Source organism: Pseudomonas sp. NFPP02, from assembly GCF_900119355.1.
GTDB lineage: Bacteria > Pseudomonadota > Gammaproteobacteria > Pseudomonadales > Pseudomonadaceae > Aquipseudomonas > Aquipseudomonas paracarnis.
In genome coordinates this window covers 55904-110344 of record NZ_FPJI01000013.1, presented here as the reverse complement: position 1 = coordinate 110344, position 54441 = coordinate 55904, and the positions used below count along the sequence as shown (strand labels likewise).

Here is a 54441-nt window from a genome sequence, read left to right as displayed (position 1 = left end):
TTCGGGCGCTTGCTGCACGGTTCGTGCGTTCAAGCGCGCCTTTTCAGTTCGACGCACGGTAAAGCCCGTGCGCATCGATGTAGGCCAGGACCGCGTCAGGCACCAGGAAACGTACCGACTTCCCGCTGGCCAGCAGTTGACGGATCTGGGTGGCGGACACCGCAAGCGGGGTCTGCCAGACGAATGCAATATTCCCGTTCGGCCCGGTCAGGGCCAAGGGGTCACTTACCGACCGCGCGGCCAGCAGGTTGCGCAAGGCATCCGGCGGTTCGCTGTCGGCATCCGGGCGTTGCAAAACCAGGATGTGGCAATGCTGGAGGAGTTCCTCCCAGCGGTGCCAAGAGGGCAGGCCGCAAAATGCGTCCCAGCCCAAAAGCAGAAACAGTGGGTCATCCGCGGCCAATTCGGCGCGCATCAGCTCCAGGGTGTCGATAGTGTAGGACGGTTTATCGCGCTTGAGTTCGCGATCGTCCACCACCAGCGGCGATATACCTTCCACGGCAACACGCACCATTTCCAGGCGTTGCTCGGCGGCCACCTGCGGCGTGTCGCGATGGGGCGGCCGGAAATTGGGCAGCAGGCGCAGCTCATCCAGCGCAAGGGCATCCGCGACTTCGAGGGCACTGCGCAAATGGCCGATGTGCACGGGGTCGAAAGTACCGCCGAGCAGCCCGATGCGTTTAGTCATCAAGTGCGCACATGACCGTCGCCAAACACCACGTACTTCTCACTGGTCAGCCCTTCGAGGCCCACCGGGCCGCGTGCGTGGAGCTTGTCGGTGGAAATACCGATCTCAGCCCCCAGGCCGTACTCGAAGCCGTCGGCAAAACGCGTCGAGGCGTTGACCATCACCGAAGCGGAATCCACTTCGTTGAGGAAACGCCGGGCATCGCTGAAATGCTCGGAAACGATGGCGTCGGTGTGCTTGGAGCCATAGGTATTGATGTGTTCGATGGCCTGGTCCAGATCGTCGACGATGCGGATCGACAGGATCGGGGCCGTGTACTCGGTGTACCAGTCCTGCTCGGTCGCCTCGATGACGTCCGCACCCAGCAGCGCACGGGTGCGCTCGCAACCGCGCAGCTCTACCGATTTGTCACGGTAGATGGCGGCCAGCGGCGGCAGCACGCGCTCGGCAATGCCAGCGTGCACCAGCAGGGTTTCCATGGTGTTGCACGGCGCGTAGCGGTGGGTCTTGGCGTTGTCGGCAATGCGAATCGCCTTGTCGAGGTCGGCGGCGATGTCGATGAACACATGGCAGACGCCGTCCAGGTGCTTGATAACTGGCACCTTGGCATCGCGGCTGACGCGCTCGATCAGGCTCTTGCCACCCCGCGGCACGATCACGTCGACGAATTCCGGCATGGTGATCAGCGCGCCCACGGCAGCACGGTCGGTGGTTTCCACTACTTGCACCACTTCAGCCGGCAACTCGGCCACGGCCAGGCCCTGCTGGATGCAGGCGGCGATGGCGCGGTTGGAATTGATCGCTTCGGAACCGCCACGCAGGATAGTGGCGTTGCCAGACTTGAGGCACAGGCTCGCGGCGTCGATGGTCACGTTCGGACGCGACTCATAGATGATGCCGATCACGCCCAGGGGCACGCGCATCTTGCCCACCTGGATGCCGGACGGCAGGTAGCGCATGTCGCGAATTTCACCGATGGGGTCAGGCAGCTTGGCCACCTGACGCAGGCCTTCGATCATGTCGTCGATACGTGCCGGGGTCAGCGCCAGGCGGTCCAGCAGGGCTGGCTCAAGGCCGTTAGCGCGCCCATTGGCCAGGTCCAGCTCGTTGGCGGCGGTCAACTCGGAGCGCGAAGCATCCAGAGCATCCGCAGCCGCCAGCAGCGCACGGTTCTTCTGCGCGGTGCTCGCACGGGCGATCAACCGCGAGGCCTGCCGGGCAGCGCGACCCAGGCGGGTCATGTAGTCAAGAACGGACTCAGTCATGGTCAGGGAGTCTTGGCAAAGAGGAAAGCGGCAGATTATAGCTGTGACGCCGCCCGACTGACAGCGGTGAGGGGCGGATGGTCGAAATGAACTGTAAAAACCCCAGGTTCAGCCGTAATTAAGGTGAGAGTTGTTATGATTCGGTCACATTTAGCCGTATCAACCCTTGACCGCCATGCCCGACTTTCCCCCGCTGCTCCCCGCCAGCCCGCTGCCCGATAGCTTCTTCGACCGCGATGCCCAACTGCTTGCGCGTGAATTACTCGGAAAAGTCATTCGTCATCGTGTGGGCGATCTCTGGCTTTCGGCGCGAATTATTGAAACCGAAGCCTATTACGTGGCCGAAAAAGGCAGCCACGCCTCACTCGGCTACACAGAAAAGCGTAAGGCTTTGTTTCTGGGTGGTGGCCATATCTACATGTACTACGCCCGTGGCGGTGATTCGTTGAACTTCAGCGCCCACGGCCCGGGCAATGCCGTGCTGATCAAATCGGCCTATCCCTGGGTCGACGAAATTTCCGGGGCGGCGAGCCTGGCGCAGATGCTGTTGAACAACCCCAACCCCGACGGCAGCCCACGCCCCTCGCAGAAGCTGTGTGCAGGCCAGACGCTGCTGTGCAAGGCACTGGGCCTGAAAGTGCCGATGTGGGATGCCAAGCGCTTCGATCAGGAACTGCTGTATGTCGAAGACGTGGGCCAGGTGCCCACGCAGATTATCCAGACCACGCGCCTGGGCATTCCCACTGGGCGCGATGAGCACTTGATGTACCGTTTCGTCGATGCTGGCTATGCGCCTTATTGCACGCGGAACCCGCTGCGTCGGGGGCAGGTCGAAGGCCGGGATTATTTTTTGATTTAACGCGCGACACATCCCATGTGGGAGCTGGCTTGCCTGCGATAGCGGTGTGTCAGGCAACTTCAATGCTGGCCATGCCGCAGCCATCGCCGGCAAGCCAGCTCCCACAGTTGAATTTCACCGTCTCAAATTCTGTTTTGTATGCATGGAGTGGATTGTATGGGCCAATGGCTCGATAGCATCACCGGCTGGTTGACCCTCAACCCACAATGGCTGGCAGCGGCGGTGTTTATTGTCGCGTGTGTGGAATGCCTGGCGATTGCCGGGTTGATCGTGCCAGGCACGGTATTGCTGTTTGCAATCGCCGCGTTGGCTGGCAGCGGTGCGCTGTCGCTGAGTGAAACCCTGCTGCTGGGCTTCCTCGGCGGCTTATTGGGCGACGGCGTTTCCTATTACCTGGGCCGCCATTTCCATCAGAACATCCGGCGCCTGCCCGGCCTGCGCCAGCATCCTGAATGGATGAACGGCGCAGAAACCTACTTCCACAAGTACGGAATCGCCAGCTTGTTGGTCGGACGCTTCATCGGCCCATTGCGTCCCATGCTGCCCATGGTCGCCGGCATGTGCGACATGCCCTTCCCGCGCTTTGCCGCTGTGAGCATCATTGCCGCAGCGGGTTGGACCGTGGCCTATCTGCTGCCGGGCTGGGCTGCCGGCGCCGCGTTCCGTCTGCCCTTGCCGGAAGGCTTCTGGCCGGAAGCGGCGATTATCGCGGCGTGTCTCGCGGTGTTGCTGGGGATGAGTTTGAACAGCAGTTGGCGCGGGCATCGGCGCACCACCTTGTGGATTGGTTGCGCCAGCCTGGTGTTGTTGGTCGCGCTGTTTATCGGCTACCCCCATCTCAATGACTTCGACCAAGGCCTGAGCGCACTGGTGCAGGAGCATCGCAGCCCGTGGCTGGACGAGGTGATGGTACGGGTCACCCAACTGGGTGAGTTCAAGAAGATGTTTTTCGCCAGCGCCGTGTTCACTGGCCTGCTGCTGTTGGCACGGCAGTGGCGCCACGCCGTATTTGTCGGCGCCACCCTCGCTGGCGCGGCAGTGATTAACACCGGCACCAAGCTGTTTTTCGCCCGTGGCCGCCCGGAAATCCTAACGGACCCGCTGACCAGCTTCAGCATGCCCAGCGGCCATGCCTCCGGGGCCTTTGCCTTCTTCCTGGCGCTCGCGGTATTAGCCGGTCGCGGCCAACCTACGCGGCTGCGCCTGACCTGGATGCTGCTGGGCTGCATTCCCGCGGCGTTCATTGCCTTGTCGCGGGTGTACCTGGGCGCCCATTGGCCCACGGACATCCTGGCCGGCACCTTGCTGGCAATGACCGTGTGTGCGTTCAGCCTGACGGCAATCGAGCACCGCAGCCCATTGCCAGCCATGTCGCAAAAAGCCTGGTGGCTGGTGCTGCCCGCCGTGGTGGCCGTGCTCGGTTTCATCGCCTTTACCGGTACGCCCCACGCACTGCTCAGGTACGCCTATTGACCCTTGGCCGGGCCGATCCAGTCCACGGAGGCGCTGCGCCGTTCAGCGTAACGCTCGCGGCGCTCCAGCAGCATCTCATCGGCCATTTCGGCGGCGCGCTCGGTGATGTACTCCGCGCCACGCGTGGCTTCCTGCTGGAGTAATTGCGTGGTCACGCTGACAAAATAAGCGTCCCACGCGACTTGTTCCGAGGGGGTCAGCCGAATCATGGTTATCTCCGATCATTGTTGTGCGATCGGAAAATAGTGCAGGCGGCGCAGTGGAGGCGACCGAGCAAAGTCTGAAAGCTCTGTCAGGCAAATCCGAACATCAGGTGAACAGCTCGCCCTGCAATTCATCGAGCAACAGTTGGATCGCATCCAGGCGTTGCCCTGGGTCGTCCAGTTGCAGCAAGTCGATCTTGTCGGCCTCGCTAAATGGAAGCAGATAGGCCAACTGATTGCTCAGGGCTTGCTGGCCTTCGGCCTGGCCGCCCATGTCCAGCGAGGCCACCATCGGGTGTTCGGCCAGGGCCTCAAGCAACGCCAGCAAGTCGGCGTCCTCTTCGCCCAGCGGCTGGTCCGGCAATTCTTGCAGCCATTGCACATCAGCCACCAGCAACTGGTCTTTCTGCACGCCGGCCTCACGCACGCGGAAACGACGGCCACCTTCGACGCGAATGCCCAGCAGGCCGTTGTCCTGCTGTTTGAAGTCACGAATCAGCGCTTCACAACCGACAAGCGCATAACCGTCAGGGGCCGTGCCCACTTCCGAGCCATCCAGGATGCACACCACACCAAAGCCTTCGCCCTTTTTCATGCAACGGCCGATCATGTCCAGGTAGCGCGCCTCAAATATCTGCAAGTCGAGGGTGCAGCCCGGGAACAGCACAGTGTTGAGGGGGAATAGCGCCAGACTCATAACGGCTTCCTTAAAACCTGGGTTAAACAATGACCGACACCGCCAACGGCAGGAACACCGCCGTGGCCACGCCCATCAAACTCATGGCCAGCGCCGCGAAGGCGCCGCATTCTTCGCTTTCCTGCAGGGCTACCGAAGTGCCGACAGCGTGGGCGGTCATGCCCAGGGCCATGCCCCGCGCTTCGGGGCTGCGTACACCCAGGCGCGACAAGAGCGCTGGACCGATCATCGCGCCGACCACCCCAGTGATCAATACAAACACCGCCGCCAAGGCCGCCACGCCGCCGATCTGCTCGGCCACCAGCATGGCAATCGGCGAGGTGACCGACTTGGGCGCCATGGTCATCAGCACCCTGTGCTCGGCCCCGAACCACCATCCCAACGCCACACAAAGGCCGGTGGCCAATACTCCGCCTACCACCAGCGTAGTAAATATCGGCCAGAACAATTGGCGAATCCGTCGCAGGTTCAGATAAAGCGGCACCGCCAGGGCCACGGTCGCAGGCCCCAGCAGGATGCCCATGATCTCGGTGCTCTTGCGGTATTCGGCGTAGCTCAGCCCGCAGGTGAGCAGCACGCCGATCACCAGCAGCATCGACACCAGCACCGGCTGCAGGAAGATCCAGCGGGTTTTCTCGAACCCCGCCAGCACCAGTTGATAGGCACCCAGGGTGATACCGATACCGAACAGCGGGTGATGAATGACCGCCGTCCAGGCGCCCTGCCAGTCGAGGATCATTGGTCCTTCTCCTTGCGCTTGACCATCTGCTGCATCAGCACACCGACAAAGCCCATGGCGATCACCAGCGACAACACCAACGCCCCGACGATGGCCCAGAAATCCGCCACGATGTCCTTGGCATACACCATCACTCCCACGGCCGGCGGCACCAGCAGCAGCGGCAGGTAACGCAACAGGCTGCCGGCCGCCAGGCTCAGGGGCTCGCCGACTTCACCGCGCCAGACCAGAAAGCCCAGCATCAGCAACAAGCCGATGATCGGCCCCGGGAGTACCGGCACCAGCAAATGATTGATCGCGGTGCCGATCATTTGAAACAGCACCAGCCAGGTCAGGCCACGTAACAGCATCCCGCTCTCCCCCCTCAAAACTCGCGCGCATTATAAGCATGCCCGCCCTATGCTCCGGCATTCGCCAAAAGCATGTTGGGTTGACCAGACTGATTGCCCATGATGATCTACATTGGTTCTCTGTAACCCATAAAAACGCCCCTTATCAACGGGCACATAAGTGATGAACCAAGGAGAGACGCAATGCCCTATGTACCCGTAGCGCAGCTCAAAGATTACGTCGGCAAGGAACTGGGACGTTCCGAATGGCTCACCATCGACCAGGCGCGTATCAACCTGTTCGCGGAAGCCACCGGCGATCATCAGTTCATCCACGTCGACCCGGTCAAGGCGGCGCAAACCCCGTTCGGCAGCACCATCGCCCACGGGTTCCTGTCACTGTCGCTGATGCCCAAGCTGATGGAAGACATCCTGATCATGCCCGAAGGCTTGAAGATGGCCGTCAACTACGGCCTGGACAGCGTGCGCTTTATCCAGCCGGTGAAAGTGAATTCCAAGGTGCGGCTGAACGTCACCCTCACTGACGTCACCGAGAAAAAACCGGGCCAATGGCTGTTCAAGGCCACCGCCACCCTGGAAATCGAAGGCCAGGAAAAGCCGGCCTACATTGCCGAGTCGCTGTCACTCTGCTTCGTATGATCGCCACACCCCCACTGTAGGAGCGAGCTTGCTCGCGAAGGTCGTCAGCGATAACGCGTGCTTGCTGAACAAATGCGGCGCCTGTGCGTTTTTCGCGGGCAAGCCCGCTCCTACAGGTGGTAGATCCTGCGCATAGACCACTAGGTTCGGCACCCCGGCTACGGCATACTCGGCGCTCAATTATCCGGATCCCGCTATGCGCCCACTCGCTCCCCTTGCCCTTGCCCTGTTGCTCACCGCTTGCGGAGACGGCGAATCGCTGTTGCCGCCCGATGCGCGCTTGCCCGATGGCGGCCGCTACCGTGGCGATGTGGTCAACGGTTTGCTGCAAGGCCAAGGCCGTTTGGACTACCCCAATGGCAGTTGGTACGCCGGCCAGTTCGACAAAGGCCAGTGGCACGGCCAGGGCGAATGGCATGGCAGCAATGGCGAAGTCTATAAAGGTGAATTCAAGCAGGGCCTGTTTGACGGCCAGGGTAGCCTGACCACCTCGGGCAGCAGCTACGTGGGCGGTTTCAAGAACGGCCGACGCAACGGCGAAGGCACCCTCAAAGAAGGGCAGATGACTTATCGCGGCGAATTCCAGGACGACCAGTACTCAGGCCTCGGCCGCCTGGAACTGGCCGACGGCAGTCAGTACCAGGGCCAGTTCGCCCACGGCAAGCCCAATGGCGAAGGCCAGCGCAATGACGACAGCGGCAACCAGTTCAGCGGCCGCTTTGTCGATGGACAACTGGAAGGCAATGGCACTTTCAATAGCGCCGAAGGCGATATCTATGTCGGCCAATTCAAGCAGAACCAGCTCAACGGTAAAGGCCGCTACGAGAACGCCGACGGTGATGTGTGGATCGGCCAGTTCAAGGAAGGCGCGCTGACCGGCAAAGGCGAATTGATCGGGGTCGATGGCAGCCACTATGTCGGCCAGTTCAGTGACTGGCGCTTTACCGGCGAAGGGCGCCTGAACCTCACCGATGGCAGTTTCTATATCGGTGGCTTCGACAGCGACAACTATCAAGGCCGTGGCACCCTGGTACTCACCGACGGCACCGTGCAGTCCGGCACCTGGGTCAACGGCCTGCGCGTGCGCGACGCCGAGGGCAAGCTGCTGCCGGACCCTCTGGAGACCGGCATACTGGCTCAAGGCCGCTTGCTCGATGACGCCCTGGCGACAGTGCCCGCGTCCACTCCGGCCGTCGAGCTATACACGTTGGTGCTGGCGGGCGACGGCAAGCAAAGCGTGTTCCTGCGCGAGGCCGATTACGTCAGCAACCTGCTCGCCACCCGCTTCGGCGCGCGCGGGCAGGTGCGCCTGGTCAACCACCGCGACCATATCGCCGACCGCCCCCTGGCCACCCGCGAAAGCCTGCGCCGCTCGGTGCAAACCCTGGCCGAACGGACCGGGCCGGAAGACCTGGTGTTCATTTACATGACCAGCCATGGCACCCATGAGCATGAGCTGGTGCTCGACCAACCGCGCATGGAACTGGCCGACCTGCCCGCCGATGAGCTGGCCGCCGTGCTCGCACCGCTGAAAAACCGCGACAAGGTCATCGTGATCTCCGCGTGTTACTCCGGCGGTTTCATACCGGCGCTCAAAGATGAGCGCACCCTGATCATGACCGCCTCCCGTGCAGACCGCGTGTCATTCGGCTGCTCGGAAGAAGCAGACTTCACCTACTTCGGTGATGCCCTTTTCGCACAAGCTTTCAACCAGACGGATGATTTGCAACACGCCTTCAAACTGGCGCAACTGCACGTGGCCGAACGCGAACAGGCGGACAACTTCGAAGCCTCCGAACCGCAGATCTGGGCCCCTAAAGGCGTGATCGCCCATTGGCAATTATTACGTAAACAGCAGGCACGAAAGGCGCTCGAAAGCGTCTCAATGAATAGCAAGGAAGCCAAAGGCAACTAAGCTGTAACGTGTAACAAGGGGGAAACACCATGTACCTGACACCGCAGCATATCTTGCTGGCCGGGGCTTCCGGCCTCACTGGCGAACACCTGCTCGACCGCCTGCTCAACGAACCCACCGTGACCCGCGTGCTGGCACCCAGCCGCAAACCATTGGCTGAACATCCACGCCTGGAAAACCCGGTGGGCGACCCGGCGGTGTTCCTGCCGCAACTGAGCGGCCGCGTGGATATTGCCTTCTGCTGCCTGGGCACCACGATCAAAAAGGCCGGCTCGGAAGCGGCGTTCCGTGCGGTCGACCTGGACATGGTGGTGGCCTTCGCCAAGCGCGCACGGGAACTGGGCGCGCGGCATCTGATCGTGATCAGTGCGATTGGCGCCGATCCGAAATCCTCGGTGTTCTACAACCGGGTCAAAGGGGAAATGGAACTGGCGCTCCGAGCGCAAGACTGGCCGCAGTTGACCATCGTACGTCCCTCGCTGCTGCTGGGGGAGCGGTTGGAACCGCGCTTGGCCGAGCAGTTGGCCGGGCCGCTGTCACGGCTGATTCCCGGTAAGTACCACGGTATTGAAGTCTGCGAACTGGCCCGCGCCATGTGGCGCCTGGCGCTGGAAGAACAGGATGGCGTGCGGGTGGTGGAATCGGACGAGTTGCGCAAGCTCGGTAAGTAATGCTGCAGCGCTTGTACTGATCGCTCCCACGCTCTGCGTGGGAGCGCCGGTTATGACGCTCTGCGTCATGCTTGGGACGCGGAGCGTCCCCGACTGCATTCCCACGCGGAGCGTGGGAACGATCCAATCCAACGCGCGTGGGAACGATCCACATCCTATCTACAGCCCGCCCGTGGCGTTGAAGCCCACACCCAGCACCGTCAACACCGACAGTGGCAACAATAAGGTATCGAGCAACGCGCTGGCCGGCAGGTCGAGATGGGGATAGCTCGGGGCCTCGGCACCAAAGCGGTCCTTGGCGCAGCAGCCGCCATTGATCGCGTACAGATCCAGGCGTGTGCCGGCATACACCACCGGGGCGCCCGGTTGCGCGGCATCCAGAGTACGCGCTGTGGCACAGCCGGTGAGTTGCAGCGCCATCAATAGCAGCAGTGCTTTATTCATCGCCGCCCAGATGGTGCTCGCCCCAACGCGGCAGCATGTCCTGGGGAATGTTCAACAGGTTGAGAATGCGCGCCACCACAAAGTCCACCAGGTCATCGATGGTCTGTGGCTGGTGATAGAAACCAGGCGACGCGGGCAGGATGGTCACGCCCATGTTCGACAACTTGAGCATGTGCTCCAGGTGAATGCTCGAATACGGCGCTTCGCGCGGCACCAGGATCAACTGGCGGCGCTCCTTCAAGGTCACATCCGCCGCCCTTTCGATCAGGTTGTTGCAGGCGCCTGTGGCAATCGCCGACAAGGTGCCGGTGGAACACGGCACCACCACCATCGCCGCTGGCGCACCGGAGCCTGAGGCTACCGGCGACATCCAGTCCTCTTTGCCGTAAACCTTGATCTGCCCCGCCGCTGCGCCGGTGTACTCGGTGAGGAATGCCTGCATCATCTGCACCTTGGAAGGCAGCGCGACATCGGTCTCAGTCGCCAGCACCAATTGCGCCGCCTTGGAGATCAGAAAATGCACCTCACGGTCTTCACGCACCAGGCAATCGAGCAGGCGCAGGCCATAGGGCGCACCGGATGCGCCGGTCATCGCCAGGGTGATGCGTTCCGGCCCGCTCATTTCAGTGCCTCGGCCAGCTTGCCGTGCAGGCCGCCAAAGCCGCCGTTGCTCATGACCACCACGTGGGTGCCGGGCTGGGCCAAGGATTTCACATGCTCAATGATGCCTTCCAACGAATCGCAGACTGTGGAGGGCACGGTGCATAGCGCAGCAATCGCGGGCAAATCCCAGCCGAGGTTGGCCGGCGCATACCACACCACCTGGTCGGCATCGTTGACGCTCTCGGGCAGGCCATCACGGTGCGCGCCCAGCTTCATGGAGTTGGAGCGCGGCTCGACGATGGCAATGATCTGCGCATCGCCGACGCGCTTGCGCAGGCCATCCAGGGTGGTGGCAATTGCGGTCGGGTGGTGGGCAAAGTCGTCGTAGATGGTAATTCCATTTACTTCAGCGACTTTCTCCATGCGCCGCTTCACACTCTTGAACGCGCTCAAGGCGGCAATGCCCATGGCTGGCACCACGCCAACATGCCGAGCGGCAGCCAGGCTCACCAAAGCGTTGGCCACGTTGTGTTGGCCGGTCATGCCCCAATCGACGATGCCTTGGGGCTGGCCTTCGAACAGCACTTCAAACCGCGAACCGTCTTCGCTGAGCAACCTCGCCTGCCACTGCCCGTCCGCGCCGGTGGTTTGCACCGGGGTCCAGCAGCCCATGTCGATCACACGCTGCAACGCAGGCTCGGTGGTGGGATGAATGACAAGGCCCTCACTTGGGATAGTGCGCACCAAGTGGTGGAACTGGCGCTCAATCGCCGGCAGATCGGGGAAGATATCCGCGTGATCGAACTCAAGGTTATTCAGGATCGCTGTGCGTGGGCGGTAATGGACGAACTTGGAGCGCTTGTCGAAAAAGGCGCTGTCGTATTCATCGGCCTCGATCACAAAAAACGGGGTCTGGCCCAGGCGCGCCGATACCGAGAAGTTCTGCGGCACACCGCCAATCAGGAAACCCGGGCTCATGCCTGCATGCTCCAGTACCCAGGCCAGCATGCTGCTGGTGGTGGTCTTGCCGTGAGTGCCCGCCACTGCCAGGACCCAACGACCCTGCAGCACATGGTCCGCCAGCCACTGGGGGCCCGAGACGTAAGGCAAGCCTTTGTTCAGTACGTATTCCACCGCCGGGTTGCCGCGAGACATGGCGTTGCCGATGACGACCAGGTCCGGCGCCGGGTCGAATTGCGAAGGGTCGTAACCTTGGGTCAGCTCAATCCCTTGCGCCTGTAGCTGCGTGCTCATGGGTGGATAAACATTGGCATCGGAGCCTGTTACGTGATGGCCCAGCTCTTTGGCCAGAACCGCCATCGAACCCATGAACGTACCGCAGATACCCAGAATATGAATGTGCATAGTCGACCTCGTAAACATCGAGGCAGGTTAGCGTAGGGTGGGAAAGTTCGCACGCTTTAGCTGAGCACGAAACGCTCGCCGGTAGGATCCGGCACAAGGGAGGCCTTGAACCGCGCTGCCGGCGTTTTTAAGCTCAGCGGCTTTCAAGGTAGGCGTGAGACAAAAAACGAGCGGTTCGCAATAACCAGGTTACTCCGACAGCGCCCCTTACTGCATGGCGTCCCGTGAAATGCCATGTTTGCGTAACTTGCGGTACAGCGTATTGCGACTGACCCCCAACTGTTCAGCCACATGGCTCATATGCCAGCGCTGCTGCGCCAACGCGTTGAGCAATGCCTGGCGCTCGGCGTTCTCCAGCGGCGAGACGCATGGCGCATCCACCCTCGCCCCTTGCGGCTGCGCTTGGCGAATCAGTGCCGGCAAGTCTTCAAGACCGACTCGCCCGCCCTCACAGAGCGCCACTACCGTGCGCAACACCGTACGCAACTGCCGCAGGTTGCCGGGCCAGTGGAATGCCAACAGAGCCTGGCGCGCAGGCTCGTCCAGCATCACCTGCTCGGTGCCCGCTTCCTGGGCCAGGAGGAAGTCCAACAGTTGCGACTTGTCACTGCGTTCGCGCAACGGCGGCAGGGCCACTTCCAAGCCGTTCAAGCGGTAATACAGGTCTTCGCGAAAGCTGCCATCGGCCACGCGCTCCAGCAAATTTCGGTGCGTGGCGCTGATGATGCGCACGTTCACCGCTTGAGGTTCGCCGCCGATAGGCACCACCAGGCGATCCTCCAGCACCCGTAACAGGCGGGTTTGCAACGCCAGTGGCATGTCGCCGATTTCGTCGAGAAACAGCGTGCCGCCGTCGGCCTGTTGCAGTTTGCCGCGCATGCCTTCTTTAAGGGCGCCGGTGAAACTGCCGGCGCGATAGCCAAACAGTTCGCTCTCGATCAGGTTTTCTGGAATCGCCGCACAGTTCAGCGCAACAAAGGCCTTATCGCCCCGCTGGCTGCCCTGGTGCACAGCCTTGGCGAAGGCTTCTTTACCGCAGCCGGTTTCGCCGTTGATCAGCAAGGGCACGTCGCGCTCGAACACTCGCGAGGCCTTGCGTAGCTCATTTTGCAACGCCGGGTCGCCCACGCAGATACCCAAAGGCCGTGGCGCCTGCGGCTTGATGATGGGTACCGGCACACTGCGCGGCTGGCCTCGCAGCGCTGCAAACAAAGGCCGGCCATCGCGGGTGCGCAGCGGCCAACTGGCCGTGGCATTCGCGCTGGCCCGCCCCAGTAACTGATCCAGGGAGCAGTCGAAAAATGCCTCCACCGGCTGGCCTACCAAGCCGCCGCGTAGCTGCCCCAACAGGTTCAGAGCGCTCTGGTTGACCGCACAAATGCGCCCTTCGCCATCAAACGCCAGCAAGCCTTCGCTGAACAACCCGACCGACTCGGCCTGCAGGTGGAAACGCAACAGCCAGTGGTGTTCGAAGTGGCGCAGGAAATAGCAACTTTCGATCATCTTGGCCGACAGGTTCACCAGCGCCATGGTGTGGAACTGGCTCTGGCGCGACACGGCTTCGCGGGCCGAGGACACATCCAGCACCGCCAGCAATTCACCATGTGGGTCGAACACCGGGCTGGCCGAACAGGTCAGCCCGGTATGACGGCCGCGAAAATGCTCGTCACGGTGGATCGTCAACGACTGCCGCTCCACCAGGCAGGTGCCGATGCCGTTGGTGCCTTCGCAGGCTTCGCTCCAGTCAGCGCCCAGCCATAAGCCGGCGCGCTCGAATATCTTGCGCTCGGACGGCGCGGTGACACAGTTGAGGATCACCCCACGCGCATCGGTGAGCAGCACCGCATGACCGGCGCCGGAGAGTTGCTGGTGCAGGCTGTTCATTTCGCTGCCGGCGATGTGCAGCACTTGGCGCAGGCGCTCGCGACTTTCCAGCAAGCGCCCGTGCTCGAGCACGGTGGGCGCGATGGTCAGCGCCGGGTCGAGGTGGTAATCCTCCACGCAGCGCAGCCAGGAACGGGCGATGGACGGATCGCTGCCAGGCCCTTGGGAAAGCTCTTGGCCACGGGTGACGGTCAAGACTTGCTGGGCATGGCGACTGAAATGATCGTTATGCATGTTCTTATTATTCTCCCTGCGTGAGAACGTCCAGCATCCCCCAGCCATCCGGCCATTGCAATCCCGGCCCGACCCACCGGTCACAGGCTGTATCGTTTATGGCACAAACTGTCACCTTGCCTGTATCACTCCCGTCACGGCAAAGCCTTGCAACAAAGCCCAACCTCTTGATTCTGCTGGCCCGCACGGCGATGGCCCGACCTTTGCTCTACGCTTTATAACGCGCTCGCAGCGCTGTACTCCGATAAACATAAAAGCAGGAGATGCCCACCATGCGTTATGCACACCCCGGTACCGAAGGCGCCATCGTTTCGTTCAAGGCCAAATACGGCAACTACATCGGCGGCGAATTCGTGGCGCCGGTCGATGGCAACTACTTCTCCAACACCTCGCCGGTCAACGGCAAGCCCATCGCCGACTTCCCGCGCTCCACTGCCAAAGACATCGACAAAGCACTGGACGCCGCCCACGCAGCCGCAGACGCCTGGGGCAAAACCAGCGCCCAGGACCGCTCGCTGGTACTGCTGAAAATCGCCGACCGCATCGAGCAAAACCTCGAACTGCTGGCCATCACCGAAACCTGGGACAACGGCAAGGCCGTGCGTGAAACCCTCAACGCCGACATCCCTCTGGCCGCCGACCACTTCCGCTACTTCGCTGGCTGCATCCGCGCCCAGGAAGGCAGCAGCGCGGAAATCAACGAACTCACCGCCGCCTACCACTTCCACGAACCGCTGGGTGTGGTTGGCCAGATCATCCCGTGGAACTTCCCGCTGCTGATGGCCGCGTGGAAACTCGCACCAGCCCTGGCCGCCGGTAACTGCGTGGTGCTCAAGCCAGCCGAGCAAACGCCGTTGGGCATCAGCGTGCTGATGGAGCTGATCGGCGACTTGCTGCCACCGGGCGTGCTGAACGTGGTGCACGGTTTCGGCAAGGAAGCTGGCGAAGCCCTTGCCACCAGCAAGCGCATCGCCAAGATCGCCTTTACCGGTTCAACGCCTGTGGGCTCGCACATCATGCATGCCGCGGCCGAGAACATCATTCCGTCCACGGTCGAGCTGGGCGGCAAGTCGCCGAACATCTTCTTCGCCGACATCATGAAAGCGGAACCTGCATTTATCGAAAAAGCCGCCGAAGGCCTGGTGCTGGCGTTCTTCAACCAGGGCGAAGTGTGCACCTGCCCTTCCCGCGCTCTGGTGGAAGAGTCGATCTACGACGACTTCATGAAAGTGGTGATGAAGAAGGTCGAGTCGATCAAGCGTGGTGACCCGCTGGACACCGACACCATGGTCGGCGCCCAAGCGTCCGAACAGCAGTTCGACAAGATCCTGTCCTACCTGGAAATCGCCAAGGGCGAAGGCGCGCAATTGCTCACCGGCGGCAAGGTCGAGAAGCTCACGGGCGACCTGGCCACCGGCTATTACATCCAGCCGACCCTGCTCAAGGGCACCAACGACATGCGTGTGTTCCAGGAAGAAATCTTCGGCCCGGTGGTAAGCATCACCACTTTCAAGGATGAAGCCGAAGCCCTGGCGATTGCCAACGACACCGAGTTCGGCCTGGGTGCCGGCCTGTGGACCCGCGACATCAACCGCGCCTACCGCATGGGCCGGGCGATCAAGGCCGGCCGCGTGTGGACCAACTGCTACCACCTGTACCCGGCGCATGCCGCGTTTGGTGGTTACAAGAAGTCTGGCGTGGGCCGTGAAACCCACAAGATGATGTTGGATCACTACCAGCAGACCAAGAACTTGCTGGTGAGCTACGACATTAATCCGTTGGGTTTTTTCTAACCCCACTGAAGCAACAACCGTCACTGTAGGAGCGAGCTTGCTCGCGAAGAACGCTAACGATAACGCGAGCAGCCTGACTCCCCGAGGCGCTCGCAAGTTTTTCGCGAGCAAGCTCGCTCCTACATTAGCGGCGTGTATCAGCCAAATAAGGGGTAGCTGACAGGCCGCTATCGCAGGCAAGCCAGCTCCCACATTTGATATCACAAGCAATTGCTACCTCGTTCGGCACACAGACGCCGAGTCAAAAACAATAAGAATGGAAGGTACTTCCCATGCCTAGCGAACCCACTGGTTCTTCTGTCGACTTCGAAAAAGTCGGCACCGATTATTTTCAACAACGCGAACTGAAAAAAGGCGCCGCCGGCTGGGTACTACTGGTTGGCCTTGGCGTCGCCTATGTTATTTCCGGCGATTACGCCGGCTGGAACTTCGGCCTGGCCCAAGGCGGCTGGGGCGGCATGTTCCTCGCCACTTTGCTGATGGCCACCATGTACCTGTGCATGTGCTTTTCCCTGGCCGAGCTGTCCTCCATGATCCCCACTGCTGGCGGTGGCTACGGTTTTGCCCGCAGCGCATTCGGCCCTTGGGGCGGGTTCCTCACGGGTACTGCCATCCTTATCGAATACGCCATCGCCCCCGCCGCCATCGCAGTGTTTATCGGCGCCTATTGCGAGTCGTTGTTCGGCATTGGCGGCTGGATGATCTACCTGGCGTTCTACATCATCTTTATCGGCATCCACATCTTTGGTGTGGGCGAAGCCTTGAAGCTGATGTTCGTGATCACCGCTGTCGCCGCGATTGCCCTGGGCGTGTTCCTGGTGTCGATGGTGCCGCATTTCAACGTCGCCAACCTGCTGGATATACCCGTGACCGAGGCCAAGGGCGCCAGCAGCTTCCTGCCGTTCGGCTACGTCGGCGTGTGGGCCGCGATCCCTTATGCCATCTGGTTTTTCCTGGCGGTGGAAGGCGTGCCGCTGGCCGCTGAAGAAACCAAGAACCCCAAGCGCGACCTCCCTCGCGGGCTGATCGGCGCGATTGTGGTGCTGACCAGTTTTGCCCTGCTGATCCTGGTGATCGCGCCGGGTGGTGCAGGGACTTACGCGCTGATCAAATCCGGCAACCCGCTGGTTGAAGCCTTGGCGTTGTCCTACGGCGGTTCCACCTGGATGGGCAGCTTCGTCAACCTGGTCGGCCTGGCCGGTTTGATCGCGAGCTTTTTCTCGATTATCTACGCCTATTCGCGGCAGATCTTTGCCTTGTCCCGTGCCGGTTACCTGCCGCGCAAATTGTCCGAGACTAACAAGAGCAAGGCGCCAGTATTGGCACTGGTGATCCCCGGGATTATCGGCTTTGGCCTGTCGCTGACCGGCCAGGGTGACTTGCTGATCCTGGTGGCGGTGTTTGGCGCCACGATTTCCTACGTGTTGATGATGGCTGCCCACATCACCCTGCGCATCCGTCGCCCTAAAATGGAGCGGCCATACCGCACGCCGGGGGGCATTTTCACTTCAGGCGTGGCACTGGTACTGGCTTGCGTGGCCGTGGTGGCGGGCTTTCTGGTGGACCCGCGCGTGGTAATTGGCGCAGCGATCATCTATGGAGTATTAATTGCTTACTTTGCTTTCTACAGCCGGCATCACTTGGTAGCAGGCACGCCGGAAGAGGAATTCGCGGCGATCCAGGCCGCAGAGGCCGCTCTGCACTAACTGCCGAAAACCTCGACGCGGTGCCTTGCCCACAGCAGGCCCGCGTCATCAAGGAGACACTGTATGGCAAGCTTTTCCCACGCGGTGGGTGCTCAAACCTACCGCTTCGACAGCCTCAAGGACGTGATGGCCAAGGCCAGCCCCGCACGCTCCGGGGACTTCCTCGCCGGTGTCGCCGCCCAGAATGACGGCGAACGTGTGGCGGCGCAGATGGCGCTGGCAAATATCCCGCTCAAGCACTTCCTGCAAGAAGCACTGATTCCTTATGAAAGCGATGAAGTCACCCGGCTGATCATCGACACCCACGATAAACAGGCGTTTGCAGCGGTCAGCCACCTCACTGTCGGCGGCCTGCGCGACTGGCTGCTCAGCGACGCGGCCGATGAACAGGCCCTACGCGCATTGGCGCCAGGGCTAACACCGGAAATGGCCGCGGCCGTGTCCAAGATCATGCGCGTGCAAGACCTGGTGCTGGTGGCGCAGAAGATCCGCGTGGTCACCCAGTTTCGCGGCACCCTGGGCCTGCGCGGGCGCTTGTCCACGCGCTTGCAGCCCAACCACCCCACCGACGAACCGGCCGGCATCGCCGCGAGCATTCTCGACGGCCTGCTGTACGGCAACGGCGACGCCATGATCGGCATCAACCCGGCCACCGACAGCATCGCCTCGATCTGCGCCATGCTGGAGATGCTGGACGCGATCATCCAGCGCTACGAAATCCCCACCCAGGCCTGCGTGCTCACCCACGTCACCACCTCCATCGAAGCGATCAACCGCGGCGTACCGCTGGACCTGGTGTTTCAGTCAATTGCCGGTACCGAAGCGGCCAATGCCAGTTTCGGGATCAACCTGAACGTGCTGCAGGAAGGTTACGACGCCGGCTTGAGCCTCAAGCGCGGCACCCTGGGCCAGAACCTGATGTACTTCGAAACCGGCCAGGGCAGCGCCTTGTCGGCCAATGCGCACTTTGGCGTCGACCAGCAAACCTGTGAAACCCGTGCCTACGCCGTGGCGCGGCACTTCAAGCCGTTTCTGGTGAACACCGTGGTCGGTTTTATCGGCCCGGAGTACCTGTACAACGGCAAGCAGATTATCCGCGCCGGCCTGGAAGACCACTTCTGCGGCAAGCTGCTCGGCGTGCCCATGGGTTGCGACATCTGCTACACCAACCACGCCGAAGCCGACCAGGACGACATGGACACCCTGCTGACCCTGCTCGGCGTGGCCGGCATCAATTTCATCATGGGCATCCCCGGCTCTGACGACATCATGCTCAACTACCAGACCACCTCGTTCCACGACGCTCTGTACGCGCGGCAAACATTGGGTTTAAAACCGGCGCCGGAGTTCGAGCAGTGGCTGGCGAAAATGGGCATCTTCACGCAGGCCGATGGCAAGGTGCACTTTGGCAACAGCCTGCCACCGGCCTTTCGCCACGCCTTGGCGCAATTGGGATGAAGGAGCCGACTGTGCAACCAGAATTGCCTGACAACCCGTGGCTGGAACTGCGCCGCCTGACCCCGGCGCGTATTGCCCTGGGCCGCACCGGCACCAGCCTTCCCACCAGCGCCCAACTGGACTTCCAGTTTGCCCACGCCCAGGCGCGGGACGCGGTGCACCTGCCCTTCGATCACGCCGGGCTCAGCCACCAACTGGCCGAACGTGGCCGAGACAGCCTGTTGTTGCACAGCGCCGCCACGGACCGGCACATCTACCTGCAACGCCCGGACCTTGGGCGACGCCTGAGCGATGAGTCGGCGCAAACGCTGCGCGACTACGCCCTGGCCCAGCCCGGTGGCGTGGACTTGGCCATCGTGGTGGCCGATGGCCTGTCGGCACTGGCCGTGCATAAACATACAGCGCCGTTTCTGGCGCGCCTGGAAGAACAGACCCACGTCGAAGGCTGGTCCTTGTCACCGGTGATCCTGGTGGAGCAAGGCCGCGTGGCGGTGGCCGATGAAATCGGGCAGCTACTGGGCGCCAAGATGGTGGTGATCCTGATCGGCGAACGACCGGGGCTCAGCTCGCCGGACAGCCTGGGCCTGTATTTCACCTACAACCCCAAGGTCGGCCTCACCGATGCCTATCGCAACTGCATCTCCAATGTGCGGCTGGAGGGCTTGAGTTATGGCATGGCGGCCCATCGCCTGCTGTACTTGATGCGAGAGGCGTGTCGCCGGCAGTTGTCGGGGGTCAATCTCAAGGATGAGGCACAGGTTCAGACTCTCGAATCCGACGACCCGGACCTGATGAAGGGCAATTTCCTGCTCAGCCCGGCAGATGACCGCTAGCGGCACGATTGCGCTTTTTAGCGTCATTAGGCAGCATCGAGTCACGGCCGCTCGTGTGGTCATACCCCATTTGGAAGTTGAGGCCTGGCATGCGGATTACTCAAGCGACCCTGGAACACCTGGACCTGTTGACCCCGTTGTTCGTCAAATACCGCGAGTTCTACGGGGCCTTGCCGTTCCCGGACTCGTCACGGGCCTTTCTGGAGAAGCGCCTGCGGCGCAAGGAGTCGGTGATCTACCTGGCCCTGGCCGACGATGACGACAAGCGGCTGCTGGGGTTTTGCCAGCTGTATCCGAGTTTTTCTTCGCTGTCGCTCAAGCGGGTGTGGATCCTCAACGACATCTATGTGGCCGAGGACGCACGCCGGCAACTGGTGGCTGACAACCTGATGCGCACGGCCAAGAAAATGGCCAAGGACACCCACGCTGTACGGTTGCGGGTATCGACCAGCAGCGATAACGACGTGGCGCAGAAGACCTATGAATCGATTGGGTTTCGCGAAGACACCGAATTCAAAAACTACGTGTTGCCGATCAACGAAGACTGAAAACCAGTCAGCCAGACACCGCAATATCCTTGTGGGAGCTGGCTTGCCTGCGATGGCGGAGTGTCAGCGAGCATTTCTCATACTGACCCACCGCTATCGCAGGCAAGCCAACTCCCACATTGGATCCGGCGACTGGCTTGAAGCCCAACCCCTTCACAATTTCGCGACACTCCCCGCTACAAAAGCCACACGCTTTTCACCTCTCAATCCGTATAATGCCGACCTTTCAGGGTTGTAAGAACCGCGACAATTACTTGTAGCCTTATTGCCTGAGCTTCCGCACAAGCCCGCTGAGTCGGGCTATTCACACAGGTGCCATCCATGGATTTCAACCCGCTCGACCTTATCCTGCATCTCGACGTCTACCTCGACATGCTGGTAACCAATTACGGTCCGTGGATCTACGCCATTCTGTTCCTGGTGATTTTTTGCGAAACCGGCCTGGTGGTCATGCCTTTCCTGCCGGGCGACTCCTTGCTGTTCATCGCCGGTGCTGTAGCGGCTGGCGGCGGTATGGACCCAGTCCTGCTGGCCGGCCTGCTGATGCTGGCGGCCATCCTCGGCGATAGCACCAACTACGTGATCGGACGAACGGCGGGCGAGCGCTTGTTCAGCAACCCGAACTCCAAGATCTTCCGCCGCGACTACCTGCAAAAAACCCACGACTTCTACGACAAGCATGGCGGCAAGACCGTGACCCTGGCGCGCTTCCTGCCGATCCTGCGCACCTTCGCGCCGTTCGTCGCGGGCGTGGCCAAGATGCCGTATCCGCGCTTCTTCGGCTTCAGCGTACTGGGCACCATCCTGTGGGTCGGTGGCCTGGTGACCTTGGGTTACTTCTTCGGCAACGTGCCTTTTATCAAGAAGAACCTGTCGCTGCTGGTGGTGTTCATCATCCTGCTGTCACTGGTGCCGATGATTATTGGCGTAGTGCGCAGCCGCTTTGGCCGCACGTCCTCCGAAGCCAACCCGCACTGACCCCCCGTGTGGTCCCTCAGCGCCTGGCGTCGCCGGCGCCTGCTGGCCAAGCACCCGATTGCCGATGACACCTGGCAACGGGTGCGCCACCACCTGACCTTCCTCGACGGCATCACGCCGGAGCAAGACCAGTGGCTGCGCGAAGCCTGCGTGGTGTTCCTCAGCGAAAAACACCTCACCGCCCTGCCCGGCGTCGAACTGCACCAGGAACAACGCCTGCTGCTCGCCGCCCAGGCGCAATTGCCGCTGATGAACCTGGGCGACCTCGACTGGTACCAGGGTTTCCATGAGATCGTGTTGTACCCCGACGACTTCCTCAGCCCGCAACGCCATCGCGATGCCAGCGGCGTGGAGCACGAATGGGACGGCGAACACAGCGGCGAAGCCTGGCAACAAGGCCCGGTGATCCTCGCCTGGCCTGGTGTGCTCGCCAGCGGCCAATGGGAAGGCTACAACCTGGTCATCCACGAGCTGGCGCACAAGCTGGACATGCTCAACGGCGACGCCAACGGCCTGCCACCGCTGCACCACGACATGCGCGTGCAGGACTGGGCCAGCGTGATGCAAGGCGCCTTCGATGAGCTCAACCGTCAGCTGGACGCCAACCCGGACGCCGAAACCGAGATAGACCCTTACGCTGCGGAAAACCCGGCGGAGTTCTTTGCCGTCACCAGCGAGTATTTCTTCAGCGCCCCGGATTTACTGGTCAATAGTTATCCAGAGGTGTACGCCCAACTCAGCCGCTTTTATCGCCAGGATCCGCTGGCCCGCCTGACTCAACTGCAAGCCAGCGACCCGCGCTACTCGCCACAGGGCGAATGACCGTACGACGCTTGGCGCATGGCATCGGCGTCAGAATATGCCTATAATCGCCGCCACTTTTAGGCCAATCCGGCCATGTCATATGGCCAACTAACGGGGGCAACGCCCAATGAGCTACAGCAAGATTCCGGCTGGCAAAGACCTGCCGAACGACATCTACGTCGCCATCGAAATTCCGGCCAACCACGCGCCGATCAAATACGAAATCGACAAAGACAGCGACTGCCTGTTCGTTGACCGTTTCATGGCCACCCCGATGTTCTACCCGGCCAACTACGGTTTCATCCCCAACACCCTGGCTGACGACGGTGACCCCCTCGACGTGCTGGTCGTGACCCCTTACCCGGTCACCCCAGGCTCGGTTATCCGCGCCCGCCCAGTCGGCATCCTGAACATGACCGACGACGGCGGCGGCGATGCCAAAGTCATCGCAGTGCCACACGACAAGCTGTCCCAGCTGTACGTGGACGTGAAGGAATACACCGACCTGCCGCCACTGCTGCTGGAACAGATCAAGCACTTCTTCGAGAACTACAAAGACCTCGAAAAAGGCAAATGGGTGAAGATCGACGGTTGGGGCAACGCAGACGCCGCCCGCGCCGAGATCATGAAGTCGGTTGCTGCCTACAAAGGCTGACACCCGCACCTCATTGCCACGGCAAATAAAAAGCCCCGTTAATTCGGGGCTTTTTTATGGGCCAGACTAAACATCAAGTTCAATTTTTAGTTGCGGCGTTTAATCAAGTTGCATACATGAAAGATCAAGCCATAACTAAGCCAGATCCTACAACGGCAAATCAACGCATGGTTTATTTGATGGGACTTTCCGGCCAGTAAACTCTGCGTTTATGAATACATCAGGTGATCGTTTAAAAGCACTACTACGGGAAGTTCATCTTTCCGCCTCCGACTTCGCCAAGAACCGCGGCGTCACGCCTCAGCACGTGAACAACTGGTTCAAACGCGGCGTCCCCATGGGCCGACTCAACGAGATCGCAGAATTGCTGTGCGTCTCAAGTCGCTGGTTAAGCGACGGTAAAGGCCCCAAGCACCCGCCTGCCAACTACCTGTTGGAAGGCCCCATCGCAAGGATTGCAACCACCCGCGAAGACACAGGCAAATACCTTACAGGCCCCGCCTGCCGCCCGGAAAAAACCGACGTGGAGATCCCTCTCCACCCCACCTTCACCTCAACCGAACGCATCCGCGTCTCCCTGCACAATTTGGAAACCCTCAACGTCAACCCCGACCGCGCGATAGGCGCCTACATGGTCGACAACAGCATGATCGACATCATCCAACAAGGCGCCACCCTCGCCATCGACCGAGGCCGCACCCAAATCATCGACGGTGAAATCTACGCCGTCGAACACGACGGCATGCTGCGCATCAAATACCTCTACAACCGTCCTGGCGGCGGCCTGCGCATGCGCAGCCACAACGCCAGCGAACACCCGGACGAATACCTCAACCATGAGGAGCGCTTCGAACAAAGCTTCAAGATCGTCGGCTGGGTATTCTGGTGGTCCACCCTCAACAACCGCCGCCCACCGGTGCCACTGGATGAACACCTGCTGGGCTGGGAAGGCTCTAAATCGGAACCGGAGGTGGGCAACTGAGGTGAATGTGGGTATCATGCGCCGCACATTTGGCAGGGGTCGCTTTTAGCTGATTTCCTGCCGGCGAAGCGGAGGAGTTCCCGCGGATGCCCCTACTATTCAGCCTGACGCAATGTGGGCTGAGCGATTTGAAGGCTGGTGAGGTTTGTCAAAAACAAGCTGAGGCAGTCCCCGAGAAGCCGGCCACAAGCCGGCTTTTTAATGCCCGTAAAACACCGTTCAATTACCCAACAGCTGCTGGCCCACCCTTCAATCAATGTCATTGAGGCAGACAATTCATTCCTGTTCTGCGCAGCGACCTGAGGCCTGAAATCGCGCCTTAACCATTGTCCACCTTGAGTTGACAGTAAGACTCCTCCCACCCGATTTATCCCCCGTCACCCACCCATTAATCTGTGCCCATGTTGAACGCAACGCCCAACCAACCTAAACAAAAAAAGGATTCAACCATGAGCACTGCAACCTACAACCGCTTGAACAAAGACGACGCCATTGTTCTGCTGGTCGACCACCAGACCGGCCTGATCTCCCTAGTGCAGGACTTCTCCCCCAACGAGTTCAAGAACAACGTGCTGGCCCTGGCTGACCTGGCCAAGTTCTTCAACTTGCCGACCATCCTCACCACCAGTTTCGAGCAAGGCCCTAACGGCCCGCTGGTGCCGGAGTTGAAGGAGATGTTCCCGGACGCGCCGTATATCGCTCGCCCTGGTCAGATCAATGCCTGGGACAACGAGGATTTCGTCAAGGCGATCAAGGCCACCGGGCGTAAGCAGATCATCATTGCCGGTGTGGTGACGGATGTGTGTGTGGCGTTCCCGACGTTGTCGGCGCTGGCGGAAGGGTTTGAGGTGTTTGTGGTGACGGATGCGTCGGGCACGTTCAACACCACGGTGCAGCAGGCGGCGTGGAGCCGGATGACACAGGCCGGTGCACAGTTGATGAACTGGTTCTCGGTGGCGTGTGAGTTGCACCGCGACTGGCGCAACGATATCGAAGGGCTGGGGAATTTGTTGTCCCAGCGGATTCCTAACTATCGCAATTTGATGAACAGCTACTCGGCCCTGTCTGCTCGCCAGAGCTAAGACTGCCATGCTCCGTATTGAGCCTGCCTGAAAAGGCAGGCTTTTTTATGGGCGTAGATTGAGATGCGTGTGGGTGACGCGGAGCGTCACTGGATGCATTACCACGCGGAGCGTGGGAACGATCAAGCGGAGCGTGGGAACGATCAACTTCCTTAATCCAGGATCAAGTGCGGCAGAAACCGGCTTGAGTCCTTGGTGATCAAGCTATTGTCCTCTCGCACCCCAATCCCCGCCGCCTGGTCGCCAATGACCCAGGAGCCGATCAGCGTGTAGCTGTCCCCAAATTTTGGCAGCGGTGCGAACTCTTGAAGGATGAAGGGCGCATCCGTGTAGGGACCGTCTTCTTTTACGATCAGGCCGTCGGCGGTTTGCAGTTCGATGTTGGCGCCTTCCCGGGAGAAGAACGGTTTGCGCACCCAGCCTTTTGGCACGGCTTTGCCTGGGTCGGTGTCCAGGTGGGACGCGAGCAGGTTGGGGTGGCCTTTGTTGAATTCCCACAGCAGCGGCAGGATGCCTTTGTTGGAAATAATGGATTTCCACGCGGGCTCGAAGAACTGTGTGTCGCTCTGGGCAATCGCCGCACCAAAGGGCTCGTGGAAGATGAACTCCCAGGCGTGCAGTTTGAACAGGTGGGGGATCCAGCGATCTTCAAGGTCGACGAAGCGGCCTTCGCTGGTCAGGCCGATGTCTTCGACGTCGATGTGGCGCGATTCGATGCCGACTTTTTCGGCAACCAGACGCAGGTAGTCGGTGGTGCCTTTGTCTTCGATGGAGTCTTTCATCGAGGCGAAGTAGAACGGCTGGTTGACCTGCAGTTGGGCGAAGGCCTGGTGCAGTTTGGTGTCGATGCTATTGAACTGGTCGGCGTGCTTGGGCAGCAGGCCGCGCTCGATGCATTGTTCCAGCCAGCCCCACTGAAACGCGGCTGCTTCGTAGAGGCTGGTGGGGGTGTCGTAGTTGAGCTCCAGCAACTTGGCGGGCCCGCTGCCGTTGTAGGAGAAGTCCATGCGCCCGTACAGGTGCGGGTGACCTTCGAGCCATGAGGTTCGGATCATGTCGTAGAAAGGCGCGGGGATGCTCAGGCGTTCAAGCAGTTCTTCGCTGTGGACCACGCGGGCGACGAGGTCCATGCACATATCATGGAGCTCGGTGGTCGGGTCTTCGAGGTCGCGCTCGATTTGCTTGAGCGTGAACTGGTAGTACGCGCTTTCGTCCCAGTAAGGTTCGCCGTCGATGGTATGGAACAGGAAGCCAAGACTCTCGGCTGTATGTTTCCAGTCATGACGCTCTGCGCATTGGATCTTCTTCATGGCCGGTGTCCTTAGCTGCTCGACCCGCCGCCCCAGCCGCTGCGTGCGCTGGCTTTGCTGCCGAAGCCGCCGCGGGAGGTGGCCGATGAAACCGAGCTCGACTTAGGTGAAGAGCGCAGCGTGTTGGTGTAATTGCTGCTGCCGTAGCGGGCCTGGTTGGAGCGGCCAAAGGTCGCGCCATTGGACACACGCTGGTTGAGCGTCGAATTACCGTAGTTGCCGCGATCATCGCGATAGCGGTACACCGGTTCCGAACGGTAGCTGTTGCGGTTGTTGCTCAGCATGTTGCCGATCAGCAAGCCGGTCAGCAGGCTGCTGGTGGAGAAGCCTGAGCCGCCGCCGCTGGCCTGAGCGTTGGCCGCTTGCGCATTGGCAGCGTCGACCTGGGATTGGGTCACCTGGCCTTCGGCGGTCAGTTCGAAACCGCCCAAGCGCGGGATGAATTTGCCGGTGGAGTCTTGCTGGCACCAATCAGCAACAAAGTCGGCGTCGCAATCGGCCTGGCTGTCATACACCGGCGCAATGCGGCGATGCTCGGCCATGGCCGTCATGTAGGCGTCCGAGCAGACGTCTACCGGAAGTTTTTCATCGGCGCATTGCTGTACCGACTGGAAGTTGTACTTCTTTTGCAGGTCGTAGGTTTTTTCCGTTGGGCCGCAGCCGGATATCGCCATGGCGACCGACGCTGCCAGCGACAGCTGGACGTACTTGCTTCGTTTCATCGGGAGCTCCGTGGGCAATCAGTTCGAGGTGGGCGTCATGCACGCGGCATTCAGCATGCCGACGCTGATGGCCACCGCGGCCACGTAGATACCGGCCGCCAGTTCGCCCTTCTTGATGCGCTCGGACGTGCCTTTGAGCACCAGGCTGGTTAGCAGGAACGCCAGCAGTTGGACGACGGCGGCGATCACGGCCCAGACGATGAAGTCGAGAACGTTGATCGAGTAGGCAATCACATTGCTGGCCGGAATGGCGAAACCGACGATGGCACCGCCCAGGGCGACCGCTGCGGAGGTGTTGCCCGCACGGATCAGTTCGAACTCCTTGTGCGGGGTGATGCGGGTGTAGATGAACTGGAACAGCGCGAACAGTACCGCAGCCCCCAGGATGTAGAGGACAAAGCCGAGCACCGCAGCTTTGTTGAGGGAGATGGAGAGTGCTTCTAGCATGGACGGCTTCCTTTTTTTAGAGCGTAGTCAGGTCGGTGGTGTACAGCGAAATGCCCAGGGATGTGCTCAGGCTGATGGTGCCTTCGGCATCTTCTTCGACGGAGAACAGCAGGAACTCTCGACGGTCGGTCAGGCCGGTGTCGCGGGCGTATAGCATCGAACGGTGCTCGACGCTGTAGGTGGCTTCTGGGCTGGTGACCTGTTCGCTCATCGCCACCAATTCGGTCTGGCCGTCCTCGCTGCCCCACTCCCGGAAGTACTCAACGCCGTCGTGGGTGTAGGTCGGCAGCCCGATCAGGCTCTGTGGGCCCGCCAGCCTGCGCAGTTCCGCTTCACTGCTGATGGTGACGTAGCTGAGGTAGTTGAACAGAATCACTGACTCGACCTGGCCCGCTATCTGGCCGGTGGTGTGCACCTGCAACCAATAATCTTCGTCGTTCATGTAATAGCGCGACAGCCAGGTGGACTGGCCAAGATCGATGGTGCCATTGCTCCAGATTTCCTGGGAGCCGGGGATCACCACGTTGGTTTTTTCATCGAGCAGCAATTTCAGGGTGGTGTCGAACATCACGCCCTTGCCCGGCGCCAGGCCCAAAGGACCGGTAGCAGGCAGGCTTGGGCTGGCGGTTCGGCTCGAGTCGGTAGTGGCTTTTGGGGCCTCAAGCCCCATCAACTGTTTAAGCCATCCCATGGGAGATTTCCTTAAGGCGAGTGGAAGCGATGTAGAAGAGTTCGCCGCCTTTGACCTCTGTGGCACTGGGCGGGTTGATCGATGGCTGCTGAACACCTTTGGCGCGATAGCCGATGAGGGTGGCGTTGTGGCGCTCCTTCATCTGCGTGTACAGCTCGCCGAATGTTGCCTCAAAGGCTTCGGGCAATTTCATCAGGTACTGGGTGGCGCCCTGCCCCACGCACAGCAACTCATTGATGACCACCGACGAGCCCGGATCCTGAGAGGCGCGCACCAGCATTTCGATCGCCATGCTGGACGTGCATTCCAGGCGCGGGGCGTAGGAGCTGGCCAGTGCAGCGATTTCACTTTCGTTGAAGTGGGCGACCACATGCCCGACGGGGCTCAGTTGGTTCACCGCCAGCACGGTGGCCAGCGTCAGGTCATCAGACGGGGTTCGCACCAGCACACGCTCGGCACCGGGCACACCGGCACGCAGCAACAGTGCGGTGGAGGACAGGCTTTCGCCGCGGATGAACGCTGCTTTGCCCGGCATCGGGTTTTCTTCAAGGCTGCAATCGCAGATCACGATCAGGTTGTCGTTCGAGGTTTCGTCTTGCAGCAACAACTCAATCACCCGCTCGCTGGACGCGCCCTCCCAGCCGATCAGCACGGTATGGCCGACCTTGCCGGTGAAATCACCTTTGCCCTTCATGCCTTTTCTCCATGCATCGATAACACTGCTGGTGGTTTTTCCGATGGCTGCCGTGAGCAGCGCAATGCCCCCGAGCATGACCCAGGCCGCCACGAAAATTCGTCCCGCCGAGGTCTGCGGCGCGAGGTCGCCATAGCCGACGGTGAGTGTGGTGGTGAGGTAGAAGTAGATAAACGTGGCGGGAGCGGTGAGGTGTTGTTCGCCCAGCAACACCAGGCCCAGGTAAGCCGTGCTCAGGTGGACACCCAAGGCAACGATCAGCCCTGCCCAACCGAAGCGGTGAAAGAGGGACGAGGCGTACATGCGTAACAGTAGGAAAATCGACATTTGGCCCCTGGCTCCCTGGGTGCTTGAATCCTGACGACAGCATCGCCTCGGCGTCTGGATGCTCAAGTGCGTTCACCCGGCATTAAACCCGCTGCGCGGCGTGGATAGAAGTACCTTGGCTGCAATAAATCCGGCGAGCGCACCAAACAGATGCCCTTCGAAGGAAACGCCCTGCCGCGGAAGGAAGCCCACGACCAGTCCGCCATACAGCAAAGCCACGACAGCGGCTGTTAGCAAATTGCCCCAGCTTCTGTGAAACCAGGCGCGAGACAGCAGATAGGCCCATAGCCCGAACACCCAACCGCTGGCGCCGACGTGTACGCCCGAAAAACCAAACAGCCAGACCAACAAGCCGCCCAGCAGAATGATGATGGCGCTGACGGCGATGAACCGGTTGACCCCTTCGATGATGACCAGAGAACCCAGGATCACAAAGGCAATCAGGTTGGCGCTCAGGTGGGCGAAGGAGGCGTGCAAAAACGGCGAGGAGAGGATGCCGAACAGACCCTGCACCGTTCTCGGGATTAGCCCGAATGCCATGAGGCTGTAACCGGTCGCCACATTGAGCAGTTGCAGCGCGACCATGAAGAGGGCCAGGCCTGCGATTGTCTTGAAACCCTTCAAGGCGTTCATCCTGACCTCAACATACAAAAGAAAGGCACTGCGACTGTGGCGAGGGAGCTTGCTCCCGCTGGGGCGCAAAGCGGCCCCAAAAACAGGACTGCTGCGCAGCCCAGCGGGAGCAAGCTCCCTCCCCACAGAGTTGCAGGCTTAACTGACCTGCGTTGATTACTCAGCCGACTTTTGCTTCAGACGCTCCAGAATCGCATTGGCACTGCCTTCGTTCGGCGTGATGCCGGCATCGCGCAGTTTGCGCTCCAGGTCCGTGCCCGTTGACGCATCAGCCAGCTCATCCTGGGCTTGCAGCTCAGCGGCACGTTGCTGCTGCTTGGCCTGCAAGCGGTTGAGCGTACCGACGGCGGTTTCCAGCTTGCCGTTGGCACCACCGCTGGCAATGGAGGCACTGACCTGGGCCTTTTGCACGCTGTCGCGAGCCTTGGCCATGTCCACTTGCTGGCGCAGGCTTTTGATGCGGCTCTCGGCCTTGGTGATGTCTTTGCGCATGCTTTCAGCGTACCCACCGAACTCGGTGGTCTGCTTTTGCTCCACGTCCCGCTCGTTGGTCAGGGTCGAAATGGCTTCGGCCACTTCCAGGGCGAGGTCTTCACGGTTGGCCTGGATAGCGGCCATCGCCTTGGATTCCAGGTCTTTGATCTTGGCGTCGTACTCGCCAACGCGATCAGCCGCCAGTTTGTGCTTGGCCATGATGCTTACCAATTCACGCTTGGCGTTGGCCAAGGCGCTGTCGGCATCGCGAATTTCCTGGTCTAGGATGCGCAGGGCCTGTTGGTCGACGATCGATTCGCCGACTTCGCTGGCACCGCCACGCAACGCGGTGAACAATTTGCTCCAGATGGACTGAGTCATTGGATTTTCCCGAATAATTAAATGAAGAAACGTTCGAAGGCTTCGCTGGCGCGCTGCACGTTATCAACCAGGGTTTTCACCTCGGTCACGATGTTGGTCAGGCTGGAGTCGGAGCTGAGCGCACCGAACATGTTGTAAACCACCTGCCCGTTCGGCATGGACTCGATACCGATGGACGACAACGGGAACATCTCCCGGCTGCGCAGCACGGCGTCGTTGAATTTCGCGACATCGTTGATGGACTCGGCGTCGACCAGGACGGTATCCACGATGATTTGCTCGCCCACCACCGCGATGTAAATCGGCAAGCCACCAAAGTCGTTCATCTCCAGCTTGATGCTGGACTCGGAGCCTTGGACGAGAGAAAGCGTAATGTCATTGGACGTCACGTCATCCAGCGCCTGAAGAGCACTGAAGAGGCGATCGATATTCCAGTTGGTACCTGCGCTCATGAAATTCTCCGACATGAATGAGCCAGCCAGGATCGGTTGGCGTAGCTGTTTCTCCATTTGCTTGAGCAGGCTTCGGTTTTCGGGAAGCACCCAAGTCTCGTGTTTCACATAACCGGCCGCCGCCAGCCCCGCACGCATCTGCTTCATGTAAAAGCTCGACGGCTTTTTTGCGGACGGCTTCAAGCGCTCTCCCTTGAGGCTTGTTGAATCGGTATCGGGCCCAGTTGATGGGCTCGATGGAGAGCTGCTGTTCATGGTACTGACCTCGCTGTGAAAAACTCACGCGTGAGAAAATCTACAGGCAATCCGCAAGGTACTCAATAGCTCACGCGTGAGATTTTTCCTTACATTTTTCAACCACCGAAAAGCCCCTGGCTACCCCGCCAACTCTCGCTCGATTTGCTCGTCTGCCGGGAAGTTTGTCCAAAAGCGCGACTTGATGGCACCAAGACAATTGTGCAGCAGCCTGTTGCACAATTTTCCGAATCCGACCACGCCTTAGCAAAAGCACGCCTGTACTTGAAATCGCGCGGCGAAGAACCCTGATGTCAGGGAAGGCAGGCTAGCCAGCCCACAGTACCGTCACAAGCATTCGAGAACAGTTCAGGAAGGGTCCCGCGTACCTCACAGAAAGGTCCTGCTGGCACTTGACTCTCCCCTATACGGCACCCCCTACCCTGAATGCCCTTTTCTCAGAACTTATCACCATGAGTCAGCGCATTCTGGTCATTCTCGGCCACCCGTCCTCCGATAGCTTTTGTTCCGCCCTCGCGCGCACCTATATCCACGCTGCGAAAACGGCCGGCCACGAAGTCCGCGTCCTGCGCCTGGGTGATCTCAGGTTCGACCCCATCCTTAATCATGGCTATACCCAGGCACAGACGCTGGAGCCCGACTTGCTCAGCGCCCAGTCCGACATCCTTTGGGCCGAGCACCTGGCGTGGGTGTTCCCTGTCTGGTGGGGCGGTGTCCCGGCACTGATGAAGGGCTTTATCGACCGCGTTTTCCTACCCGGCTTTGCCTTCAAATACCGCGCAGGCAAGGCATTCCCAGACAAGTTATTAAAGGGCAGAACCGCGCACTTGTTAGTGACCCTGGACACGCCGTCGTGGTATTACCGCTGGGTTTATCGCATGCCGGCCATCTACCAGATGCGGCGCACCACGCTGGCGCTGTGCGGCATCGCGACGAGCAAGACGCTGCTGTTGGGGCCGGTGCTGGGCTCTTCGCTGACGCAGCGGGCCAAGTGGCTGAAACAGGCCGGCGCACTATTTGAAAAAGGGAGTTTTCATGTACATCGGCAAAGCCGCGCAGTTGTCCGGCACGACCATCAAGGCGATTCGTCACTATGAGGCGATCGGGCTGATGCCAGCACCTGCGCGTGAGGGCGGTTATCGCGTTTATACCGCGCAGAGTGTCGAGCGGCTGATGTTTATAAAGTGCGCGCAACAGCTGGGGTTCAAGCTCAAGGAATTACAGGAGATTTTGCAGGGGTACGAGGGTGACGCGCTTCCTTGGGACAAGGCTGATCAAGCCATCGCCAATAAGAAGCAAGCGTTAGCCATGCAAATTGTGGCATTGCAGAATATGCATCGGGGTTTATTGGTCTTCGAGGCCCAATTGAAAGCGGCGCAGGGGGAGTGCTCGGTGGCCACGAAGGCAAGCTGAGACTCGGTGAGCCGAATAAACTCATCAATCGGCTTACACCACCGTGTGTGCGCCACTCATTTGCCCCAATCCCCCATGTCTGCTAGTGTCGCGCCGGTTTACCGTCTACCGGAATTGCCGCCATGGCCCGCAAAAAAGTTGCACTCGATTTCGAACAATCCCTCGCCGACCTGCAAGCCCTGGTCGAGCGTCTGGAGAACGGCGAGTTGTCGCTGGAAGACTCGTTGACAGCGTTTGAGCAAGGCATCGGCCTGACCCGCGACTGTCAGAGCGCGTTGGCGCAGGCGGAGCAGAAGGTCCAGGTGTTGCTGGAGCGTGACGGGGAGTTGGCCGAAGAGCCTTTCGATGCGGAACAGCCGGAATGATCAGCGCATACCAGGCCAGTAGCCAAGCCCGGGTGAATGCCGCGCTGGAGCCCCTGTTTGTTGCGCCAAGCCCGGAAATGACGCGCCTCTATGAGGCCATGCGCTACAGCGTGATGAATGGCGGCAAGCGTGTGCGCCCGTTGCTGGCCTATGCCGCCTGCGAAGCTCTCGGGGCGCCGGCAGCCGAGGCGAATGGTGCGGCCTGTGCGGTCGAGTTGATCCACGCCTATTCCCTGGTGCACGACGACTTACCGGCAATGGACGACGATGATTTGCGTCGCGGCCAGCCCACCACCCACAAAGCCTTCGATGAGGCCTACGCAATTCTGGCCGGAGATGGCTTGCAGAGCCTGGCGTTCAGCGCATTGCTGGACCCGACGCTAAGCAGCGTCAACGCCGAGATCCGCCTGCGCATGGTCACCGCCTTGGCCCACGCCGCAGGCCCGGCTGGCATGGTCGGCGGGCAAGCCATCGACATGGGCTCGGTCAGCCTCAAGCTGGATCAAAAAGCCTTGGAACACATGCATCGCCACAAGACCGGCGCGCTGATTGAGGCGGCCGTGCAGTTGGGCGCCCTGGCCAGTGGCCGCGCCAACGCCGAGCAATTGGCGGCCCTGCAGACCTATTCCCGCGCTATCGGCCTGGCCTTCCAGGTGCAGGACGATATTCTCGACGTGGAAAGTGATACCGCCACCCTCGGCAAACGCCAAGGCGCCGATATCGCACGGGACAAGCCGACTTATCCTGCATTGCTGGGGCTGCAAGCCGCCAAGGCGTATGCCGTCGAACTGCGCGACCAGGCCCTGGATGCCCTGCGACCTTTCGACGCGGCGGCCGAGCCACTGCGTGACCTGGCGCGGTATATCGTCGAACGTCGCCACTGACAGCCGCGGCCATTTGCGCCGCATATCGGCCAAGTTAGGCCCTCTGCGTGGGCAGTTTGCACGGCTTGAGGTAAACTGCCGCCTCTTCTATACCTATAACGATTCGCCTGATGCCCACGACGTTTCAAGAGATTCCCCGCAAACGCCCGTCTACGCCCCTGCTCGACCGTGCTGCCACGCCGGACGGCCTGCGTCGACTGGGTGAAGCCGAGCTGGAAACCCTGGCCGATGAGCTGCGCCTGGAATTGCTCTACACGGTCGGCCAGACCGGTGGGCATTTTGGCGCCGGGCTGGGCGTGATCGAGCTGACCATCGCCTTGCATTACGTGTTCGACACCCCGGACGACCGGCTGGTGTGGGACGTGGGCCACCAGGCGTATCCGCATAAAATCCTCACCGGCCGTCGCGAGCGCATGGCCAGCCTGCGCCAGAAGGACGGCCTGGCCGCCTTCCCGCGCCGTTCCGAGAGCGAGTACGACACCTTTGGCGTCGGCCACTCCAGCACGTCCATCAGTGCAGCGCTGGGCATGGCGATTGCCGCCCGCCTGCAAGGCAGTGAGCGCAAGGCGATTGCGGTGATTGGTGATGGCGCGCTGACCGCAGGCATGGCCTTCGAAGCGCTGAACCATGCGCCGGAAGTGGACGCCAACATGTTGGTGATCCTCAACGACAACGACATGTCGATTTCGCGCAACGTGGGTGGCCTGTCCAATTACCTGGCGAAGATCCTCTCCAGCCGTACCTACGCCAGCATGCGCGAAGGCAGCAAGAAAGTGCTGTCGCGCCTGCCTGGCGCGTGGGAAATCGCGCGTCGCACCGAAGAATACGCCAAGGGCATGCTGGTACCCGGCACCCTGTTCGAAGAGCTGGGCTGGAACTACATCGGCCCTATCGACGGCCACGACCTGCCCACCCTGATCGCCACGTTGCGCAACATGCGCGACCTCAAGGGCCCGCAATTCCTGCATATCGTCACCAAAAAAGGCAAAGGTTTCGCTCCGGCGGAAGTCGACCCGATTGGTTACCACGCGATCACCAAGCTCGAACCCCTCGATGCCCCCGCCGCCGCGCCGAAAAAGGCCAGCGGGCCGAAGTATTCCGGGGTGTTTGGCGAATGGCTGTGCGACATGGCCGCCGCCGACCCGCGTCTGGTAGGGGTTACCCCGGCGATGAAGGAAGGCTCCGATCTGGTGGCGTTCAGCGAGCGTTTCCCGCTGCGTTACTTCGACGTGGCGATTGCCGAGCAACACGCCGTTACCTTCGCGGCCGGCATGGCCTGCGAAGGCGCCAAGCCAGTAGTGGCGATCTACTCCACCTTCCTGCAACGCGGTTATGACCAGCTGGTTCACGATGTGGCGGTGCAGAACCTCGATGTGCTGTTCGCCATCGATCGCGCCGGCCTGGTAGGCGAAGACGGCCCGACCCATGCCGGCAGTTTCGATCTCTCGTACCTGCGCTGCATCCCCGGCATGCTGGTGATGACTCCGAGCGACGAGAACGAACTGCGCAAGATGCTCAGCACCGGCCACCTGTACAACGGCCCGGCCGCTGTGCGGTACCCGCGCGGCACCGGCCCGAACGCCGTGATCGAAAAAGACCTGGAGCCGATTGAAATCGGTAAAGGCATCGTGCGTCGCCAAGGCAGCAAAACTGCATTCCTGGTGTTTGGCGTACAACTGGCCGAAGCCTTGAAAGTCGCTGAGAAGATCGACGCTACCGTGGTCGACATGCGGTTCGTCAAGCCACTGGATGACGCGTTGGTGCGCGAGATCGCCGCTGGCCATGAGCTGCTGGTGACCGTCGAAGAGAACGCCATCATGGGCGGCGCCGGTGCGGCGGTCAGCGAGTTCCTGGCGCGGGAGAATATCCTCAAGTCGGTGCTGCACCTGGGCTTGCCGGATGTATACGTTGAGCACGCCAAGCCGGCGCAGATGCTGGCTGAATGCGGGTTGGATGAGGCGGGTATCGAGGCGTCCGTTCGCGAGCGCCTGGCGCTACTGAATCTGTAATCTGCCCCAAATGTGGGAGCTGGCTTGCCTGCGATGACGGCGGCACATTCGCTAACAATGTGTCAGATACACCGCTATCGCAGGCGAGCCAGCTCCCACAGTGGTTTTGCATGACCTTCGAATGCTATGGACAGCCCATGAAACGCCTGTGCCTTGCCCTGCTGCTACCCTGCGCTGACCTGCACGCCGAGACCCGCGACCAGGCCCTGAAGCTCTCCGACGTGGTCATCAGCGCCAACCGCCAAGTCCAGGCGCGTAATGACAGCAGCGCCGCCAACACCGTATTCACCCGCGCAGACATCGACCGCCTTCAGTCCACCAGCGTCACCGACCTGCTCAGCCGCGTGCCGGGCGTGCAAGTTGCGCCAACCGGTGGGCGTGGCAGTTTGCCGGGGATTTTCATTCGCGGCACCAAGTCGGCGCAGAGCCTGGTGCTGGTGGACGGCCAACGCATCGCCAACACCACCTCCGGCGACAGCGGCTTGCAATACCTCAACGTCGATCAGATTGAACGGGTGGAAGTGCTGCGCGGTTCACGTTCGGTGATTTACGGCAGCGATGCGATTGGCGGGGTGATTCAGGTGTTTACCCGGCGCAATGCCGAGCAAGGCTTGCAGCCGCGCTTGAAACTGGGCTTTGGCAGCAACCAGACCTGGGAGCGCAGCTTGGGCCTGTCGGGCGGCGATGAACACACGCGCTTCAACCTGGGCGCGAGTCTGGATGAAACCGCCGGTATCAACGCGAGCCACGCGTCGTTTCCCAGTGACGGCGACCATGATGCCTACCGCAACCAGTCCATCAGCCTGAACCTCAGCCATTCGTTCAGCGATGAGCTGGAGGCGGGCTTCAACCTGTTGGATAACCGTGGCAAGTCGGAGTACGACAACAGTTATGGCCGCTACGACGGCGCCACCGGGCAGAGCCTGGGCCAGAAACCCTACACCGACTACACCGTGAGCAGCGCCAGCGGCTATGTCGATGCCAAGCTCAATGACAGCTGGCGGTCACGGCTGGAGCTGGGCCACAGTGAAAACCGCGACACCAAGCGCGATACCCTCAGCGATGATTACAGCGCATTCAACACCTACCGCGACTCGGTCAATTGGCAGAACGACCTGACCCTGGACGAGCAAAACAGCCTGATCGTCGGTGGCGACTGGTATGAAGACCGTTTCCACGGTTCCACCACCTTTACCGAGAACAGCCGCTGGAACCGGGCGGCCTTCGTGCAGCACCGCTTCCAAAGCCAATGGTTTTCCACCGAGCTGGGCCTGCGCCGTGACCAGAACCAGCAGTTCGGCGGCCAGAACAGTTGGAGCGGCACCCTGACCTTGCCGGTCAACCCCGACAATGACTTGCTCTTGAGCTACAGCGAAGGCTTTCGTGCACCAACCTTCAACGACCTCTATTACCCCGACACCCAGTACAGCAACCCCAACCTGCAGCCCGAGACATCAAAGAGCTACGAGCTGCAATGGCGCAGCCAACTGAGCGACAGCACGCGCCTGGAAGCCTCGCTGTACCGCACCGACCTGAGCGACGCGATTATCCTTGACGCTGGCAAGCCGCAAAACGTGGCGTCGGCGCGGATCAACGGCTTTGAAGCGGCGCTCAAGCAGGAACTGTTTGGCTGGCAGGGCAACCTGGGCCTGTCGCTTATCGACCCGCGTGACCGTGACAACGGCCACACCCTGGCACGTCGCGCCCGGCGAACGGTGAACCTGGATCTGGACCGGCAATTTGATCAACTCGGTCTCGGCGCCAGCTGGCAAGCGATCAGCAGCAGCTACGACGATGAAGCCAACCGCAACCGTCTGGGCGGTTATGCCTTGTTGGGGCTGCGCAGTAGTTGGGCGTTGAACCGGGAGGTGTCGTTGTCGTTGAAGGTGGATAACGTGCTGGACAAGTCTTACGCACGGGCGAAGTACAGCTACCTCGGGGAAAGCCAGAATTATCGTGAAGAAGGTCGGGTGTGGATGGTTGGGGTGACGTGGACACCTGAGATCTAAGTAGCCTGATCCGGCGTCATCGCAGGCAAGCCAGCTCCCACAATTGAAATGCATTCCCCAGTGGGAGCTGGCTTGCCTGCGATAGCGTTGTCACAAGTTCGGCGCAATCACCTGGCACAACCGCCCCACCGCCTCCAACATCTGCCCGCTGGGCCGCTCCAGGCCCTTGTCCGGCACCAACCGCACCCGAGCAGCCATCGCCGGCCATGCCTTCCAGGCCTCCTTCTGAGCCTGATCCCCCACCAGGATCACCTCGGGGTCTCGCGCCAGCACCGATTCGATATTCACCTGCGGCGCCGGCAACTTCAGGTCATCAAACACATTGCGCGCCCCGCACACGCTGAGGGCATCGCTGATGATCTGCCCACCGCCCACGGTGTACAGCGGCTGGTTCCACACTTGGTAAAACACCCGCAGCGGCTCGGCCCGCTGGTAGCGCTGGCGCAACTCGGCCAAGCGCTGACGCAGTTGTACCGCGAGCTGGCGCCCTGCCTCAGCGCGGCCCAATTGCTCGGCAATGGCCTGCACCTGGGCGGTCAGTTGTTCAAGGCTGTGGGGTTCTGCGACGTACACCGGGATATTCAACCGCTGGAGCTGCTCGCGCTGGGCCGGGCCGACGCTGCCAGGCCACAGCAGGATCAAGTCGGGCTTGAGGCTGAGCAGGCGCTCCATGTCCAACTGGCCGTAGTGCCCGACCGAGGGCACCTTCGCCAACGCCGCCGGGCGGTCACCACCGTCAAGCACGCCGACCAGCAAGTCCTCGGCACCCAGCTCAAGCACGATTTCGGACAGTGACGGCGCCAGGCTGACAACCCGCTCGACCGCCAACGCCTGGGCACTGACTACCAGCAGCAGCGCCAGCCAATAGCGCTTCATCCCAACTGACGCGGTATGCGATAGAGGTAGAACAGCACCAGCGTCGACAGCGCCAACAGAAACAGCGGCACCGCCTCCAGGCCGACGAACACCGCCAGCGCACCGATCCAGGCCGGTAACGCTGCAACCAGCAACGCCGTGCGCCGACGCGCCGCCAGGGTGATCCAGGCTGCGGGCTCTTCAGCAGTATCAAGGGCTTTGGAGGTGGCGATCAGCGCGTGTTTGTAAGCGTGAAAATAACGCAGGCTGAGAAACATCGAGGCCACGCCGGCGATGAAGAACGGCATGGCCAATACGGGCAACAAGGATTCAGCACGGCCAAACAGCAGGTTGATCACGAACAAGGGCAGCAACGCCAGGGCCAGGTACTGCCACCAGTTGAAGGACAGTCGCCGTTTCACCTGGCCACGGGTCACGCGCGGTCGACCTCGCCCTGGTGCTCGTTGCCCATCATGTGATCGAGCTTGCTGGCTTTGGTGGCCAGGTAGAGCTTGTTGTGCGGGTTATGCCCGGTGTGCAGAGGCACGCGCTCGGCCACGGTGATGCCCATCTCGGTCAAGGCTTTGACCTTGCGGGGGTTGTTGGTCATCAGGCGCAGGGATTTGACCCCCAGGTGCTCGAGCATCGGCAGGCAGATGGCGTAGTCGCGCTGGTCGGCAGCAAAGCCCAGGCGCTCGTTGGCCTCCACGGTGTCGGCGCCGCCATCTTGCAGTTCGTAGGCGCGGATCTTGTTCAACAGGCCAATGCCCCGGCCTTCCTGGCGCAAGTACAGCAGCACGCCACGCCCTTCACGGGCGATGGCCTGCAGTGCGGCCTCCAGTTGCGAGCCGCAGTCACAGCGCTGGCTGAACAGCGCATCGCCGGTCAGGCACTCGGAATGCACACGCCCCAGCACCGGCGCGCCATCGGTGATGTCGCCGAGGCTGAGCACAACGTGCTCGCGCCCGGTGGCTTCTTCAAGAAAGCCGTTCATGGTGAACGTGGCAAAAGGGGTAGGCAGCTTGGAAGCGGCGACGAAAACGACGGGCACCGTGTGCTCCTGATTTCAGATTTCACAGAGGCGGGCATTGTAACAGCACGTTCCTACAGACGCTTAAGCTGAATTATCGCTGATAAAGATCAATAGGTTCGATTGGCCTTTGAGTCAGTTCTATGGGCGTCAGAACGGATACGGCTGTTTCCAGCGTTCGAATATCGATTTCAACTCACCGGTCTGGACCAGGATACCCAAACGCTGGTCATACACGGCCATCAATGCCCTGCCGCGCTCGGTGTCGGCAAAGCCTACGTAGAGCGGCAGCTCAGCGATATGGGTGAGTTTGAACAGCGCCGGGTCTTGCGCCTGGCTGAGCACGTATTTGGCTTCGGTGAGGGCGTCGATATAAAAATCGGCACGGCCGTGTTGCAGCATTGGCAGAATGCCGCTGCGCCGCTCGATCTGGTTGAAGCGGCGCACGGTGGGCAGGTATTCCTCGTATTTATAGCCGCGCACCCAGGCCAGGCGGTAGTTGCCCAGGGTCGCCAACGTCGGCGTGGGTGAAGTTGCCAGCCCGAGAGCGTAGACATGATCGGCGTCGAAGTTCCAGCGCGGGTACAGCACTGCGCTGACCTCATCGCGGTAGGTGCCGACACAACCATCCGCCTCACCACGCTGGGCCAGGCCGACCGATCGGGTATAGGGCACGCTGCGAGTTTCCAGGGTAATGCCTGCTGGCTCGAAGACGCGGCGCAGCAGGTCCCAGGCCAGGCCGCTACCATCTCTGTTGGTGTAGTCGTTCCACTCCTCACTGGCCAGCACGATTTTGCCGGGCACGGGAGTGTCCGCCTGGGCCAGGGAAACGAAGGTACACAGCACGATCAGCAGCCAGCGGCATGCAGCCATAGTCACGGCCTCTTACTCGGGATAATCGTCTAAAGGGTAGCGCAGACCGCCGGCTCAGGGCGTCTGGCGAAAATGCTGGTAGCCGCGCACGGCCGGGGTGATGTCCTGGCCGTCGCCGTCGAGCAGCGTCACGCCCTGCCCCGTTTCGACCCGACCGACCAGATGCACCGGCCAGCCACCCGCCTGCAACGGCGCCAACTCGGACGGTGGCAAGGTGAACGCCAACACATAGTCGTCGCCCCCGCTCAACGCCGCTACTTGAGCCTGGTCTTCACCGACAAACGCCAGCAAGGCCTCGGACAACGGCAACCGCTGGCGCTCAACCACCAGGCGCACCGCTGACGCCTTGGCGATATGCCCACAGTCAGCCAACAGCCCATCGGAGATATCCATCGCCGCTGTCGCCTTGCCCCGCAGCGCCAGCCCCAGGGCCAGCTGCGGTTGCGGCGACCAGTAATGCGCCAACAGCGGCTCGGCGATTGCTGCGTCAGCCGTGCGTTGCCCCAATACCAGCGGCAAGGCGCCAGCGGCATTGCCCAACTCGCCGCCCACACACAGCAAATCACCCGGCTGTGCACCGCTGCGCGTCAAGGCCTGGCCAGCCGGCACACGGCCGAACACGGTCAGGGTCAGGCTCAGCGGCCCACGGGTGGTGTCACCGCCCACCAAGCCTACGCCGCAGCTTTGCGCCATGGCGCTCAAGCCTTGGGCATAGCGTTGCAGCCAATCGGCTTCGACGCTCGGCGTGGTCAGGGCAAGGGTAAAGGCGAGGGGGTGGGCGCCCATGGCGGCCAGGTCGCTCACCGCCACGGCCAGCGAGCGCTGGCCGAGCAGGAACGGGTCACAGGGGTCGGCAAAATGCACGCCAGCCACCAGCGTATCGGTGGAGACTGCCAGTTGCTCCCCGGCGGGAAGCGCCAGCAAGGCGCAGTCGTCGCCGATCCCCAGGGCAATGCCTTCGCCGCCTTGCGCACAAGGCGCGGCGGCGAAGTATGTGCGGATCAGCTCAAACTCACCCATTGAGGAATCAAGCGCAGATTAGCGCTTGTGTTCCTTCACTTCGGCTTCACGCAGGCGTGGGGCCAGCTTGTCGAGCACGCCGTTGACGAACTTGTGGCCGTCGGTCGAACCGTAGACTTTCGCCAGTTCGATGCCTTCGTTGATCACGACGCGGTACGGCACGTCGACGCGCTTGAGCAGCTCCCAGGTGGACAGGCGCATCACGCACAGCTCAACCGGGTCGAGTTCTTCGATGGTCAGGTCCAGGCATGGCGCCAGGGCTGTGTCGATCTCGGTCAGGTTGGCATGCACGCCGTGCAGGATGTCGTGGAAGTAGCTCTGGTCGGCGAAGGTGAAATCGTTATCGACGCGAAACTGTGCCTCGATTTCGTTCAGCGAAGCGCCCGCCAGGTGACGCTGGTACAGCGCCTGGGTCGCGAGTTGACGCGCCTTGCGGCGCTTCTCGCTCTTGGACGGTTTGCCGGCATCGGCAGGACGCGGGTCCTGAGGGTTGAACTGATCGCTTTCGTCGGAAATCACTTGGCCTCCAACTGCGACAGCAGGCTGACCATTTCCAGGGCGGACAAGGCAGCTTCAGCGCCTTTGTTACCGGCCTTGGTGCCGGAACGCTCGATGGCTTGCTCGATGGAATCCACGGTCAGTACGCCGAAAGCGACTGGCACGCCGAACTCCATGGACACCTGGGCCAGGCCCTTGGTGCATTCGCCGGCTACGTATTCGAAATGCGGGGTGCCGCCACGAATGACCGCGCCCAGGGCGATGATCGCCGCGTATTCACCCTGCTGAGCAACTTTTTGCGCAACCAGTGGAATTTCGAAGGCGCCAGGGGCACGGATAAGGGTGATATCGCTCTCGCTCACACCGTGGCGAACCAGGGCGTCAACCGCACCGCTTACCAGGCTTTCAACCACGAAGCTGTTGAAGCGGCCAACCACCAGGGCATAGCGGCCTTTGGGGGCGATGAAGGTACCTTCGATGGTCTTCAGGGTCATTCGACAAATCTCTTAAAGAGCCGGGACGCGAAAAGTGCGTCCCTCAGTGATGATTTAACCGCGAACAAGGGGCAAAAATCGCCAGCCTTTATTCGGAGGGCACGTATTCTACAACTTCCAGGTCGAATCCGGATATCGCATTAAATTTCATCGGTGCGCTCATCAGGCGCATTTTGCGCACGCCCAGGTCGCGCAGGATCTGCGAACCGGCACCGACGATGCTATAGGTGGTCGGTTTTTTCACCGGCACGGCGTCGGCGGTTTCGCGGATGTGCGCCAGCAGCACATCACCATCGAGCGGGTGACCGAGCAACAGCACCACACCGCTGCCGGCCTCGGAAACCGCAGCCATGGCGGCGCGCAGGCTCCAGCGACCGGGCTGCTTGACCATCAACAGGTCACGCAGTGGGTCCATGTTGTGTACGCGTACCAGGGTCGGTTCTTCTGCGCAAATGTTGCCCAGGGTCAGGGCCATATGCACGTCGCCTTCCACTGAATCACGGTAGGTCACCAAATTGAATTGGCCCAGCTCGCTGTCCAGTGGCTGCTCGGCAATCCGCTGAACGGTACGTTCGTGGATCATCCGGTAGTGAATCAGGTCGGCGATGGTGCCGATCTTGAGGTTGTGCTCTGCGGCAAAGGCCTCGAGTTCAGTACGACGGGCCATGGTGCCATCGTCGTTCATCACTTCGCAGATCACCCCGCTTGGCTCGAAACCGGCCATGCGCGCCAGGTCGCAGGCGGCTTCGGTGTGGCCAGCGCGGGCCAGGGTACCGCCCGGTTGGGCCATCAGCGGGAAGATGTGGCCGGGGCTGACGATGTCTTCGGCCTTGGCGTCTTTCGCGGCAGCGGCTTGCACGGTGCGGGCGCGGTCAGCGGCGGAAATGCCAGTAGTGACGCCCGTGGTGGCTTCAATCGATACGGTGAACTTGGTGCCGAAACCCGAGCCATTGCGCGGCGCCATCAAGGGCAGCTTGAGCAGTTCGCAGCGTTCACGGCTCATGGGCATGCAGATCAGCCCCCGGGCGTGCTTGGCCATGAAGTTGATGTGCTCGGGCTTGCACGCCTCGGCGGCCATGATGATGTCGCCTTCGTTCTCGCGATCTTCGTCATCCATAAGGATGACCATCTTGCCTTGGCGGATGTCTTCAACCAGTTCTTCGATGCTATTGAGCGCCACGCGGCACCCCCCTTGGTCAGGATTTCAGGTAGCCGTTAGCGGCCAGAAAACTTTCGGTGATGTTGCCTGATGCAGGCTCTGCGGCCTTTTCGCCCAGCAACAGGCGCTCCAGGTAACGGGCAAGCAAGTCCACTTCCAGGTTCACCCGGCGACCCGGCTGGTACGAGGCCATGATGGTTTCGCTGAGGGTGTGGGGAATGATGGTCAGTTCAAATTCGGCGCCATTCACGGCGTTCACGGTCAGGCTGGTGCCATCGACGGTGATCGAGCCTTTGTGGGCGATGTACTTGGCCAGCTCTTTTGGCGCGCGGATACGGAATTCCACGGCGCGGGCGTTTTCGCTGCGGGCCACCACTTCGCCGACACCGTCGACGTGGCCGCTGACCAGGTGACCGCCCAGGCGTGTGGTGGGCGTCAGGGCTTTTTCCAGGTTGACCGGGCTGCCGGCCGCAAGATCGTTCATCGCGGTGCAGTCCAGGGTTTCCCGGCTGACATCGGCAGCAAAGCCGTTGCCCGGCAGCTCGATGACGGTCAGGCACACGCCGCTGACGGCGATACTGTCGCCCAGCTTGACGTCGCCGAGGTCCAGCTTGCCGGTTTCAACCAGCAGGCGGACATCCCCGCCTTTGGGGGTCATTGCACGGATGCTGCCGATGGATTCGATAATGCCGGTGAACATTTCGTTCTCCTGAAAACGAGGGGGCTGACGCTCAAGCGCAGGCCGGGAATTATACGCTCACTGCTGGGACGGGGATGGCAGTGACTCGCCAGTCGTCGCCCACAGCGCGCATTTCGGTGATCTTGAGTTGGGGAGCATCGGCCAACTTATCAAGCGGCCAGTCCAGCAACGGGCGGGCAGCGGAGCCGAGGAACTTGCCGGCGATGAATATCACGTATTCATCCACCAGGCCTTGTTGGGCAAACGCGCCAGCCAGGCTTGGGCCGGCTTCCACCAACACATCGTTGACGCCACGGGCGGCCAGGGCGACCAATGCCGAGCGCAGGTCAACCTGGCCCTCCACACCTGGAACCACAAGGCACTCAGGGCCCCGGGGGAACTGGTTCTCCGGAGTCACGCAGGTGATGACCAATGCCGGGCCGGCCTTGAAGAACGGTGCGTTGAGCGGCACCCGCAGGCGGCCATCGATCAGCACGCGCAACGGCGGGCGCGACATGGCCAGGGCGGTGGTTGCGTCGTCCAGGCCCAGTTCGGCGGCGCGTACGGTCAAGCGGGCACCGTCGGCCAGTACCGTGTCGGCACCGGTCAACACCACACTGGCCTCGGCACGCAAGCGTTGCACCGCAGCACGGGCGGCGGGGCCGGTGATCCATTGGCTTTCGCCGCTGGCCATCGCCGTGCGGCCGTCCAGGCTCATCGCCAGCTTGACCCGCACAAACGGCAGGCCGTGCTCCATGCGCTTGAGGAAGCCGGGGTTAAGCGCCCGCGCTTCGGTTTCCAACACACCACTACGAACCTCGATACCGGCCTGGGCCAGGCGTTGCATGCCTCGGCCAGCCACTTCGGGGTTCGGGTCCTGCATGCCAGCCACCACCCGCGCGACGCCGGCGGTCACCAGCGCATCGGCACAGGGCGGCGTACGGCCATGATGGCTGCACGGTTCAAGGGTCACGTATACCGTCGCGCCACGGGCCTTGTCGCCAGCGGCGCGCAGGGCATTGGGCTCGGCATGGGGCTCGCCGGTGCGCTCATGCCAGCCTTCGCCGACAATCTGCCCATCACGCACTATCACGCAGCCAACCCGCGGGTTGGGGTGGGTGGTGTACAGGCCCTTGCGCGCCAATTCGAGGGCGCGGGCCATGTAGTGGGCGTCGAGCACAGCCTGTTCAGATGTCATTGTTTGGAGGGCTCACGGGCCAGGCGGTCGATCTCTTCGCGGAACTCATTGAGGTCCTGGAAGCGTCGATACACCGAGGCAAAACGGATATAGGCGACTTCGTCGAGCTTTTGCAGCTCGCCCATCACCAACTCGCCGACCACCAGGCTCTTGACCTCGCGCTCGCCGGTCGCTCGCAGCTTGTGCTTGATATGCACCAGCGCCGCTTCCAGGCGCTCGACACTCACCGGGCGTTTTTCCAGGGCGCGCTGCATACCGGCGCGCAGTTTTTCTTCGTCGAAAGGCTGGCGGCTGCCGTCGGACTTGATCAGACGCGGCAACACCAGTTCGGCGGTTTCGAAGGTGGTGAAACGTTCACCACAGGCCAGGCATTCGCGCCGGCGACGCACTTGGTCGCCCTCGGCGACCAGACGCGAGTCGATGACCTTGGTGTCGTTGGCACCGCAGAAGGGACAGTGCATGGTTGGCAGGCAACAAAAAATGGGAGGGCCATGGTAGCGCATCCCTGTGGCAAGACAAGCCATAGCCTTTACGGTATATAGGCAGGCTTATATGTTTCATATTTTTAAGCCACGGATTTTGTCCTTTCTGGAGCCGTACATGCAGTTACGACCACTCGTTCTACTCAGCCTGTTCAGTTTTCTGGTCGCCTGCAGCAGCGAAGCCCCCAAGCCGGCCGCGCCTCAACCGACACCCGCGCAAGAGAAAAAAGTCCCGGGCATTGAAGACCTCGGCCCCCTGCCCGCCTATCAGCGCGAAATCAGCGGCAGCCTGACCAACGTGCCCGCCGGTGCCGAAGTCGAGATGGCGCTCTTGGTGATCGACGACCGTTCGCGCCCGCAGCAACTGCTCGCCAGCAGCGTACTGAGCGGCAACGGCAAGCCCCTGGCCTTCCGCCTGCGCTTCAACCCTGAAGCCTTCCCGGCCGGTGCCCGCGTGGAATTGCGCGGCCGCGCCAGCCAGTCCGGCCAGTTGATCCTGCATCTACCCGCCGTGCGCGTCACCCAGGCGATCACCCAGAGCACCGGCCCCTTGCAACTCGTCAAGGCACCATGACACCACCGCTGCACCTGCAGCGTGCCTTGAGCGAACTGATCGGCGACGCGCAATTAGTGCCCTGCCCACTGCCGGGCACCGAATTGTCGCTGTGGCTGCTCGACGCCGACAACATGGACCGCGCCTTCAGCCAGGAAGAAACCCGGCGCATCCTGCATGAGCCGCCCTACTGGAGCTTTTGCTGGGCCAGCGGCCTGGCGTTGGCCCGCTACCTGGCGGCGCATCCCGAGTGGGTCGCCGGCAAACGCGTGCTGGATTTCGGCGCAGGTTCGGGAGTAGCCGGGATCGCCGCCGTCAAGGCTGGGGCCTTGGAGGTGGTGGCCTGCGACCTGGACCCACTGGCCTTGGCCGCTTGCCGTGCGAATGCCGAGCTCAACCAGGTGTCATTGAGTTATTCGGCAGACTTTTTTGCCGAAGCCGACCGCTTCGACCTGATCCTGGTGGCCGACGTACTCTACGACCGCGCCAACCTGCCGTTGCTGGATCAGTTCCTCACCCGCGGCCGCGAAGCGCTGGTAGCGGATTCACGGGTACGGGACTTCCAGCATCCGAATTATCAGCGGTTGGAGATCCTCGAGGCTTTGACCCTGCCGGACCTGGCCGAGCCTTGGGAGTTTCGCAAGGTGAGCCTGTACCATTCGCGGCGCGCTTGAGGCCATCGCGGGCAAGCCCGCTCCCACAGGGGAATGCATTTCAAGGTGAGAGCTGGTTTGCCTGCGATAGCGGTCTTGAATCCAGGATGCTTTCAGCCAACCTCGCCAGCCCTTATAGTTGCCCCCATTCCCGCTTTATTCGAGACGCCCCATGAGTGAGCCCACGCCGTACATCTTCGACGTCACCACCGCCAACTTCGACCAGGCCGTTATCCAGAACTCCTTCGAAAAACCCGTATTGGTCGATTTCTGGGCCGAGTGGTGCGCACCCTGCAAAGCACTGATGCCAATGCTGGCGAAGATTGCCGAGAGTTATCAGGGTGAGTTGCTGCTCGCCAAGATCGACTGCGAAGCCGAACAGGACATCGTGGCGCGTTTTGGCATTCAAAGCCTGCCGACGGTGGTGCTGTTCAAGGATGGCCAACCGGTGGACGGCTTTGCCGGTGCACAGCCGGAGTCGGCCGTGCGGGCGATGCTGGAGCCCCATGTGCAAATGCCACCGCCGGCTGCGGCGGACCCGTTGGAGCAGGCTCAGGCGCTGTTCAGCGAAGGGCGCATCAGCGAGGCCGAAGCGTTGCTGGTGCAATTGTTGGGCGAGGACAATACCAACGCCGCCGCCCTGATCCTGTATGCACGCTGCCTGGCCGAGCGCGGTGAGCTGGGTGAAGCCCAGGCCGTGCTCGACGCGGTCAAGAGCGACGACCACAAGGCTGCCCTGGCCGGGGCCAAGGCGCAAATCACCTTCCTGCGCCAGGCGGCGGATTTGCCGGACGCTGCCGAGCTGAAAAGCCGCCTGGCGCAAAACCCGCAGGATGACGAAGCGGCCTATCAGTTGGCGATCCAGCAACTGGCGCGCCAGCAATACGACGCGGCACTGGAAGGTTTGCTCAAGTTGTTTATCCGCAACCGCAGCTACAGCGAAGGCCTGCCCCACAAGACCTTGCTGCAGGTGTTCGAATTGCTGGGCAATGATCACCCGCTGGTCACGGTGTACCGCCGCAAGTTGTTTGCCGCGTTGTATTAACCCAACCTTGTAGGAGCGAGCTTGCTCGCGAAAAACGACAACGATAACGCGGGCATCCTGAATGAACGCGGAGCCTGAGGTTTTTTCGCGAGCGAGCTCGCTCCTACAAAGGGCCAATCCATGTGTAGAGCGGTGTGTCGCCGCCGCTGGCCACCTTCACGTTCGCGCTGTGGCGCAGACGCACCAACAGGCGCTTGCCCGCCCCGGCATCGCCAGCCAAGCCTTCGAGTTGGTCGAGCAATTCCAGGCCATTGAGTTGCCCGGCCTTGCGTAGCAAATCCTGGGCGTTCTGCCACAGGTCTTCGTTCTGTTTGACCGGCGCCGCAGCCGGTGCGCTGGGCGTTGGAGCGGCCTGCAGTTGAGCGCCTAATCGCGCCCAATCGCCGTCGTCCAGCTCAAGGGTCAAGTCCACCGGCAGGTCGCCGATGGTTCCACGAATTCGCAACATCGTCCTTACTCCTGCATTTTTCTGACGGGCATGCTCCCATGCAGCTTGCGCAACACCAAGCGGGCGGTCAAACTCTCGAATCAATTGTTATAAGATCACATAACAAAACTTTCATCCTGGAGCCCTCTCATGCGCCGTTTGCTGCTTGCTTTGCCGTTTGCCCTGCTGCCACTGGCTGTCGCTCATGCTCACGAAGACCACGACCACGAGCACGGCAGCCTCGGCGCCCATGAACATGGCGTCGGGCGCCTGAATGCCGTACTGGACGGCCAGGCCCTGGAGCTGGAACTGGACAGCCCGGCCATGAACCTGGTGGGTTTCGAACATGCCGCCACCAGCGCCGCCGACAAAGCCAAGGTCGCCGCCGTACGCAAGCAGCTGGAAAATCCATCGGCACTGTTCAACCTGCCCAAGGCCGCAGGTTGCGTGGTCAGCAGCCAGGAACTCAACAGCCCGTTGTTCGGTGACAAACCAGAAGCCGAGCATGACGACGATGACCACGCCACCGATGGCAAGGGCGCAGCCGCCCACAAGCATGATCACGACCACAGTGAAATCCACGCCCATTACCAGTTCACCTGCGCCACGCCGGCGGCCCTGGGCAACCTGGACTTGAGCCAAGTGTTCAAGACCTTCCCCGCCACGCAGAAAATTCAGGTACAACTGATCGGCCCTAGCGGTCAGCAAGGTGTTGAAGCGACGGCCACCGCCGCCACCCTGAAGTTCTGACTTGAAAGCACAGTCCCTGTGGGAGCTGGCTTGCCTGCGATACAGGCGATGCGGTGCAGCAGGCACACCGTAGCGATGCCATCGCAGGCAAGCCAGCTCCCACAGTGGATCGGCGCCATTTTCGACTACCAGGCGACACTGACTTCCCATGACTCAAGCGTTAATCGAACTGTCCGACCTGGGCTTCAACTGGCCCGGTCACCCGCAGTTGCTGGACATTCCCGCCTTCCGCCTGGAACCAGGGGAAACCCTGTTCCTCAAGGGCCCGAGCGGCAGTGGCAAGACCACTCTGCTCGGGCTGTTGGGAGGCGTGCAGAAGCCCAGCCAGGGCAGCATCCGCCTGCTCGGCCAGGAGTTGACCGAACTGTCGGCCGGTGCTCGTGACCGTTTCCGTGTGGACCACACCGGCTATATCTTCCAGCAGTTCAACCTGCTGCCGTTTCTGTCGGTGCGCGAGAACGTCGAGCTGCCATGCCACTTTTCCAAGCTGCGCGCGCAACGGGCCAAACAGCGCCACGGCAGTGTCGACCAGGCCGCGGCGACCTTGCTCGCACATTTGGGTTTGAAGGACCAGAGCCTGCTGGAACGCCGTGCCGATTCGCTGTCCATCGGCCAGCAACAACGGGTGGCCGCTGCCCGCGCGCTGATCGGCCAGCCAGAACTGGTGATTGCCGACGAACCCACCTCGGCCCTGGACTACGACGCCCGCGAAGCCTTCCTGCAGTTGCTGTTCGCAGAATGCCGCGAAGCGGGCGCCAGCCTGTTGTTTGTCAGCCATGACCAGAGCCTGGCGTCGCTGTTCGACCGCAACCTGTCGCTGGCCGAACTCAATCGCGCCGCCATGCCCGCAGAGGTTTGAGATGTATCTGTTCCGTCTAGCCATGGCCAGCCTGGCTAACCGCCGCTTCACCGCGATCCTCACCGCGTTTGCCATCGCGCTTTCCGTCTGCTTGCTGCTCGCGGTGGAGCGTGTGCGCGTCGAGGCGCGCAACAGTTTCGCCAGCACCATCAGCGGTACCGACCTGATCGTCGGTGCCCGCTCCGGCTCGGTCAACCTGCTGCTGTACTCGGTGTTCCGCATTGGCAACGCCACCAACAACATCCGTTGGGACAGCTACGAGCACTTCGCCGCCAGCCCTCAAGTGAAATGGGCGATTCCCATTTCCCTCGGCGACTCCCATCGCGGCTACCGGGTAATGGGCACCAACGAATCCTATTTCGAGCACTACCAGTACGGGCGTAAGCAAAACCTCGCGCTGGCCAGCGGCCGCGCCTTCGCCACCGACCCATTCGAAGTCGTGCTCGGCGCCGAAGTGGCCGACGCCCTGCATTACAAACTCGGTGACAAGCTGGTGCTGGCCCACGGCGTGGCGGTGGTCAGCCTGGTCAAGCATGACGACAAGCCGTTTACGGTGGTGGGCATTCTCAAGCGTACCGGCACGCCGGTGGACCGCACGTTGCATATCAGCCTCGGCGGCATGGAAGCGATCCATATCGACTGGCACAACGGCGTGCCGGCCCAGGGCAAAGGACGCATCAGTGCCGACCAGGCGCGCAATATGGACCTGACGCCGCAGGCCATTACCGCGTTCATGCTCGGCCTGAACAACAAGATTTCCACCTTTGCCTTGCAACGGGAAATCAATGAATTCCGTGGCGAGCCAATGCTGGCGATCCTGCCCGGTGTCGCGCTGCAAGAACTCTGGAGCATGATGGGCACTGCCGAAAAAGCCTTGTTTGTGATCTCGCTGTTCGTAGTACTGACCGGTTTGATCGGCATGCTCACCGCGATCCTCACTAGCCTTAACGAGCGTCGCCGCGAGATGGCGATCCTGCGGTCGGTGGGCGCGCGGCCTTGGCACATCGCAACGCTGCTGATCTTCGAAGCCTTCGCCTTGGCCTTGTCTGGCGTGGTGGCGGGCCTGGGGTTGCTGTACCTGTGCATCGCCGCCTCGCGGGGTTATTTGCAGGCCAACTACGGTCTGGACCTGCCGATGTCGTGGCCGAGCGAATATGAATGGACGTTGCTCGCCGGTATCCTGGCAGCCGCCCTGTTGATGGGCAGCGTGCCCGCGTGGCGCGCCTACCGCCAATCTTTGGCCGATGGCCTGTCCATCCGTTTATGAGGAAGGCTTCGATGTGTCGTGCCCTGTTTGCCCTGTTGTTGTTGATGGCCGTGCCTGCCTGGGCGCAGGAACAGCCCAAGGATCTGTCCTGGCAGGAGATGATCCCGCCGGATGCGCCACCTGAAGTGCCCAATATGAAGCCGCTGCACGACCTGTCGAACATGGCCGATGCCTTGTCCGTCGAAGCCGCGCCGGCGGCCAAGCAGGACATGCCTAACGCGCCAGTAGTACAGAGCCTGGACGGCCAGCACATTCGCCTGCCGGGGTATATCGTGCCCCTGGAAGTCAGCGAAGAAGGCCGCACCACGGAGTTTCTGCTGGTGCCGTATTTCGGCGCATGCATACACGTGCCCCCACCGCCATCGAACCAGATCGTGCATGTGAAAAGTGAAGTCGGGGTGAAGCTCGATGAGCTGTATCAACCGTACTGGATCGAGGGCGCGATGCAGGTCAAGCCATCGTCCAGCGAATTGGCGGACGCTGGTTACCAGATGGATGCCCAGAAGATTTACATGTACGAGCTTGAGGAATAACTCCACACACCGAAGCTCCCACAGGTTTAGATCAGTGGCGCAAGTGACTGATCACCCTTTCATTGAGCTGAGTCAAAAGACCGTACGGAACGATCTTTACCATTGGACGTACAACTTTTAAACGTCCTTTGGAGCTCCCATGAACAAGTCTCTGCTCGGCGCGTCCCTCTTCGCGCTCGCCCTCGTCGCCCCCGTCGCTCACGCTCACCAGGCGGGCGATATTCTGGTTCGCGCCGGTGCAATTACCGTGAACCCGAAGGCCGACAGCAGCAGCGTCAAGGTTGACCAGGGCCCATTGGCCGGCACCAATCTGGGCGGCAAGGCGACCATGAGCAGCGACACCCAACTGGGCTTGAACTTCGCCTACATGATCACCGACCACGTCGGCATCGAATTGCTCGCGGCCACACCGTTCGAGCATGACGTGAAGATCAAGAACACCGCCCTGGGCGCCGCCAATGGCAAGCTCGGCACGCTGAAGCACCTGCCGCCGACCTTGAGCGTCGTGTACTACCCGCTGGATCACAAATCCGCGTTCCAACCGTATGTGGGCGCCGGTATCAACTACACCTGGATCTACGACGAGCACGTGGGCAGTCGCGCCGAGCAGGCTGGTTTCAGCAACTTCAAGGCCGAGAACTCCTGGGGCTGGGCTGCACAGATCGGCGCCGACTACATGATCAACGACAAGTGGATGATCAACGCCCAGGCGCGCTATATCGACATCAGCACCAAAGCGACTGTGGATAACAACGCGCTGGGCCAGGGCACTCGGGCCAAGGTCAATGTGGATGTAGACCCGATGGTTTACATGGTGGGTATCGGCTACAAGTTCTGAGTTCGGTTTAAGCCACACCGCATAACCCCTGTGGGAGGGGGCTTATGTGGGAGCCGGGCTTGCCCGCGATGCAGACACCACGGTGTATCAGTGATGCCCAGGTGATGCTATCGCAGGCAAGCCAGCTCCCACATAAGTCCCCTCCCACATTTTGGTTTTGAGGGTGTCAGCTATGGCGGTAGAAGCGATCCAGTAGCGCCGGCAAACCTGCCCGCCATGCCCGTGGTTTGATGCCAAAGGTGTGGAGGATTTTCTTGCAGGCCAACACCGCATGCTGCGGTTCATCCGCCGCATCCGGCCGCGCTGCGTGAGCCTGGGCGGTGGGGGACTCGATGGCCAACGGATGGAAGTTGCGCGCTTCAGTCAGAATCGCCTGCCCCAGCGCCAACGGGGTAGTCGCCTCGTGGCCGGCGTAGTGGTAGGTGCCCCACAGCGGCGCAGCGCAATCGAGTTGCTTGAGCACCGAGATGATCACCCGCGCCGCATCGTCCACCGGCGTCGGGTTGCCCCGGCGGTCGTCGGCCATCAGTAGCTCGTCGGCGTTCTCGGCCCGGGCCAGGAAGCGCCCGAGCGTGCCGTCGACGCTGTCATCGAGCAACCAGCCAAACCGCAGCAGCACATGCTGCGGGCACGTAGCGCGCACGCTTTGTTCGATACGCCACAACGCCTGGCCGCGCAGGCCCAGGGGCACCGGCTCGTCTTTCTCGCTGTAGGCCGTGGCGCGGGAGCCATCGAATACGCGGTAGCTGGACGGTTGCAGCAGGGTGATGCTGTGATGCTGGCACAGCTCGGCCAGGCGTTCGATGGCGAACTCCTGGGCGGCCAAGCGGGTTTCGCTCACGGCTTCGGCCTGGAACCAGTCGAAATAGTAGGCGAGGTTGATCAAGGCATCGGGACGGGTGTCGTCGAGCAATTGGGTGAGGCTTGCGGCATCCCAGCCGTCTTGGGGCGGTTTGGGGGCGAGGAAACCGATGTCTTCCTCCGCACCGAGGCGAATCAGCGCCTGCCCGAGGGCATTCCCGCCGCCCAGTAACATAAGGCGCATTCGCATAGATTGAGCAGGCCCGGTCTGTTTGGAACGATGGTTATTATCGACAGGCATGTGCGCCTTGCCGTAGGTAGTTGCCAGAATCGTTGCATTTTGCGGGTTTGTAGCGCAACCGTCACGGATAAAGTGCGGGGTTGCAACTTGGCCCCGCCGGTTGCATATAGGGTGAATGAACCTTCCCGAATCAACGGACAAGGGTTTGCACGGCTTTCACCCCGCCGTCAGCACTTGGTTTCGTAGTACCTT

The 54441-nt window shown here is 61.3% G+C and carries 61 protein-coding genes and 2 pseudogenes (1 of these 63 running past the window's edge); 31 read left to right on the top strand and 32 right to left on the bottom strand.

Annotated features, from left to right (window positions below; translation table 11 throughout):
- Positions 1-43: 43 nt before the first annotated feature.
- Positions 44-688: a nicotinate-nucleotide adenylyltransferase gene (gene nadD / locus BT204_RS21875; protein ID WP_003194480.1), complete on the bottom strand. Its 645-nt coding sequence runs from the start codon at positions 686-688 to the stop codon at positions 44-46.
- Complete coding sequence (locus tag BT204_RS21870) at positions 688-1953, bottom strand: glutamate-5-semialdehyde dehydrogenase (RefSeq protein ID WP_034126904.1); 1266 nt, start codon at positions 1951-1953, stop codon at positions 688-690. Before BT204_RS21870 ends, nadD begins: the two co-directional genes overlap by 1 nt.
- A 175-nt stretch (positions 1954-2128) precedes the next feature.
- Here BT204_RS21870 and BT204_RS21865 point away from each other — a divergent pair, with 175 nt between their 5' ends.
- Together BT204_RS21865 and BT204_RS21860 are read left to right on the top strand one after the other, a co-directional pair.
- Complete coding sequence (locus BT204_RS21865) at positions 2129-2812, top strand: DNA-3-methyladenine glycosylase (RefSeq protein WP_072448252.1); 684 nt, start codon at positions 2129-2131, stop codon at positions 2810-2812.
- 156 nt (positions 2813-2968) lie between these two features.
- Positions 2969-4285, top strand: coding sequence for a bifunctional DedA family/phosphatase PAP2 family protein (locus BT204_RS21860; RefSeq protein ID WP_072448250.1), 1317 nt, complete (start codon positions 2969-2971; stop codon positions 4283-4285).
- Here the strand turns inward: BT204_RS21860 and BT204_RS21855 are convergent.
- The 4 genes from BT204_RS21855 to BT204_RS21840 all read right to left on the bottom strand — a co-directional run bounded on the left by BT204_RS21855 (position 4279) and on the right by BT204_RS21840 (position 6274).
- On the bottom strand, positions 4279-4494 hold the full coding sequence (locus tag BT204_RS21855) for a hypothetical protein (protein WP_034126901.1): 216 nt from the start codon (positions 4492-4494) through the stop codon (positions 4279-4281). The two genes, BT204_RS21860 and BT204_RS21855, sit on opposite strands and share 7 nt — an antisense overlap.
- A 100-nt stretch (positions 4495-4594) precedes the next feature.
- A complete protein-coding gene (locus BT204_RS21850) occupies positions 4595-5185 on the bottom strand; it encodes an LON peptidase substrate-binding domain-containing protein (protein WP_034126900.1) in 591 nt (196 codons plus the stop codon).
- Positions 5186-5207: 22 nt separating this feature from the next.
- Complete coding sequence (locus tag BT204_RS21845; RefSeq protein ID WP_034126899.1) at positions 5208-5924, bottom strand: LrgB family protein; 717 nt, start codon at positions 5922-5924, stop codon at positions 5208-5210.
- Entirely contained in the window at positions 5921-6274 is a 354-nt protein-coding gene (locus BT204_RS21840) for a CidA/LrgA family protein (RefSeq protein ID WP_054896192.1), read from the bottom strand. Before BT204_RS21840 ends, BT204_RS21845 begins: the two co-directional genes overlap by 4 nt.
- A gap of 183 nt (positions 6275-6457) precedes the next feature.
- Between BT204_RS21840 and BT204_RS21835 the strand changes: the two genes are divergently transcribed.
- The 3 genes from BT204_RS21835 (at position 6458) to BT204_RS21825 (ending at position 9499) form a co-directional block, all read left to right on the top strand.
- Complete coding sequence (locus BT204_RS21835; RefSeq protein ID WP_003194496.1) at positions 6458-6913, top strand: MaoC family dehydratase; 456 nt, start codon at positions 6458-6460, stop codon at positions 6911-6913.
- A 196-nt stretch (positions 6914-7109) separates the two neighbouring features.
- Positions 7110-8828 carry a C13 family peptidase gene (locus BT204_RS21830; RefSeq protein ID WP_072448249.1) on the top strand — a complete coding sequence of 573 codons (1719 nt, stop codon included), beginning with the start codon at positions 7110-7112 and terminating at the stop codon, positions 8826-8828.
- Between the two features lie 29 nt (positions 8829-8857).
- Positions 8858-9499, top strand: coding sequence for an oxidoreductase (locus BT204_RS21825; RefSeq protein ID WP_014720096.1), 642 nt, complete (start codon positions 8858-8860; stop codon positions 9497-9499).
- Positions 9500-9658: 159 nt separating this feature from the next.
- Here BT204_RS21825 and BT204_RS21820 read toward each other — a convergent pair whose 3' ends face one another.
- From BT204_RS21820 to BT204_RS21805, 4 genes are all read right to left on the bottom strand, one after another.
- Positions 9659-9943 carry a YceK/YidQ family lipoprotein gene (locus BT204_RS21820; protein WP_003194502.1) on the bottom strand — a complete coding sequence of 95 codons (285 nt, stop codon included), beginning with the start codon at positions 9941-9943 and terminating at the stop codon, positions 9659-9661.
- Positions 9936-10565 (bottom strand): flavin prenyltransferase UbiX, encoded by a 630-nt coding sequence (gene ubiX, locus BT204_RS21815; protein ID WP_032895136.1) that lies wholly within the window; start codon positions 10563-10565, stop codon positions 9936-9938. Before ubiX ends, BT204_RS21820 begins: the two co-directional genes overlap by 8 nt.
- Entirely contained in the window at positions 10562-11911 is a 1350-nt protein-coding gene (gene mpl / locus BT204_RS21810; RefSeq protein ID WP_072448247.1) for a UDP-N-acetylmuramate:L-alanyl-gamma-D-glutamyl-meso-diaminopimelate ligase, read from the bottom strand. The genes ubiX and mpl overlap by 4 nt, the downstream gene beginning before the upstream one ends.
- Positions 11912-12118: 207 nt before the next feature.
- A complete protein-coding gene (locus BT204_RS21805; RefSeq protein ID WP_072448246.1) occupies positions 12119-14029 on the bottom strand; it encodes a sigma-54-dependent Fis family transcriptional regulator in 1911 nt (636 codons plus the stop codon).
- A 272-nt stretch (positions 14030-14301) separates the two neighbouring features.
- On the opposite strand from BT204_RS21805, the gene BT204_RS21800 reads away from it, so the two are divergent.
- From BT204_RS21800 to ycaC, 11 genes and pseudogenes are all read left to right on the top strand, one after another.
- The gene (locus tag BT204_RS21800) at positions 14302-15822 is read left to right on the top strand and encodes an acetaldehyde dehydrogenase ExaC (RefSeq protein WP_005791797.1); all 1521 of its coding nucleotides are present in this window, start codon (positions 14302-14304) and stop codon (positions 15820-15822) included.
- Positions 15823-15859: 37 nt separating this feature from the next.
- Positions 15860-15949: pseudogene (locus BT204_RS28210) on the top strand (outer membrane lipoprotein carrier protein LolA); the annotation flags it as partial.
- Between the two features lie 145 nt (positions 15950-16094).
- Complete coding sequence (gene eat / locus BT204_RS21795; protein WP_003194515.1) at positions 16095-17528, top strand: ethanolamine permease; 1434 nt, start codon at positions 16095-16097, stop codon at positions 17526-17528.
- Between the two features lie 63 nt (positions 17529-17591).
- On the top strand, positions 17592-18986 hold the full coding sequence (locus BT204_RS21790; protein WP_003194516.1) for an ethanolamine ammonia-lyase subunit EutB: 1395 nt from the start codon (positions 17592-17594) through the stop codon (positions 18984-18986).
- Entirely contained in the window at positions 18983-19819 is an 837-nt protein-coding gene (gene eutC / locus BT204_RS21785; RefSeq protein ID WP_054896915.1) for an ethanolamine ammonia-lyase subunit EutC, read from the top strand. Before BT204_RS21790 ends, eutC begins: the two co-directional genes overlap by 4 nt.
- A gap of 89 nt (positions 19820-19908) precedes the next feature.
- Positions 19909-20367 (top strand): GNAT family N-acetyltransferase, encoded by a 459-nt coding sequence (locus BT204_RS21780; RefSeq protein WP_014720105.1) that lies wholly within the window; start codon positions 19909-19911, stop codon positions 20365-20367.
- Between the two features lie 321 nt (positions 20368-20688).
- Complete coding sequence (locus tag BT204_RS21775; RefSeq protein WP_003194521.1) at positions 20689-21345, top strand: DedA family protein; 657 nt, start codon at positions 20689-20691, stop codon at positions 21343-21345.
- A 6-nt stretch (positions 21346-21351) separates the two neighbouring features.
- The gene (locus BT204_RS21770; RefSeq protein WP_054896916.1) at positions 21352-22167 is read left to right on the top strand and encodes a M90 family metallopeptidase; all 816 of its coding nucleotides are present in this window, start codon (positions 21352-21354) and stop codon (positions 22165-22167) included.
- Between the two features lie 109 nt (positions 22168-22276).
- Positions 22277-22804: an inorganic diphosphatase gene (gene ppa, locus BT204_RS21765; protein ID WP_003176323.1), complete on the top strand. Its 528-nt coding sequence runs from the start codon at positions 22277-22279 to the stop codon at positions 22802-22804.
- 211 nt (positions 22805-23015) lie between these two features.
- Positions 23016-23786: a LexA family transcriptional regulator gene (locus tag BT204_RS21760; RefSeq protein ID WP_034126892.1), complete on the top strand. Its 771-nt coding sequence runs from the start codon at positions 23016-23018 to the stop codon at positions 23784-23786.
- Positions 23787-24235: 449 nt separating this feature from the next.
- Entirely contained in the window at positions 24236-24868 is a 633-nt protein-coding gene (gene ycaC, locus BT204_RS21750; RefSeq protein WP_014720109.1) for an isochorismate family cysteine hydrolase YcaC, read from the top strand.
- A gap of 152 nt (positions 24869-25020) precedes the next feature.
- Here the strand turns inward: ycaC and BT204_RS21745 are convergent, their stop codons facing one another.
- The 9 genes and pseudogenes from BT204_RS21745 to BT204_RS28205 form a co-directional block, all read right to left on the bottom strand.
- Positions 25021-26178, bottom strand: a complete 1158-nt coding sequence (locus BT204_RS21745; RefSeq protein WP_072448244.1) for a glutathionylspermidine synthase family protein — start codon at positions 26176-26178, stop codon at positions 25021-25023.
- An 11-nt stretch (positions 26179-26189) separates the two neighbouring features.
- A complete protein-coding gene (locus BT204_RS21740; RefSeq protein WP_034126869.1) occupies positions 26190-26900 on the bottom strand; it encodes a DUF1190 domain-containing protein in 711 nt (236 codons plus the stop codon).
- 18 nt (positions 26901-26918) lie between these two features.
- On the bottom strand, positions 26919-27347 hold the full coding sequence (locus tag BT204_RS21735; protein ID WP_003194539.1) for a DUF350 domain-containing protein: 429 nt from the start codon (positions 27345-27347) through the stop codon (positions 26919-26921).
- Positions 27348-27363: 16 nt separating this feature from the next.
- On the bottom strand, positions 27364-28038 hold the full coding sequence (locus BT204_RS21730) for a DUF2491 family protein (RefSeq protein ID WP_054918144.1): 675 nt from the start codon (positions 28036-28038) through the stop codon (positions 27364-27366).
- The gene (locus tag BT204_RS21725) at positions 28025-29059 is read right to left on the bottom strand and encodes an ion channel (RefSeq protein ID WP_072448242.1); all 1035 of its coding nucleotides are present in this window, start codon (positions 29057-29059) and stop codon (positions 28025-28027) included. The genes BT204_RS21730 and BT204_RS21725 overlap by 14 nt, the downstream gene beginning before the upstream one ends.
- 72 nt (positions 29060-29131) lie before the next feature.
- Positions 29132-29692, bottom strand: coding sequence for a rhomboid family intramembrane serine protease (locus BT204_RS21720; protein ID WP_054896928.1), 561 nt, complete (start codon positions 29690-29692; stop codon positions 29132-29134).
- A 156-nt stretch (positions 29693-29848) separates the two neighbouring features.
- Positions 29849-30547, bottom strand: a complete 699-nt coding sequence (locus BT204_RS21715; RefSeq protein WP_057975573.1) for a PspA/IM30 family protein — start codon at positions 30545-30547, stop codon at positions 29849-29851.
- Positions 30548-30564: 17 nt separating this feature from the next.
- Complete coding sequence (locus BT204_RS21710) at positions 30565-31146, bottom strand: YjfI family protein (RefSeq protein WP_034126864.1); 582 nt, start codon at positions 31144-31146, stop codon at positions 30565-30567.
- Positions 31147-31408: 262 nt separating this feature from the next.
- Positions 31409-31544, bottom strand: a pseudogene (locus BT204_RS28205) (DUF1016 N-terminal domain-containing protein); the annotation flags it as partial.
- A 162-nt stretch (positions 31545-31706) separates the two neighbouring features.
- On the opposite strand from BT204_RS28205, the gene BT204_RS21705 reads away from it, so the two are divergent.
- The 6 genes from BT204_RS21705 (at position 31707) to BT204_RS21680 (ending at position 37934) form a co-directional block, all read left to right on the top strand.
- Positions 31707-32351, top strand: coding sequence for an NAD(P)H-dependent oxidoreductase (locus BT204_RS21705; RefSeq protein WP_072448238.1), 645 nt, complete (start codon positions 31707-31709; stop codon positions 32349-32351).
- A complete protein-coding gene (locus BT204_RS21700; protein WP_054896931.1) occupies positions 32290-32667 on the top strand; it encodes a MerR family transcriptional regulator in 378 nt (125 codons plus the stop codon). The genes BT204_RS21705 and BT204_RS21700 overlap by 62 nt, the downstream gene beginning before the upstream one ends.
- Positions 32668-32789: 122 nt before the next feature.
- Positions 32790-33032 (top strand): exodeoxyribonuclease VII small subunit, encoded by a 243-nt coding sequence (locus BT204_RS21695; protein ID WP_003194556.1) that lies wholly within the window; start codon positions 32790-32792, stop codon positions 33030-33032.
- Positions 33029-33916, top strand: a complete 888-nt coding sequence (ispA, locus tag BT204_RS21690; RefSeq protein ID WP_072448236.1) for a (2E,6E)-farnesyl diphosphate synthase — start codon at positions 33029-33031, stop codon at positions 33914-33916. Before BT204_RS21695 ends, ispA begins: the two co-directional genes overlap by 4 nt.
- Positions 33917-34026: 110 nt before the next feature.
- Positions 34027-35925 (top strand): 1-deoxy-D-xylulose-5-phosphate synthase, encoded by a 1899-nt coding sequence (gene dxs / locus BT204_RS21685; protein WP_057975577.1) that lies wholly within the window; start codon positions 34027-34029, stop codon positions 35923-35925.
- Positions 35926-36062: 137 nt separating this feature from the next.
- Complete coding sequence (locus BT204_RS21680) at positions 36063-37934, top strand: TonB-dependent receptor domain-containing protein (RefSeq protein ID WP_072448235.1); 1872 nt, start codon at positions 36063-36065, stop codon at positions 37932-37934.
- 90 nt (positions 37935-38024) lie between these two features.
- On the opposite strand, the gene BT204_RS21675 is transcribed toward BT204_RS21680, so the two are convergent.
- The 11 genes from BT204_RS21675 to nrdR all read right to left on the bottom strand — a co-directional run bounded on the left by BT204_RS21675 (position 38025) and on the right by nrdR (position 46201).
- Entirely contained in the window at positions 38025-38810 is a 786-nt protein-coding gene (locus tag BT204_RS21675; RefSeq protein ID WP_072448233.1) for a cobalamin-binding protein, read from the bottom strand.
- Positions 38807-39226, bottom strand: coding sequence for a hypothetical protein (locus tag BT204_RS21670; protein WP_044269046.1), 420 nt, complete (start codon positions 39224-39226; stop codon positions 38807-38809). Before BT204_RS21670 ends, BT204_RS21675 begins: the two co-directional genes overlap by 4 nt.
- Positions 39223-39840: a GTP cyclohydrolase II gene (gene ribA / locus BT204_RS21665; protein WP_005791841.1), complete on the bottom strand. Its 618-nt coding sequence runs from the start codon at positions 39838-39840 to the stop codon at positions 39223-39225. The genes BT204_RS21670 and ribA overlap by 4 nt, the downstream gene beginning before the upstream one ends.
- Positions 39841-39969: 129 nt before the next feature.
- Positions 39970-40692 carry a substrate-binding periplasmic protein gene (locus BT204_RS21660; protein WP_072448231.1) on the bottom strand — a complete coding sequence of 241 codons (723 nt, stop codon included), beginning with the start codon at positions 40690-40692 and terminating at the stop codon, positions 39970-39972.
- A gap of 54 nt (positions 40693-40746) precedes the next feature.
- Positions 40747-41712 carry a thiamine-phosphate kinase gene (gene thiL, locus BT204_RS21655; protein WP_072448226.1) on the bottom strand — a complete coding sequence of 322 codons (966 nt, stop codon included), beginning with the start codon at positions 41710-41712 and terminating at the stop codon, positions 40747-40749.
- A gap of 18 nt (positions 41713-41730) precedes the next feature.
- Positions 41731-42231, bottom strand: a complete 501-nt coding sequence (gene nusB, locus BT204_RS21650; RefSeq protein ID WP_014720126.1) for a transcription antitermination factor NusB — start codon at positions 42229-42231, stop codon at positions 41731-41733.
- Positions 42228-42704, bottom strand: a complete 477-nt coding sequence (ribE, locus tag BT204_RS21645) for a 6,7-dimethyl-8-ribityllumazine synthase (protein WP_003194576.1) — start codon at positions 42702-42704, stop codon at positions 42228-42230. Before ribE ends, nusB begins: the two co-directional genes overlap by 4 nt.
- 88 nt (positions 42705-42792) lie before the next feature.
- On the bottom strand, positions 42793-43884 hold the full coding sequence (gene ribBA, locus BT204_RS21640) for a bifunctional 3,4-dihydroxy-2-butanone-4-phosphate synthase/GTP cyclohydrolase II (RefSeq protein ID WP_003194579.1): 1092 nt from the start codon (positions 43882-43884) through the stop codon (positions 42793-42795).
- Positions 43885-43900: 16 nt separating this feature from the next.
- Positions 43901-44563, bottom strand: a complete 663-nt coding sequence (locus tag BT204_RS21635; protein ID WP_014720128.1) for a riboflavin synthase — start codon at positions 44561-44563, stop codon at positions 43901-43903.
- A 49-nt stretch (positions 44564-44612) separates the two neighbouring features.
- Positions 44613-45740 (bottom strand): bifunctional diaminohydroxyphosphoribosylaminopyrimidine deaminase/5-amino-6-(5-phosphoribosylamino)uracil reductase RibD, encoded by a 1128-nt coding sequence (ribD, locus tag BT204_RS21630; protein WP_019818853.1) that lies wholly within the window; start codon positions 45738-45740, stop codon positions 44613-44615.
- Complete coding sequence (nrdR, locus tag BT204_RS21625) at positions 45737-46201, bottom strand: transcriptional regulator NrdR (protein ID WP_019818855.1); 465 nt, start codon at positions 46199-46201, stop codon at positions 45737-45739. Before nrdR ends, ribD begins: the two co-directional genes overlap by 4 nt.
- A 139-nt stretch (positions 46202-46340) precedes the next feature.
- On the opposite strand from nrdR, the gene BT204_RS21620 reads away from it, so the two are divergent.
- The 3 genes from BT204_RS21620 (at position 46341) to trxA (ending at position 48473) form a co-directional block, all read left to right on the top strand.
- Positions 46341-46796 carry a YbaY family lipoprotein gene (locus BT204_RS21620; protein WP_003194586.1) on the top strand — a complete coding sequence of 152 codons (456 nt, stop codon included), beginning with the start codon at positions 46341-46343 and terminating at the stop codon, positions 46794-46796.
- On the top strand, positions 46793-47449 hold the full coding sequence (locus tag BT204_RS21615) for a class I SAM-dependent methyltransferase (protein ID WP_072448220.1): 657 nt from the start codon (positions 46793-46795) through the stop codon (positions 47447-47449). Before BT204_RS21620 ends, BT204_RS21615 begins: the two co-directional genes overlap by 4 nt.
- Before the next feature lie 151 nt (positions 47450-47600).
- Positions 47601-48473, top strand: coding sequence for a thioredoxin (gene trxA / locus BT204_RS21610; protein WP_019818859.1), 873 nt, complete (start codon positions 47601-47603; stop codon positions 48471-48473).
- A 103-nt stretch (positions 48474-48576) separates the two neighbouring features.
- Here trxA and BT204_RS21605 read toward each other — a convergent pair whose 3' ends face one another.
- A complete protein-coding gene (locus BT204_RS21605) occupies positions 48577-48921 on the bottom strand; it encodes a hypothetical protein (protein ID WP_034125933.1) in 345 nt (114 codons plus the stop codon).
- Positions 48922-49050: 129 nt separating this feature from the next.
- Between BT204_RS21605 and BT204_RS21600 the strand changes: the two genes are divergently transcribed.
- The 5 genes from BT204_RS21600 (at position 49051) to BT204_RS21580 (ending at position 53147) form a co-directional block, all read left to right on the top strand.
- On the top strand, positions 49051-49650 hold the full coding sequence (locus BT204_RS21600; protein WP_054896939.1) for a DUF2796 domain-containing protein: 600 nt from the start codon (positions 49051-49053) through the stop codon (positions 49648-49650).
- Between the two features lie 148 nt (positions 49651-49798).
- On the top strand, positions 49799-50509 hold the full coding sequence (locus BT204_RS21595) for an ABC transporter ATP-binding protein (RefSeq protein WP_054896940.1): 711 nt from the start codon (positions 49799-49801) through the stop codon (positions 50507-50509).
- A gap of 1 nt (position 50510) precedes the next feature.
- Positions 50511-51776, top strand: coding sequence for an ABC transporter permease (locus tag BT204_RS21590; RefSeq protein WP_072448218.1), 1266 nt, complete (start codon positions 50511-50513; stop codon positions 51774-51776).
- Positions 51777-51787: 11 nt separating this feature from the next.
- A complete protein-coding gene (locus BT204_RS21585; RefSeq protein ID WP_072448216.1) occupies positions 51788-52309 on the top strand; it encodes a DUF3299 domain-containing protein in 522 nt (173 codons plus the stop codon).
- Positions 52310-52448: 139 nt separating this feature from the next.
- The gene (locus BT204_RS21580) at positions 52449-53147 is read left to right on the top strand and encodes an OmpW/AlkL family protein (protein WP_014720136.1); all 699 of its coding nucleotides are present in this window, start codon (positions 52449-52451) and stop codon (positions 53145-53147) included.
- A gap of 166 nt (positions 53148-53313) precedes the next feature.
- Here BT204_RS21580 and BT204_RS21575 read toward each other — a convergent pair whose 3' ends face one another.
- Positions 53314-54198: a sugar nucleotide-binding protein gene (locus tag BT204_RS21575; protein ID WP_054896955.1), complete on the bottom strand. Its 885-nt coding sequence runs from the start codon at positions 54196-54198 to the stop codon at positions 53314-53316.
- Positions 54199-54364: 166 nt separating this feature from the next.
- Here BT204_RS21575 and BT204_RS21570 point away from each other — a divergent pair, with 166 nt between their 5' ends.
- A protein-coding gene (locus BT204_RS21570; protein ID WP_072448214.1) for a DEAD/DEAH box helicase crosses the window boundary here: on the top strand, positions 54365-54441 show its start. Its footprint extends 4171 nt past the window's final position; only the first 77 of its 4248 coding nucleotides appear in the window; it begins with the start codon at positions 54365-54367; the stop codon falls past the right edge of the window.

Bases quoted from the DNA above. Each gene is read 5' to 3' on its own strand.
- BT204_RS21735 (WP_003194539.1), bottom strand. From the start codon at position 27,347: ATGCTAGAAGCACTCTCCATCTCCCTCAACAAAGCTGCGGTGCTCGGC.
- BT204_RS21615 (WP_072448220.1), top strand. From the start codon at position 46,793: ATGACACCACCGCTGCACCTGCAGCGTGCCTTGAGCGAACTGATCGGC.
- BT204_RS21865 (WP_072448252.1), top strand. From the start codon at position 2,129: ATGCCCGACTTTCCCCCGCTGCTCCCCGCCAGCCCGCTGCCCGATAGC.
- nrdR (WP_019818855.1), bottom strand. From the start codon at position 46,201: ATGCACTGTCCCTTCTGCGGTGCCAACGACACCAAGGTCATCGACTCG.
- BT204_RS21585 (WP_072448216.1), top strand. From the start codon at position 51,788: ATGTGTCGTGCCCTGTTTGCCCTGTTGTTGTTGATGGCCGTGCCTGCC.
- BT204_RS21725 (WP_072448242.1), bottom strand. From the start codon at position 29,059: ATGTCGATTTTCCTACTGTTACGCATGTACGCCTCGTCCCTCTTTCAC.
- BT204_RS21635 (WP_014720128.1), bottom strand. From the start codon at position 44,563: ATGTTCACCGGCATTATCGAATCCATCGGCAGCATCCGTGCAATGACC.
- BT204_RS21605 (WP_034125933.1), bottom strand. From the start codon at position 48,921: ATGTTGCGAATTCGTGGAACCATCGGCGACCTGCCGGTGGACTTGACC.
- BT204_RS21830 (WP_072448249.1), top strand. From the start codon at position 7,110: ATGCGCCCACTCGCTCCCCTTGCCCTTGCCCTGTTGCTCACCGCTTGC.
- ribD (WP_019818853.1), bottom strand. From the start codon at position 45,740: ATGACATCTGAACAGGCTGTGCTCGACGCCCACTACATGGCCCGCGCC.
- thiL (WP_072448226.1), bottom strand. From the start codon at position 41,712: ATGGGTGAGTTTGAGCTGATCCGCACATACTTCGCCGCCGCGCCTTGT.
- BT204_RS21595 (WP_054896940.1), top strand. From the start codon at position 49,799: ATGACTCAAGCGTTAATCGAACTGTCCGACCTGGGCTTCAACTGGCCC.
- BT204_RS21745 (WP_072448244.1), bottom strand. From the start codon at position 26,178: ATGAAGAAGATCCAATGCGCAGAGCGTCATGACTGGAAACATACAGCC.
- BT204_RS21590 (WP_072448218.1), top strand. From the start codon at position 50,511: ATGTATCTGTTCCGTCTAGCCATGGCCAGCCTGGCTAACCGCCGCTTC.
- BT204_RS21720 (WP_054896928.1), bottom strand. From the start codon at position 29,692: ATGAACGCCTTGAAGGGTTTCAAGACAATCGCAGGCCTGGCCCTCTTC.
- BT204_RS21740 (WP_034126869.1), bottom strand. From the start codon at position 26,900: ATGAAACGAAGCAAGTACGTCCAGCTGTCGCTGGCAGCGTCGGTCGCC.
- BT204_RS21835 (WP_003194496.1), top strand. From the start codon at position 6,458: ATGCCCTATGTACCCGTAGCGCAGCTCAAAGATTACGTCGGCAAGGAA.
- BT204_RS21825 (WP_014720096.1), top strand. From the start codon at position 8,858: ATGTACCTGACACCGCAGCATATCTTGCTGGCCGGGGCTTCCGGCCTC.
- BT204_RS21790 (WP_003194516.1), top strand. From the start codon at position 17,592: ATGGCAAGCTTTTCCCACGCGGTGGGTGCTCAAACCTACCGCTTCGAC.
- eat (WP_003194515.1), top strand. From the start codon at position 16,095: ATGCCTAGCGAACCCACTGGTTCTTCTGTCGACTTCGAAAAAGTCGGC.
- BT204_RS21860 (WP_072448250.1), top strand. From the start codon at position 2,969: ATGGGCCAATGGCTCGATAGCATCACCGGCTGGTTGACCCTCAACCCA.
- BT204_RS21715 (WP_057975573.1), bottom strand. From the start codon at position 30,547: ATGACTCAGTCCATCTGGAGCAAATTGTTCACCGCGTTGCGTGGCGGT.
- BT204_RS21730 (WP_054918144.1), bottom strand. From the start codon at position 28,038: ATGGGATGGCTTAAACAGTTGATGGGGCTTGAGGCCCCAAAAGCCACT.
- BT204_RS21695 (WP_003194556.1), top strand. From the start codon at position 32,790: ATGGCCCGCAAAAAAGTTGCACTCGATTTCGAACAATCCCTCGCCGAC.
- BT204_RS21710 (WP_034126864.1), bottom strand. From the start codon at position 31,146: ATGAAGCAGATGCGTGCGGGGCTGGCGGCGGCCGGTTATGTGAAACAC.
- mpl (WP_072448247.1), bottom strand. From the start codon at position 11,911: ATGCACATTCATATTCTGGGTATCTGCGGTACGTTCATGGGTTCGATG.
- BT204_RS21600 (WP_054896939.1), top strand. From the start codon at position 49,051: ATGCGCCGTTTGCTGCTTGCTTTGCCGTTTGCCCTGCTGCCACTGGCT.
- BT204_RS21760 (WP_034126892.1), top strand. From the start codon at position 23,016: ATGAATACATCAGGTGATCGTTTAAAAGCACTACTACGGGAAGTTCAT.
- ribE (WP_003194576.1), bottom strand. From the start codon at position 42,704: ATGACCCTGAAGACCATCGAAGGTACCTTCATCGCCCCCAAAGGCCGC.
- BT204_RS21805 (WP_072448246.1), bottom strand. From the start codon at position 14,029: ATGCATAACGATCATTTCAGTCGCCATGCCCAGCAAGTCTTGACCGTC.
- eutC (WP_054896915.1), top strand. From the start codon at position 18,983: ATGAAGGAGCCGACTGTGCAACCAGAATTGCCTGACAACCCGTGGCTG.
- BT204_RS21680 (WP_072448235.1), top strand. From the start codon at position 36,063: ATGAAACGCCTGTGCCTTGCCCTGCTGCTACCCTGCGCTGACCTGCAC.
- BT204_RS21675 (WP_072448233.1), bottom strand. From the start codon at position 38,810: ATGAAGCGCTATTGGCTGGCGCTGCTGCTGGTAGTCAGTGCCCAGGCG.
- BT204_RS21870 (WP_034126904.1), bottom strand. From the start codon at position 1,953: ATGACTGAGTCCGTTCTTGACTACATGACCCGCCTGGGTCGCGCTGCC.
- ubiX (WP_032895136.1), bottom strand. From the start codon at position 10,565: ATGAGCGGGCCGGAACGCATCACCCTGGCGATGACCGGCGCATCCGGT.
- BT204_RS21705 (WP_072448238.1), top strand. From the start codon at position 31,707: ATGAGTCAGCGCATTCTGGTCATTCTCGGCCACCCGTCCTCCGATAGC.
- BT204_RS21800 (WP_005791797.1), top strand. From the start codon at position 14,302: ATGCGTTATGCACACCCCGGTACCGAAGGCGCCATCGTTTCGTTCAAG.
- nadD (WP_003194480.1), bottom strand. From the start codon at position 688: ATGACTAAACGCATCGGGCTGCTCGGCGGTACTTTCGACCCCGTGCAC.
- BT204_RS21780 (WP_014720105.1), top strand. From the start codon at position 19,909: ATGCGGATTACTCAAGCGACCCTGGAACACCTGGACCTGTTGACCCCG.
- BT204_RS21775 (WP_003194521.1), top strand. From the start codon at position 20,689: ATGGATTTCAACCCGCTCGACCTTATCCTGCATCTCGACGTCTACCTC.
- ppa (WP_003176323.1), top strand. From the start codon at position 22,277: ATGAGCTACAGCAAGATTCCGGCTGGCAAAGACCTGCCGAACGACATC.
- BT204_RS21580 (WP_014720136.1), top strand. From the start codon at position 52,449: ATGAACAAGTCTCTGCTCGGCGCGTCCCTCTTCGCGCTCGCCCTCGTC.
- BT204_RS21700 (WP_054896931.1), top strand. From the start codon at position 32,290: ATGTACATCGGCAAAGCCGCGCAGTTGTCCGGCACGACCATCAAGGCG.
- BT204_RS21620 (WP_003194586.1), top strand. From the start codon at position 46,341: ATGCAGTTACGACCACTCGTTCTACTCAGCCTGTTCAGTTTTCTGGTC.
- BT204_RS21840 (WP_054896192.1), bottom strand. From the start codon at position 6,274: ATGCTGTTACGTGGCCTGACCTGGCTGGTGCTGTTTCAAATGATCGGC.
- dxs (WP_057975577.1), top strand. From the start codon at position 34,027: ATGCCCACGACGTTTCAAGAGATTCCCCGCAAACGCCCGTCTACGCCC.
- BT204_RS21850 (WP_034126900.1), bottom strand. From the start codon at position 5,185: ATGAGTCTGGCGCTATTCCCCCTCAACACTGTGCTGTTCCCGGGCTGC.
- trxA (WP_019818859.1), top strand. From the start codon at position 47,601: ATGAGTGAGCCCACGCCGTACATCTTCGACGTCACCACCGCCAACTTC.
- ispA (WP_072448236.1), top strand. From the start codon at position 33,029: ATGATCAGCGCATACCAGGCCAGTAGCCAAGCCCGGGTGAATGCCGCG.
- BT204_RS21820 (WP_003194502.1), bottom strand. From the start codon at position 9,943: ATGAATAAAGCACTGCTGCTATTGATGGCGCTGCAACTCACCGGCTGT.
- BT204_RS21660 (WP_072448231.1), bottom strand. From the start codon at position 40,692: ATGGCTGCATGCCGCTGGCTGCTGATCGTGCTGTGTACCTTCGTTTCC.
- BT204_RS21845 (WP_034126899.1), bottom strand. From the start codon at position 5,924: ATGATCCTCGACTGGCAGGGCGCCTGGACGGCGGTCATTCATCACCCG.
- BT204_RS21575 (WP_054896955.1), bottom strand. From the start codon at position 54,198: ATGCGAATGCGCCTTATGTTACTGGGCGGCGGGAATGCCCTCGGGCAG.
- BT204_RS21855 (WP_034126901.1), bottom strand. From the start codon at position 4,494: ATGATTCGGCTGACCCCCTCGGAACAAGTCGCGTGGGACGCTTATTTT.
- ycaC (WP_014720109.1), top strand. From the start codon at position 24,236: ATGAGCACTGCAACCTACAACCGCTTGAACAAAGACGACGCCATTGTT.